The 57671-nt window shown below is 38.6% G+C and carries 50 protein-coding genes and 3 tRNA genes (2 of these 53 cut by a window edge); 26 read left to right on the forward strand and 27 right to left on the reverse strand.

The features are described from left to right. A protein-coding gene (locus IQ31_RS16325) for a LysR family transcriptional regulator (RefSeq protein WP_232475603.1) crosses the window boundary here: on the forward strand, window positions 1-880 show its 3' portion. It extends 32 nt beyond the left edge of the window; only the last 880 of its 912 coding nucleotides appear in the window; its start codon lies off the left edge, out of view; its stop codon occupies window positions 878-880. Between the two features lie 83 nt (window positions 881-963). On the opposite strand, the gene IQ31_RS16330 is transcribed toward IQ31_RS16325, so the two are convergent. Beyond that, entirely contained in the window at window positions 964-3480 is a 2517-nt protein-coding gene (locus IQ31_RS16330) for a TonB-dependent receptor (protein ID WP_088162777.1), read from the reverse strand. Between the two features lie 223 nt (window positions 3481-3703). On the opposite strand from IQ31_RS16330, the gene IQ31_RS16335 reads away from it, so the two are divergent. Then, entirely contained in the window at window positions 3704-4840 is a 1137-nt protein-coding gene (locus tag IQ31_RS16335) for a serine hydrolase domain-containing protein (RefSeq protein ID WP_088162778.1), read from the forward strand. Between the two features lie 153 nt (window positions 4841-4993). Here the strand turns inward: IQ31_RS16335 and IQ31_RS16340 are convergent, their stop codons facing one another. Together IQ31_RS16340 and IQ31_RS16345 are read right to left on the reverse strand one after the other, a co-directional pair. Then, window positions 4994-5518 carry a glutathione peroxidase gene (locus IQ31_RS16340; RefSeq protein ID WP_088162779.1) on the reverse strand — a complete coding sequence of 175 codons (525 nt, stop codon included), beginning with the start codon at window positions 5516-5518 and terminating at the stop codon, window positions 4994-4996. Between the two features lie 11 nt (window positions 5519-5529). After that, the gene (locus tag IQ31_RS16345) at window positions 5530-6396 is read right to left on the reverse strand and encodes an N-acetylglucosamine kinase (RefSeq protein WP_088162780.1); all 867 of its coding nucleotides are present in this window, start codon (window positions 6394-6396) and stop codon (window positions 5530-5532) included. 336 nt (window positions 6397-6732) lie between these two features. On the opposite strand from IQ31_RS16345, the gene IQ31_RS16350 reads away from it, so the two are divergent. Then, window positions 6733-8478 carry a M61 family metallopeptidase gene (locus IQ31_RS16350; protein ID WP_145328706.1) on the forward strand — a complete coding sequence of 582 codons (1746 nt, stop codon included), beginning with the start codon at window positions 6733-6735 and terminating at the stop codon, window positions 8476-8478. Between the two features lie 54 nt (window positions 8479-8532). Here the strand turns inward: IQ31_RS16350 and IQ31_RS16355 are convergent, their stop codons facing one another. Then, window positions 8533-9033: a hypothetical protein gene (locus IQ31_RS16355; RefSeq protein WP_088163737.1), complete on the reverse strand. Its 501-nt coding sequence runs from the start codon at window positions 9031-9033 to the stop codon at window positions 8533-8535. A gap of 262 nt (window positions 9034-9295) precedes the next feature. Between IQ31_RS16355 and IQ31_RS16360 the strand changes: the two genes are divergently transcribed. Together IQ31_RS16360 and IQ31_RS16365 are read left to right on the forward strand one after the other, a co-directional pair. After that, window positions 9296-11062, forward strand: a complete 1767-nt coding sequence (locus IQ31_RS16360) for an AMP-dependent synthetase/ligase (RefSeq protein WP_145328708.1) — start codon at window positions 9296-9298, stop codon at window positions 11060-11062. Window positions 11063-11097: 35 nt separating this feature from the next. Further along, window positions 11098-12099: a YihY/virulence factor BrkB family protein gene (locus IQ31_RS16365; protein ID WP_145328711.1), complete on the forward strand. Its 1002-nt coding sequence runs from the start codon at window positions 11098-11100 to the stop codon at window positions 12097-12099. A gap of 5 nt (window positions 12100-12104) precedes the next feature. Here IQ31_RS16365 and IQ31_RS16370 read toward each other — a convergent pair whose 3' ends face one another. Further along, entirely contained in the window at window positions 12105-12791 is a 687-nt protein-coding gene (locus IQ31_RS16370; protein ID WP_145328712.1) for a hypothetical protein, read from the reverse strand. A gap of 64 nt (window positions 12792-12855) precedes the next feature. Next, window positions 12856-13467, reverse strand: a complete 612-nt coding sequence (locus IQ31_RS16375; protein WP_145328714.1) for a WbqC family protein — start codon at window positions 13465-13467, stop codon at window positions 12856-12858. 87 nt (window positions 13468-13554) lie between these two features. On the opposite strand from IQ31_RS16375, the gene IQ31_RS16380 reads away from it, so the two are divergent. The 7 genes from IQ31_RS16380 to rplI all read left to right on the forward strand — a co-directional run bounded on the left by IQ31_RS16380 (window position 13555) and on the right by rplI (window position 19747). Next, entirely contained in the window at window positions 13555-14421 is an 867-nt protein-coding gene (locus IQ31_RS16380) for a lysophospholipid acyltransferase family protein (protein WP_088162786.1), read from the forward strand. Then, a complete protein-coding gene (locus IQ31_RS16385) occupies window positions 14418-15449 on the forward strand; it encodes a glycosyltransferase family 2 protein (RefSeq protein WP_145328716.1) in 1032 nt (343 codons plus the stop codon). The genes IQ31_RS16380 and IQ31_RS16385 overlap by 4 nt, the downstream gene beginning before the upstream one ends. A 119-nt stretch (window positions 15450-15568) precedes the next feature. After that, window positions 15569-17593 carry an NAD-dependent DNA ligase LigA gene (ligA, locus tag IQ31_RS16390; RefSeq protein WP_088162787.1) on the forward strand — a complete coding sequence of 675 codons (2025 nt, stop codon included), beginning with the start codon at window positions 15569-15571 and terminating at the stop codon, window positions 17591-17593. 37 nt (window positions 17594-17630) lie between these two features. Continuing rightward, window positions 17631-18509 carry a 4-hydroxy-tetrahydrodipicolinate synthase gene (dapA, locus tag IQ31_RS16395; protein WP_088162788.1) on the forward strand — a complete coding sequence of 293 codons (879 nt, stop codon included), beginning with the start codon at window positions 17631-17633 and terminating at the stop codon, window positions 18507-18509. 147 nt (window positions 18510-18656) lie between these two features. Then, window positions 18657-19025, forward strand: a complete 369-nt coding sequence (gene rpsF, locus IQ31_RS16400; RefSeq protein WP_046671750.1) for a 30S ribosomal protein S6 — start codon at window positions 18657-18659, stop codon at window positions 19023-19025. Continuing rightward, window positions 19025-19288: a 30S ribosomal protein S18 gene (gene rpsR / locus IQ31_RS16405; RefSeq protein WP_028071347.1), complete on the forward strand. Its 264-nt coding sequence runs from the start codon at window positions 19025-19027 to the stop codon at window positions 19286-19288. The genes rpsF and rpsR overlap by 1 nt, the downstream gene beginning before the upstream one ends. A 15-nt stretch (window positions 19289-19303) precedes the next feature. Continuing rightward, window positions 19304-19747, forward strand: coding sequence for a 50S ribosomal protein L9 (gene rplI, locus IQ31_RS16410; RefSeq protein ID WP_046671751.1), 444 nt, complete (start codon window positions 19304-19306; stop codon window positions 19745-19747). A 577-nt stretch (window positions 19748-20324) separates the two neighbouring features. On the opposite strand, the gene trxA is transcribed toward rplI, so the two are convergent. Beyond that, window positions 20325-20645, reverse strand: a complete 321-nt coding sequence (trxA, locus tag IQ31_RS16415) for a thioredoxin (protein WP_046671752.1) — start codon at window positions 20643-20645, stop codon at window positions 20325-20327. 124 nt (window positions 20646-20769) lie between these two features. Beyond that, window positions 20770-25188 carry a DNA polymerase III subunit alpha gene (dnaE, locus tag IQ31_RS16420; RefSeq protein ID WP_088162789.1) on the reverse strand — a complete coding sequence of 1473 codons (4419 nt, stop codon included), beginning with the start codon at window positions 25186-25188 and terminating at the stop codon, window positions 20770-20772. Window positions 25189-25837: 649 nt separating this feature from the next. Here dnaE and IQ31_RS16425 point away from each other — a divergent pair. Further along, entirely contained in the window at window positions 25838-26620 is a 783-nt protein-coding gene (locus tag IQ31_RS16425) for a Cof-type HAD-IIB family hydrolase (protein ID WP_088162791.1), read from the forward strand. Here IQ31_RS16425 and IQ31_RS16430 read toward each other — a convergent pair. Continuing rightward, window positions 26617-27216, reverse strand: a complete 600-nt coding sequence (locus IQ31_RS16430; RefSeq protein ID WP_115046816.1) for a hypothetical protein — start codon at window positions 27214-27216, stop codon at window positions 26617-26619. The two genes, IQ31_RS16425 and IQ31_RS16430, sit on opposite strands and share 4 nt — an antisense overlap. Window positions 27217-27261: 45 nt before the next feature. Between IQ31_RS16430 and IQ31_RS16435 the strand changes: the two genes are divergently transcribed. Continuing rightward, window positions 27262-28164, forward strand: coding sequence for a pirin family protein (locus IQ31_RS16435; RefSeq protein ID WP_088162793.1), 903 nt, complete (start codon window positions 27262-27264; stop codon window positions 28162-28164). 139 nt (window positions 28165-28303) lie between these two features. Here the strand turns inward: IQ31_RS16435 and IQ31_RS16440 are convergent, their stop codons facing one another. Continuing rightward, window positions 28304-28903 carry a DUF502 domain-containing protein gene (locus IQ31_RS16440; RefSeq protein ID WP_088162794.1) on the reverse strand — a complete coding sequence of 200 codons (600 nt, stop codon included), beginning with the start codon at window positions 28901-28903 and terminating at the stop codon, window positions 28304-28306. A gap of 44 nt (window positions 28904-28947) precedes the next feature. Further along, window positions 28948-31389: a bifunctional UDP-N-acetylmuramoyl-tripeptide:D-alanyl-D-alanine ligase/alanine racemase gene (locus tag IQ31_RS16445; RefSeq protein ID WP_145328718.1), complete on the reverse strand. Its 2442-nt coding sequence runs from the start codon at window positions 31387-31389 to the stop codon at window positions 28948-28950. A gap of 77 nt (window positions 31390-31466) precedes the next feature. Between IQ31_RS16445 and IQ31_RS16450 the strand changes: the two genes are divergently transcribed. The 3 genes from IQ31_RS16450 to IQ31_RS16460 all read left to right on the forward strand — a co-directional run bounded on the left by IQ31_RS16450 (window position 31467) and on the right by IQ31_RS16460 (window position 32230). Further along, window positions 31467-31955 carry a regulatory protein RecX gene (locus tag IQ31_RS16450; protein ID WP_088162796.1) on the forward strand — a complete coding sequence of 163 codons (489 nt, stop codon included), beginning with the start codon at window positions 31467-31469 and terminating at the stop codon, window positions 31953-31955. 112 nt (window positions 31956-32067) lie between these two features. Further along, a tRNA-Gly gene (locus IQ31_RS16455) sits at window positions 32068-32140 on the forward strand. 5 nt (window positions 32141-32145) lie between these two features. Further along, a tRNA-Leu gene (locus IQ31_RS16460) sits at window positions 32146-32230 on the forward strand. A 138-nt stretch (window positions 32231-32368) separates the two neighbouring features. Here IQ31_RS16460 and chrA read toward each other — a convergent pair. The 3 genes from chrA to IQ31_RS16475 all read right to left on the reverse strand — a co-directional run bounded on the left by chrA (window position 32369) and on the right by IQ31_RS16475 (window position 36706). Continuing rightward, the gene (gene chrA / locus IQ31_RS16465; RefSeq protein ID WP_115049411.1) at window positions 32369-33697 is read right to left on the reverse strand and encodes a chromate efflux transporter; all 1329 of its coding nucleotides are present in this window, start codon (window positions 33695-33697) and stop codon (window positions 32369-32371) included. A gap of 203 nt (window positions 33698-33900) precedes the next feature. Further along, on the reverse strand, window positions 33901-34422 hold the full coding sequence (locus IQ31_RS16470; protein ID WP_075994015.1) for an OmpA family protein: 522 nt from the start codon (window positions 34420-34422) through the stop codon (window positions 33901-33903). A 97-nt stretch (window positions 34423-34519) separates the two neighbouring features. Beyond that, a complete protein-coding gene (locus IQ31_RS16475; protein ID WP_088162797.1) occupies window positions 34520-36706 on the reverse strand; it encodes a glucoamylase family protein in 2187 nt (728 codons plus the stop codon). Between the two features lie 160 nt (window positions 36707-36866). Here IQ31_RS16475 and IQ31_RS16480 point away from each other — a divergent pair, with 160 nt between their 5' ends. After that, a complete protein-coding gene (locus IQ31_RS16480) occupies window positions 36867-37820 on the forward strand; it encodes an acetyl-CoA carboxylase carboxyltransferase subunit alpha (RefSeq protein ID WP_046671762.1) in 954 nt (317 codons plus the stop codon). 266 nt (window positions 37821-38086) lie between these two features. Next, window positions 38087-38159 (forward strand) — tRNA-Lys (locus IQ31_RS16485). A gap of 417 nt (window positions 38160-38576) precedes the next feature. Here IQ31_RS16485 and IQ31_RS16490 read toward each other — a convergent pair. Beyond that, window positions 38577-40475, reverse strand: coding sequence for an alpha-L-fucosidase (locus IQ31_RS16490; RefSeq protein WP_088162798.1), 1899 nt, complete (start codon window positions 40473-40475; stop codon window positions 38577-38579). A 381-nt stretch (window positions 40476-40856) separates the two neighbouring features. Between IQ31_RS16490 and IQ31_RS16495 the strand changes: the two genes are divergently transcribed. From IQ31_RS16495 to IQ31_RS16510, 4 genes are all read left to right on the forward strand, one after another. Continuing rightward, entirely contained in the window at window positions 40857-41309 is a 453-nt protein-coding gene (locus IQ31_RS16495; protein ID WP_115046812.1) for an SRPBCC domain-containing protein, read from the forward strand. Between the two features lie 108 nt (window positions 41310-41417). Next, window positions 41418-41846 (forward strand): DUF1801 domain-containing protein, encoded by a 429-nt coding sequence (locus IQ31_RS16500; RefSeq protein WP_088162799.1) that lies wholly within the window; start codon window positions 41418-41420, stop codon window positions 41844-41846. An 8-nt stretch (window positions 41847-41854) separates the two neighbouring features. After that, on the forward strand, window positions 41855-42784 hold the full coding sequence (locus IQ31_RS27675) for a DUF1801 domain-containing protein (protein ID WP_145328720.1): 930 nt from the start codon (window positions 41855-41857) through the stop codon (window positions 42782-42784). A 23-nt stretch (window positions 42785-42807) separates the two neighbouring features. Continuing rightward, window positions 42808-43632 (forward strand): VOC family protein, encoded by an 825-nt coding sequence (locus IQ31_RS16510; RefSeq protein WP_115046808.1) that lies wholly within the window; start codon window positions 42808-42810, stop codon window positions 43630-43632. A 75-nt stretch (window positions 43633-43707) separates the two neighbouring features. On the opposite strand, the gene IQ31_RS16515 is transcribed toward IQ31_RS16510, so the two are convergent. Beyond that, window positions 43708-44127 (reverse strand): SufE family protein, encoded by a 420-nt coding sequence (locus IQ31_RS16515; RefSeq protein ID WP_075994020.1) that lies wholly within the window; start codon window positions 44125-44127, stop codon window positions 43708-43710. Window positions 44128-44139: 12 nt separating this feature from the next. After that, window positions 44140-45363 (reverse strand): cysteine desulfurase, encoded by a 1224-nt coding sequence (locus IQ31_RS16520; protein WP_115046806.1) that lies wholly within the window; start codon window positions 45361-45363, stop codon window positions 44140-44142. A gap of 190 nt (window positions 45364-45553) precedes the next feature. Between IQ31_RS16520 and IQ31_RS16525 the strand changes: the two genes are divergently transcribed. Continuing rightward, window positions 45554-46546 carry an acyl-ACP desaturase gene (locus IQ31_RS16525; protein WP_075994021.1) on the forward strand — a complete coding sequence of 331 codons (993 nt, stop codon included), beginning with the start codon at window positions 45554-45556 and terminating at the stop codon, window positions 46544-46546. Between the two features lie 78 nt (window positions 46547-46624). Here the strand turns inward: IQ31_RS16525 and IQ31_RS16530 are convergent, their stop codons facing one another. From IQ31_RS16530 to IQ31_RS16565, 8 genes are all read right to left on the reverse strand, one after another. After that, window positions 46625-48154, reverse strand: a complete 1530-nt coding sequence (locus IQ31_RS16530) for a peptide MFS transporter (RefSeq protein WP_145328722.1) — start codon at window positions 48152-48154, stop codon at window positions 46625-46627. Window positions 48155-48208: 54 nt separating this feature from the next. After that, window positions 48209-49981, reverse strand: a complete 1773-nt coding sequence (locus IQ31_RS16535; RefSeq protein WP_088162803.1) for a peptide MFS transporter — start codon at window positions 49979-49981, stop codon at window positions 48209-48211. A 137-nt stretch (window positions 49982-50118) separates the two neighbouring features. Continuing rightward, entirely contained in the window at window positions 50119-50448 is a 330-nt protein-coding gene (locus IQ31_RS16540) for a helix-turn-helix domain-containing protein (RefSeq protein ID WP_046671770.1), read from the reverse strand. 66 nt (window positions 50449-50514) lie between these two features. Further along, on the reverse strand, window positions 50515-51885 hold the full coding sequence (locus IQ31_RS16545; RefSeq protein WP_088162804.1) for a Mur ligase domain-containing protein: 1371 nt from the start codon (window positions 51883-51885) through the stop codon (window positions 50515-50517). A gap of 7 nt (window positions 51886-51892) precedes the next feature. Beyond that, complete coding sequence (gene prmA, locus IQ31_RS16550; protein ID WP_088162805.1) at window positions 51893-52732, reverse strand: 50S ribosomal protein L11 methyltransferase; 840 nt, start codon at window positions 52730-52732, stop codon at window positions 51893-51895. 9 nt (window positions 52733-52741) lie between these two features. Then, window positions 52742-53509 carry a triose-phosphate isomerase gene (gene tpiA, locus IQ31_RS16555; RefSeq protein ID WP_088162806.1) on the reverse strand — a complete coding sequence of 256 codons (768 nt, stop codon included), beginning with the start codon at window positions 53507-53509 and terminating at the stop codon, window positions 52742-52744. 11 nt (window positions 53510-53520) lie between these two features. After that, a complete protein-coding gene (locus IQ31_RS16560; RefSeq protein WP_145328724.1) occupies window positions 53521-54687 on the reverse strand; it encodes a putative sugar nucleotidyl transferase in 1167 nt (388 codons plus the stop codon). Between the two features lie 78 nt (window positions 54688-54765). Next, window positions 54766-55014: a type B 50S ribosomal protein L31 gene (locus IQ31_RS16565; RefSeq protein WP_046671774.1), complete on the reverse strand. Its 249-nt coding sequence runs from the start codon at window positions 55012-55014 to the stop codon at window positions 54766-54768. Window positions 55015-55240: 226 nt separating this feature from the next. On the opposite strand from IQ31_RS16565, the gene IQ31_RS16570 reads away from it, so the two are divergent. Beyond that, window positions 55241-55579 carry a DUF2853 family protein gene (locus tag IQ31_RS16570; RefSeq protein ID WP_088162808.1) on the forward strand — a complete coding sequence of 113 codons (339 nt, stop codon included), beginning with the start codon at window positions 55241-55243 and terminating at the stop codon, window positions 55577-55579. 23 nt (window positions 55580-55602) lie between these two features. Here IQ31_RS16570 and IQ31_RS16575 read toward each other — a convergent pair whose 3' ends face one another. Together IQ31_RS16575 and IQ31_RS16580 are read right to left on the reverse strand one after the other, a co-directional pair. Beyond that, window positions 55603-56247, reverse strand: coding sequence for a carbohydrate-binding family 9-like protein (locus IQ31_RS16575; protein ID WP_145328726.1), 645 nt, complete (start codon window positions 56245-56247; stop codon window positions 55603-55605). Window positions 56248-56327: 80 nt separating this feature from the next. Continuing rightward, the gene (locus IQ31_RS16580) at window positions 56328-57434 is read right to left on the reverse strand and encodes a phosphotransferase enzyme family protein (RefSeq protein ID WP_088162810.1); all 1107 of its coding nucleotides are present in this window, start codon (window positions 57432-57434) and stop codon (window positions 56328-56330) included. A gap of 230 nt (window positions 57435-57664) precedes the next feature. Here IQ31_RS16580 and IQ31_RS16585 point away from each other — a divergent pair, with 230 nt between their 5' ends. After that, window positions 57665-57671: the 5' end (the start) of a Gfo/Idh/MocA family protein gene (locus tag IQ31_RS16585; RefSeq protein WP_075994028.1), read on the forward strand. 1340 nt of this gene lie beyond the right edge of the window; 7 of the gene's 1347 nt are visible here — the first part of the coding sequence; it begins with the start codon at window positions 57665-57667; the stop codon falls past the right edge of the window.

Consider the following 57671-nt stretch of genomic DNA (forward strand, 5'->3'; position numbering starts at 1 on the left):
GGAAATCCGACATCTCATTTATTTCAAAACAGTAGCCGAAGAGCTTCATTTTGGCCGAGCAGCAGAACGCTTATTTATGTCCCAGCCCCCATTAAGCCGGCAGATTAAAGATCTAGAAGACGAATTAGGTGTTATTCTTTTCTTCCGAACCAACAAACGCGTCGAGCTAACGGAAGCAGGTAAATACTTTTTGGAGGAGGTTGTGGAGATCCTACAAAATATCGAACACAGCAAAACGATCACCAAACAGATCCACAACAATATCTCAGGAGAATTCAAACTGGGCTATATTAGTTCGACACCTAAGAAAATGCTTGCTACGGTATTAAAGCAAATTCAATTGAAATTTCCATACTTAAGAGTTAGTCTTTTCGAAACATCGACGCAGAAACAAAAATTAGCACTCGAAAACGGAAAATTGGATCTGGGTATTATGCGTGCTCCAATTTATTCAAGTGAATTGCTTACCACTCCCCTTTTCGAAGACCCTATGGTTATTGTAGGTCATTCACAGGTGAAATTTAATGCGATCAACTTTTTTAATGAAAGTTTCATTTCTTTCAATCAGAAATACGCATCGGAATATCACCGACTTGTTATTAATACCTGTAACCGCATGGGATTCGAACCCAAAATTGTACATCAGAGCAATTCGATGTCTTCCATCCTTGAGTTGGTGTCACAAGGCTTGGGCATGGCAGTCGTCCCTGCGTCCACTATCAAACAATACCCGCATTTAAACCTAAAAATCATGAAGCTTGAGGATATGGATAGCAAAACAGAAGTGATCCTGGTCTCTAATATAAAAAGTAAAAACAGTGCATTAGGCGAATTTATAGCCTGTATCCAGAAAGAGTATCTTGATTTTAATGCGTCCTAAAGTGGCATCGATTGAAATTCCAGTATAAAAAAACGGAGTCAGCATGTTGCTGACTCCGTTTTTTTATGGGTTGAAGAGCGATATTACCTCTTCTCAAATTTATACGCTAAAGTTGCCATAAAACTACGCGGTGGAATCGGATTCACACTATAGTTTTCATGGATATAATAGTTAAACGCGTTGGTGATATTGGATAATTTACCCAAAATACTCCAGTTTTTATAAGCATAACCAGCGGAGAAATCTATGGTTGTAAATGGACTAACGGAGATCAGACGATTAAGACCATCGCGTACGTTGATCTTTGTATTATTCCAACCTGCATTACGTCTACCTGTATAAAATGCGGAAAAACCTAACTTCAGCCCCTTAACAGCCCCGTTTTGAATGGTATAAAACACGGTTCCATTAGCCGTATGTGCTGTAGTTCCTACCAAACGTACATTTTCTTCGTTTCCAGAGATTTCAGTCACTTTCTCCTTACCATCAACGATGGTTGTATAACTTGAAATTGGATTGGTTTCGGTATAACGCATATAATTATAGGAATAACCGGCGATAACATTCAATCCTGGAAGTAAAGTTCCGGTAACATCAACTTCCAATCCGCTTGAAGCCGTCTTTCCAGAAAATTCTTTCATATTTGCATCGCTATTGCTTGTTCCACCCGGGAGTACCAATAATTGTTGGGCAAAGCGATTGTTATTAATTCTATACCAGGCAACATTTGCGGATAACCTACCATTGAAAAAGTCATTTTTCACACCTGCTTCGTACTGATCGATGATGGAGGGAGCCAAGGGTTGATAATTTACATCGTATCCCGAATTCGATGTAAAGTTATTTGCATAAGTAACATAGACACTTGATGAGCGGATCGGCTGATAGATCAATCCAAATTTAGGTGACCATGCTTTGTCCACTTTTGCGCCGATCGGATTTTTCTGACCATCTAGATTAATAATCTCTTCCGATTGATTCGTCGCATAAGTATACTTTTCCGAATTCGGTGTACGCTGATACGTATAGCGAATCCCAGCCAATACTTTAAATTGTTCAGTAACTTCTATTAAGTCCTGAAAAAAAGCACCATAACGGAAGATATCCGTTGTTGTTTTGGTCAATAAATCCGCTTGTGGCATATCTGTTCGAAGTCCATTTCCCGAAACCAAATGCTGCGCAGTTTGTGAGGGATTAAAGACATAAATAGAATCGTATACACCGCCCACATTTTTAGATGCATCAATTTTATAGGCATACGCATTTGAATGCGATTGATCGGCATCTGCTCCCACCAGGATCTTATGCTTGATGGATCCTGTTTTTACAGTTCCCGTTAGATTCAATTGCTGGTTGGCCGTAAACTCATTTGATTTGGATCGGGTTAAACTCCGCGGAGCAATTCCATTTTTATTCGCTTGAATCCGATCTGATCCATAATAATCACGATCGTACGTTTGGTAACTTGCTATTGCGTTTAAATTCCATGAATCATTAAACTTATGGTTCAAATTGATCTGGCCGTTTGAGGTATTTGTTCTGTTGAAAGCAAAAGGCACATTCATAAAAGTGTTTCTGCCAACTTCATTGTTCAACTTTCCATCCACGGTCCCCATTCCAAAGTCTGGAGTAAAATCACTTTTTAAGTAATCGAATGTAAAGTTGAGATCAGTTTTATCAGATATTTTATATAAAACAGAAGGATTTACATAAGTACGTTTTGATGTGACTTGATCCCTAAAGCTACCCGCTTTTTCATAAGTTCCGATAACGCGGAATGCAACCTTATTGGAAATTGGACCATACACATCCACTGTTGGTTTATAGAAGTCATAACTTCCTACGCGCATTGAAGCCTCGCCTCCATAATAAAATTTAGGCTTTTTCGTAACCAGATTTACAACGGCCCCACCAGATACACCGCCATATAACAAAGCAGAACTTCCTTTTAAAATCTCTACAGATTCCAAGGTGCTCGCCTCAATCGAACCTCCATTGTTGGTTCGCGCACCATTTTTAAATATATTATTCCCGCCTAAGCTATAGCCCCTTGCGTAAAAATTTTCGTTGACCCCACCGCGATTCGCTCCCATAGCGACACCGTTTGCATTTTTTAGCGCATCACTCAGGCGATTAACCTGTTGATCTGCAATAACCTGTTCGTTTATAATTTGTACACTCTGCGGCAAATCCCGATCAATAATACCTGCTTTACCGACATTAACTGTTTTACTGTTATGCGAGTTGTAGCCCACCACTTCCACTTGTTCCAATTGAGATTCAGAAATATTCAAAGAAACATTAATGGCTGTCGCCTTTCCATTTTTAACCTCGATGGTACGCTCCTCAGCTCCATTTCCGATACTTTTAATCCGAATAGTATAGGTTCCATCTGGAAGATTAGAAAAATGGAAGCTTCCATCACCGGAAGTCGAAGTAGACCTACCTAAAGAAACTATGGTTACTGTTGCCGATTCAATTGGTGCACCATCTTTGGTTTTAACACGGCCATGTATCCCCTTACTTTGCGCCGATGCATCCAAATGAATTGCTCCTACCAATCCCAGACTTAAAACAAGTCCCAGAAAAGTTCTTTTCATGTTAATAAATTGTGAGTTCGTAAAAATTATTTGTCGGCGCAAACATACGATATTATTTTATTGTTTAGAATAGTTTTAAATAAAAATAGCTTATTATAATAGATGAATGATTCAACTTCGTAGCATCTATTATATGTTGCAAGGATTCACTGTAACTATTTCTATTAATCGTAAGGATTTCCTTACATTTATGCCATAACTAACATCCTAACTAATCAATTCAATGAGAACGCATAAGCTCCTACTCTCCGCTTTTATTTTTTTATTCTTTCCCACATTTTTGTTGGGTCAGCAAACACAGGTTGATCATGATCTCACAGCAATTATGCGTCGGTATAATGCTGTCGGGCTCAGTGTGGTCGTCGTCAAAAACAATAAAATTGAGTATCACAAAAATTATGGTTACAAAAACTTGGAAACCAAAACGGCTCTCGGAGAGAATGACCTCTTTAGAATTGCTTCTATTTCAAAGTCATTCACTGCAACATCATTAATGCAATTAATAGCAGATGGCCGATGCAAGTTAGACGACGACTTCGGAGATCTGATCGGTTTTCCAATCAGAAACCCCAATTATCCAGGAAAAAAAATAACACTCCGGATGATCCTTTCGCATACGTCCAGCGTCAATGATAAAAACGGTTACTTCAACCTAGATGTCATCAATCCATCCAAAAACCCAAACTGGAAAGATTCATACAATCTTTATGAACCCGGCACACAATACCAATATTGTAATCTCAACTTTAATATGGCCGGTGCCGTTCTCGAGAAACTGACCAATACACGTGTCGACAGCTACATTGTTAACCATATCCTCAAACCGCTCAACTTATATGGTGGTTACTGTATAGACTCCTTGGATCAGAAAAGATTGGTTTCGTTATACGCCTTTGATGAAAAGGGAAATCCCCATGAAGAGCCCAGTGCCTATAATCCACGTCGGGAAGAACTCAATCAATACATCCTGGGCTATAGCACTCCTGTGCTTTCTCCGACAGGTGGAATGAAAATATCTGCCTTAGATTTAGCCAGATACATGATGATGCACATGAACTACGGCCATAGTCAGGGAAAAAACATCATCAGTAAAAAATATGCGAAGATTATGCAGACGGCTGTAAATAAAGAATCAGGCTATGGATTAGCGATTATGAACAATGCAAAAATTGTCCCCGGTGTTAACCTGACAGGACATACCGGTTCGGCATATGGGCTTTATAGTGCGCTGTTTTTCAATCCAAAGAAAAAATATGGGTTTATTGTGATAACCAATGGCTGCAATATTCCCGATAGCGATGACTTCAACCCTTTGCTTAAAGATTGTATAGGAGCCTTGTACGATGCATATATCAAATAGGTAACAGCTTACATCAAGTAAACAAAAGCCAACCCATAAACTATAACCTTGTCGCTAAGCTTTATGGGAAAACCAGAGGCCCTCGGATCGACTGGACAATAAACAAAATAAAAAAGCTGCAGATTTTGCAGCTTTTTTATTTTGTTATTTTTACTATTTCTTGTTTTCTACCCAGTTTACAATAGCCGGATCCAGCGGATTGGTCGCTGAACGGAAACGATGTACAAGTTTACCGTTCTCATCAATCAAAAACTTTTCAAAGTTCCATTTGATTTCACCTTTAAAATCGGGGTTCTCCTGAGCGGTCAAATACTTAAACAAGGGTGATATTTGATCTCCTTTTACATCGATCTTTTCGGCCATTAGAAAATCAACACCATAATTTTGTTCACAAAACTCTTGAATCTGCGCATTTGAACCCGGTTCCTGTTGTCCAAAATTATTTGCCGGAAAGCCAATAATGATGAGCTTATCGCCAAAGGTTTTGTGCAATTCCTCCAGATCTTTGTACTGTTTTGTGAAACCGCATTTTGAGGCAGTATTCACGATCAATATTTTCTTTCCCTTGAAATCGGACATTTTCACTTCTTGCCCATCAAGTGTCGTAAACTTAAAATCATAAAAATTGGGATTGCCAAATAACATTGACATATACACCATAATAGTTGCAATAATCATATCTAATTATTTTAAAGACTTAACAATGAATTACTCTCTCTTTCCAGTACCGCATCAAAAAGCTCGTTGATAGGAGATTTTAAAATAGTACCTACCTTTATCTGATGTGTTTCACAGACTTCCCGTAAAATTAAATCAAAACTATAAGCAATAGAACCTACAAAGTGACATGCATATTTATTATAGTCCGGATAGGTCAAAATCGAAGCTTGAACAAATTCTTCGAATCCACTCTTTACCAGATCAATAATAAAGGGATGGGTAATATTATCGGACATGAACGGCGCAAACGATGCTAAGAAAGCATTGGGACGTTCTTTTTGATAAACATTTTTGATGACGATCTCTTTATTTATTCTGTATTTGTTCGCAAATTTTTCATTCAGATCTTTCGGCATACGGCCATATAGAAAAAGTCTAACAAGATTTTTCCCGAAATATGCCCCTGACCCCTCATCACCTAATACATAGCCATTTCCATTATGCGATGGCATCAGCTCCTCTCCGTCAAAAAAACTCAAATCAGACCCTGTCCCTAATGTCGCTACATAACCTTTTTTATTACCACAGGTCGCTAAGGCACTACCAAAAAGATCATTCTCAACAGAAATGTAAGCATTTTCGAATAAGGGTGTCAATGCATTTGAAACCATTTCCCGACGATCAGGCGTAATGCATCCTGCACCAAAAAAATACAACTCAGTAACTTCATCGGCGTAGGGAATAATTTCGGGTATCTCCTTAATAACACGTGTGATTTCCTTTTCATTCACAAAAAAAGGATTGAGTCCATTTGTACTGAATGAGATAGGCGCACTATCTGGCAATTCCAACTTCCAATCCGACTTTGAAGAGCCGCTATCAACAACTAAGATCATACAAATTCTTGATTATTTTCCCCCTATAAACTACTGTATCAAACTTAGCAAAAATTCTGATAAAAAACAGATTTTTTGCTTCATCTCCCCAGCCCAATAAAAACGGGTATTTCATCCAAAGCAGCTATTATGCCTATCGATTTACACCTCATTTCTTAAATAAATTTATGTATATTGGAGGGTACTATTAGCTGCTTCCCGTCATTGTTCTTTTTCTACTGAAGGAACAATGATGGGGCACGCTGATTCATAATTGTAGAACCAACAATCTATTTTTTTGTTTGGTTAAGCGTACGATACTTTTAATTTTGTAAGCTCATACTAAAATCATCTTTCATGGACAGTGACCATTTCAGTATACCCGAAATACATTTTGAGGTATCATTTTCAGAAGCACAAGCTCATTATATCGAAGTAAAAATGAGCATCGCAAAGCTCAACCAGCCTTATGTCGATCTAAAAATGCCGGTCTGGTCTCCTGGATCTTATTTAATTCGTGAATATGCTAAAAACGTTGAACGATTCCGATCATTTGACAAAGCAGGAAATACAATTTCCTACCAGAAAGTTTCAAAGAACACCTGGCGAATACCCACAGAATCTTTGGATCAGATCGAAGTAATCTACGCCATATACGGTTTTGAAGTTTCTGTGCGTACCAACTTTTTCGATAGTGACCATGCTTTTATTGTACCTACGGCAACTTTCTTTCATATCGATGGCCGTATAAACAATCCTTCGACAATCAGCATAGCACTAAAAGATTCTTGGGCAAGTATATCAACTGGACTCGAACAAATTGGAGAATGCAAGTTTTATGCGCCAAATTTTGACGTATTATACGATACGCCCATCGAAGCTGGTAATCAGGATGTCTGGAAATTCCAGGCTGCCGGTGTCGAACATGAATGCGCCATGGTCGGAGGTGGCAGCTATAATAAAGAACGCCTGACGAAAGATATCACACGTATCGTCGAAGAAGAAACCCGCATCTGGGGTTCGAACCCCAATGAGCGATATGTCATTATTACCCACAACTACCAATCTGGAGGTGGAGGTCTAGAACATCTCAATTCAACAGTATTGGGAGCCTCGAGAAATGCCTATCTAAATGAGACCAGCTACAAAAACTATTTGAGTCTCGTTGCACATGAGTATTTTCACCTATGGAATGTGAAACGCTTACGTCCAAAAGCATTAGGACCGTTTAATTACGATGCCGAAAACTATACCACAGGCCTCTGGATCATGGAAGGATTCACTTCGTACTATGATAATTTAATTATTAAACGCTGTGGATTCTATGATGAAAAAGAGTATCTCGCTTTGCTAGCTAACGATTTCAACATTGTATTAAACCGTCCAGGGCATACGATACAGTCTGCAGCAGCCTCAAGTTTCGATACCTGGATTAAATATTATCGGCCTGATGAAAATTCGATGAATTCAGGAATTTCCTATTACAACAAAGGTGCAATGCTGACAGCATTGTTGGATATTAAAATTATTGCCGCTACAGAAGGTAGGCTAAAATTGGATGATGTTATCCGCGAGGCTTATGAGGAGTTCTACCTAAAACTTGATCGTGGATTTGAAGAAAACGAATTGAGAAGCCTTGCTGAACGTATCGCAGGCACTTCGCTGGATGATATTTTCAATGCTGCTCATCAGGACGGAGAACTGGAATACAACGATTATTTTAATCTCGTTGGATATGAAATTGTTGATACCAATGTTAATAACAACACGTTGACACTAGGCATTACAACCAATAAAGTGGATGGGCTAATTTCGGTAGCGACAGTGGAAAAAGATTCTGGTGCATATGATGCCGGATTAAGTGTAAAAGACGAACTGATTGCAATTAATAGTAACAGGCTCGATGTTAAGGACAAGGAAATTGATTTCATTGTTCAACATGCCAAAGAGGGGGAGATATTAAACTTCCTGGTGGCACGAGATGGTTTAGTGCGGGAAATCCCTGTTCAAATCAAAAAGAGCAATAAAAAGATATACGAAATCCGTCCGCTCAAAGAACAAACCTTTCTACAGGAATTGCTAGGTAAAATCTGGATGGCTTAACACGGAAGTATTATCATTAAAAAAAGAATAGCGGGAAATCCCGCTATTCTTTTTTTAAAATTTATATCTTACCGAAAAACCGATCGGATCAAATAATTTGATACTGGATTCGTTTAGAAAATCGAAATAAGGTTTTACATCCAATGAGATTTGAAACGGTGCCTGCGGAATATTATATTCAATACCTACGATACCGTCAATACTCAGATTAAGCTGTGAATCAAATGAATGACGCTGACCCTCGATAATTTTGTCTTTCTCCTTATAAGAACCGATACTACCACCAAAACCATAATACCAATTAAACCCAGCAGTCAATGGTTTATAGATTTCATATAAGCCCACAACGCGGAAACGGCGAAAATCAGAATTGCTCTGAATACTCATAATTCCTTCCAATGCATGGTCCGAGTTAAGCGTGTGACGATATGTAATTCCCTGAGCAGACCCGAAACGTCCACCAATAGCACCCCTATTGTCCAACTGAGCCATAGCTCTATTGGATAATGCTCCAAACATCAGCATTCCACCGACAGCCAAAAATATTTTTTTCATAAAAATCGTACGCTTTTTTTGCTTTACATTTTTCCAAACATAGATAAATTGCTTTTTATATGCAATATAATTGCAGTGCACATAAAAAACTATTTACCAGAACTTCCCCTACGAAGGACCTTTTCGATAGGGTAAATATCCATTACAGCTATAACGAAACAATGTTTAATTTGTTATGACAATAATCCCAAATTATCCAACTTTATTTCTGTATATTTAGGTCAATACAGCATGTAGTAGTAACCAAATAAACTCAAGTGATATGGGCAGAATTTTTGACTTTATAACCTTATATAAAGAAAAATACGCAAAGGACATCATGGTGGCAGGGCGAGATGGAAATGGCCAGTGGAAGACATATTCTACCAAAGAATACACCGACGCAATTGACACCTTAAGCAGGGCGTTACTGCAATTAGGCCTCAAAAAAGGTGATCGGGTAGGAATCATGTCCGGCAACAGACCCGAGTGGAATTTAGTTGATTTTGCCTGCAATCAAATCGGTCTTGCAACTGTTCCCCTCTATCCCACTTTATCCGCACAGGATCTTTCGTTTATTGTAAATGACTCGGATGTCAACGTACTATTTGTCAGCAACAGAGAATTGACGGACCGTATTGAACAAGCCATCAAGGAACACGGTATAAACCCACAACTGTATACATTTGATGCCATTGAAAATTATACGCAGCTAAAAACATTCATCGAAACAGCAAAAGATGACACAACCGACCTGGCTCCACTTCGAGAGGCTGTTACAGAAGAAGATCTATTAACACTGATCTACACTTCAGGTACAACAGGGCGCCCTAAAGGCGTATACCTGTCTCACAAAAACGTATACAGCAACGTCTTGGCATGCAATCATCTCATCCGATCGGATTTCAAAACGGCACTTAGCTTTCTTCCGCTATGCCATATTTTTGAACGCATGGTGGTATATATGTACTATTCGAAAGGAATCCAGATCTATTTTTCAGAGACCTTAGACAATGTTGTTGCCGATATCAACGATGTCAAACCGGATGTATTCACCACCGTACCCCGTGTCCTGGAGAAAGTATACGATAAGATTATTGAAAAAGGGAAAGCCTTAACTGGATTAAAAAAGAAAATTTTCTTCTGGGCTGTTGATCTTGGCTTGAAATTTCAAGAACCAGCGCATAATGGACCACTTTACAATCTAAAACTTGCGATCGCTAGAAAACTGATATTTTCGAAATGGCAAGAAGCTCTTGGCGGAAATATTAAGATCATTGTATCCGGTGGTGCAGCTCTTCAAGAGCGTTTAGCGCGTGTATTCTGGGCCGCTGGACTTAAAGTACTTGAGGGATACGGCCTGACTGAAACATCTCCGGTTATTGCTGTAAACTCCTACTTACCCAATGGGTTGAAATTTGGGACTGTAGGCAAACCCCTGAAAAACTTAGAAGTTAAAATTGCTTCAGACGGTGAGATTCTTGTCAAGGGCCCTAGTATCACGACAGGCTATTATAAAAATGAAGAAGCCACAAAAGAAGCTTTTGACGATAATGGTTTTTTCAAGACGGGCGATATTGGAGAAATTACATCCGATGGTTTCCTAAAAATAACCGATCGAAAAAAGGAAATGTTTAAGACTGCAGGTGGTAAATATATCGCGCCCCAATCCATTGAAAACAAACTCATGGAGTCTACATTAATCGGACAGGTCATGGTTTTTGGAGAAAATAGAAAATTTCCCGGCGCCTTGATTGTTCCTGCATTTGATGTGCTGTCCAAATGGGCAAACCAAAAAGGTATTACCGGCGGTTCAAACGAAGAAATCATCAAAAATCCGGAAGTAATCCAAAAATATCAAGAAGAAATTAACCGATTATCCACTAACTTTGGACATTGGGAAATTGTCAAGAAATTTATTCTTCTTCCAAAGGAATGGACAATCAACGACGGTCAATTGACGCCAAAATTGAGTCTAAAACGAAAAATTATTTTAAAAGAGAACGAAGGAGCAATCGACAAATTGTATCAGGAACAAAACCAAGAGTAACAATTTGCACGATTATTGGAGCTGATCATCTTATTATGAAGCACGTTACACTACGAGATTTATTTACACTCGCCTACTGGAAAAACATTTGGCATGTCTTAATTGATGCCTTTAATGGATTCAATGATGACAAATGTATGAAGAAGAGTGCTTCATTGGCTTATTATACCGTCTTCTCCATCGGCCCACTTCTTATGATTGTTATCTGGTGTATTGGATTTTTCTATGGAGAACATCTTCAAAGTGGATCTTCAGCGCAAGATCAGGTGCTGGAGGAGGTCATGGTTCTTTTTGGTCAGGATGTGACCACACAGATCCAGTCCTATCTTCAGAAGATAACTTTCGAGAATAAATCTAATATGGGGATCACAATAGGTATCGTTACATTGATTCTATCCTCCACAACCTTATTCGTTGATATACAGGACTCAATAAACAATATCTGGAAAGTAAAACCGAAACCAAAAAAGGGATGGCTAAAATTAATCATCAACAGGCTGATTTCTTTTTCCATCGTGATTGCCCTTGGTTTTTTGCTAATTGCCTCACTCATGATCAACGGAGTTATTGTTGCCGTGACCAATTTAGTCATGACTTATTTTCCTTTTATTCCGATTGCACTCATTTCATGGGTGAATACGGGCATCACATTTTCGGTCATTGTCATTTTATTTGGCTTTATCTTTTCCTTCCTTCCGGATGCTAAAGTAAAATTCAGGGACATGCTTGGCGGAGCTATCTTTACAGGCTTACTCTTTATGTTAGGCAGGTACGGCATTTCAATCTATCTGAATCTTTCCTCCACAGCCAGCTTTTACGGAGCTGCGGGATCAATAATTGTTATGTTATTATGGATCTACTATTCGGCTGCAATATTGTATTTTGGCGCAGAATTCACCAAATTTTATGCGATCAAATTTGGTGCAGGCATTATTCCGTCCACATTTGCAGTAGCGGTTGAACAAACGGAAAAAGTTAAAAAAACAGGCAGCGACGCCGAAGCACATGTTGGAGACACCATTCAGGTCTTAAAATAAGCCGTCTATTTTTTCTCTTTTTTACCGCTAATGGAACCATCGATGCCAATGACATTGATGACTTTATCCCCAATTTGCGTAATATCGGATTTTAATCCCACCATAACGGTAAAAATATTCACGGGAGTATCCTGTATCTTCCTAAAATTATGGAGATAACCAAGCTCAAGACCTAAAAAGAAACCGTTAAATTTATAATCTGCCCCTGCACCTATTTTGCTGGAGAAATTCAGGTGATTTTTATTTTCCATCTTAATAAGCTTTTGGTCTGCGAGTACATTTGCCCTTGGCTCACTCGTCAATCCTACACCGGGACCTACAAAACCATAGATATTCAATAATCGCATCTGCTTCCTAATGCCCCCCGAAAATGAAAGGGTATAGAAATTGGTATTCGCATCTTCGATACGATACTCAAAATTCGGATCGACCAATCGCTGCTTATACTTGAATGAAAGTGTATAAAGTGTGGGGGATACAAAAAACATTGGATTTTTCAGGGAGATATCCAAACCAATACTACCAGAAAACTTTGGCGAAAGTATATCTTTGGTTTTTCCGATCGGAAAGCCCATTCCCGTTGTACCCCAATAGTAAACTTTTCGATAATGTATCGTATCAACACCGCCCTGAGCCCGCGCGAAAGTCCAACACAAAGAAAAAAGAAGAAAAGTAAAAAAGAATTGTTTCATTTAAATGCGTTCAATATTGAATAACAACAATATTAAACGCATTTTGTTCAAAAAAACCGTCAGGCTACAGGTAACTTTTTGATTGTGGTCCTTGATTGAATAGCAAATCGATAATGCTTAAATCGGGATAAAATCCATTTTTATCAGAAAAAACCTGATAATATTCTTTTGGCTCACGCAATACACTTTCTTTTTTAGGATGGATCAGGTTACGGAAATCGATCATTTCCGAAGGCGCAGCAACATACTCTTCTGTAAATCCTATTGCTCGTTTAAGTTTGATCGATTTTAGAATGAGTTCTAATTGAGCAACATTAAAGTCTACCAAATACGCAAACTTTTCCTCATAGAATCGTATAAAATCATCTTCATAATATTCAAAATATGCAGAGCTACGGTAAGCTGTCTGAATACTTAGCCAATGTAAACGCTGCCAGTCAAACTCATAACTTATCCGAATATCTTTCATAGGAACACGTTCCTTATTGCCATGTTGAATGGGTACGATCAAATCCTGCACCCCATTTGCAGAAGCAATGCGTGCGCGCGTACGATAACTCTGCTTTTGAAAATGCTCATATTTCTCGATGACCAAAGGAAGATTATGCTCTTGTATCGTATGAAAATAGGATATTGGTGGAAGATAACATGCCGGAAGTAATAACTGCGATTCCATAAAAACTGATGATTTTTGTTATAAGTGACGCAAAAATAACTTAAATTAAGGATATTTGTAAAGAACACTGGGAATTTTAGCTATAGCATGAAACAAAAAGCGTTAAACGCATTAATCTATATCATCTCTCTTCTCCCCTATTGGTTTCTATATTTGATCTCCGATGGGCTTTATTACATACTCTACTATATTATTGGATATAGGAAGAATATTGTATTTCAGAACTTAAAAAATGCTTTTCCAGAAAAAACGGATAAAGAACGTCTGGTAATTGCCAAAAAGTTTTATCGTTTTTTCCCGGATCTCCTTGTCGAATCGATCAAATTGAAAACGATTACAGCTGAGGAAGTCAAGAAAAAGATGACTTTGGAAAATGTAGAAGAATTGACTAAACACCTCGAAGCGGGCAAAAACGTAATCGGGGTGACCTCACATTATGCCAATTGGGAGCTGGGTATTCACCGTTTGAGCTTAATTACAAACTTTCCTACGCTGATTGTATACAAACCACTCAATAACAAAGATATTGACACAGTGTACAATGATATGCGAGGAAGGTTTGGCGCCGAAATGGTACCAATGAAACAAATACTCCGTCATATCGTAAAGTTGAAAGGCCAACCCAATATCAGTATACTCGTTGCCGATCAAACACCGCTGTATTCGGATTCCGATTATTTTATTAATTGGCTAAATCAGGAAACATTGGTCTATACAGGAGCTGAAAGACTGTCTAGAATAAGTAAAGCACCTGTGGTCTATTGCTATATCGGAAGAAAGCCCAAAAGAGGGCAATATTTCTGTAAATTCGTTACTTTAATCGAAGATCCAAGTGGCTTTGGAGAGCATGAAATTACCGATATACACAATCAATTTGCGGAACAGCTTATTCGTGAAAACCCAGAATATTGGCTATGGTCACATAATCGTTGGAAAAGAAAACGTAGAAAATGAGTAAATTACCAAAAGTAGCTGTCGTTATCCTCAATTGGAATGGCCGATTTTTCCTGGAAAAATTTTTACCATCCGTATATAACAGTTCTTATCCGAATGTCGAATTTGTCATTGGAGACAATGCCTCCGATGATGATTCAATTTCATTTGTGAAACAGTACTATCCTACGATTACTATCCTTGAAAATGACAAAAACTATGGCTTCGCAGGAGGTTATAACAAAATACTGCAGCGTGTAGATGCTGATTACTATGTACTCCTCAATTCGGATGTTGAAGTGAGCCAAAACTGGATTGAACCAGTGATTGAATACTTGGAAAGAAACCCTTCCCTGGCAGCAGCACAGCCCAAAATACGCTCATTTCATGACAAGCAGAAGTTCGAACATGCCGGAGCGGCCGGTGGCTATCTGGATTACTTTGGCTTTCCTTTCTGTAAAGGTAGAATCCTACATGAAGTAGAAGACGATGCGGGACAGTACGATAATGAATCCGAGATTTTCTGGGCATCTGGAGCTGCACTTTTTATTCGCTCTGACGCCTGGAAGGAGGCAGATGGCCTTGACGAAGATTTCTTTGCTCATATGGAGGAAATCGATCTATGCTGGCGATTAAAGAAAATGGGCTATGGCATAGGCTATTGTCCGAAATCTATTGTTTATCATGTTGGTGGGGGCACCCTCAATGCAAGTAATCCCAAAAAGACTTACCTCAATTTTAGGAATAACATGGTCATGCTGCAAAAAAACCTGCCGCTAGGCAAAGCAATATGGATTATTTTCATCAGGCTTTGGTTTGACTTTGCAGCCCTTGTTAAGTTTCTGATCGACAGGAAACCCAAGGATGCCTGGGCGATCAGTCGCGCACATCAGTATTTCTTCTTGAATATTTTCAAAAATGCTAAAAAACGAAAAAAATACAAGGCGAAAGAAAATACCAAAGGGCAGTACACAAAATCGATTATCATTGATTTTTACACAAATAACAAACATAAATTTTCTCAGCTAAATCCGGAGGATTTCAAATAGCGTATTATTTCCCTGTAACATAAAATGCAGAAAAACGCATTTTCAAAATAAAGCAGTCATTACGACAAGATTCTTTATTTATTTTATTTAAACGTACTTTTTATTTGTAATTTTGCAAAATGTTGGTGATGGATATTGAAAAAAAGATAAAAGACTTAACGGCAGAGCTCAACCATTATAACTATCAATACTATGTATTGGCGAACAGTGTTATTTCGGACTACGACTTCGACCTTAAATTAAAGGAACTCGAAGCGCTGGAAGCTCAATATCCCAACTTTGCCGACCCCAACTCCCCTACACAGCGTGTTGGTGGAGACATTACCTCCCGATTTCAAACGGAAAAGCACCGCTGGCCAATGCTTTCATTGGGCAACACATACAATCAGGAGGAATTACTTGACTTCGACCAGCGAATCCGCAAAATCATCGGCGATCAGTTTGAGTATGTTTGTGAATTAAAATTTGACGGTTTATCCATCAGCTTGACTTATGAAAATGGCCTACTAAGTAAAGCCGTTACGCGCGGTGATGGTACACAAGGCGATGTTGTCACAAACAATGTTAAAACCATTCGTTCTATCCCGATCAAACTTAAAGAAGGAGATTATCCAGATCAATTCGAAATACGAGGTGAAATATTTATGCACAAATCAGCTTTTCTCCGCCTGAATAAGGAACGAGCTGATAACGAGGAGCAAACCTATGCCAACCCAAGAAATTTCGCTTCTGGAACCATCAAACTCCAAGATTCTGCTGAAGTTGCAAAACGCCCATTGGACTGTTTCCTTTACTTTTTGTACTGCGACAACAGAACAAATCTATTTCACGACCATTGGAATAGCTTAAACCATGTCAAAGACTGGGGATTTCACGTCAGCGAGCATAGCAGAAAATGCAGCACATTAACCGATGTTTTTGCATTTATTGACTACTGGGATGTCGAACGTCATAACCTAGGTTATGAAATTGATGGAATTGTTATTAAAGTAAATGATTACGCACAACAGGAGGAACTTGGCTTTACTGCCAAAAATCCACGTTGGGCAATATCCTATAAATTCAAAGCAGAGCGTGTAGAAACCACATTGAACTCGATTAGTTATCAAGTTGGACGTACCGGCGCTGTTACACCTGTTGCCAATCTTCAACCTGTACAACTGGCAGGCACAACGGTAAAACGCGCTTCTTTACACAATGCAAATGAAATCGCACGTCTCGACCTACACGAAGATGACACTGTCTTTGTAGAAAAAGGGGGCGAAATTATACCTAAAATAATTGGGGTAAACCTCGAGAAAAGATTAGCAGGATCGACAAGTTTTGTCTACCCCACATCTTGTCCAGAATGCGACACAGCACTTATACGACAAGAAGGGGAAGCCGTACACTATTGCCCTAATGAAACTGGATGCCCGCCACAAATTGTTGGCAAAATGCAGCATTTTATCGGACGAAAAATGATGGACATCGAGGGAATGGGGGACGAGACCGTGGATACTTTCTTCAAGAAAGGTTTGTTACGCAATATCGTTGACATCTATGGCCTAAAAGACCATCAAGATGACCTGCAACAACTGGAACGTTTCGGTCAAAAATCAATCGATAACATGCTCAACGGCATCGAAAAATCCAAAGAAAAACCTTTTGAAAAAGTCTTATTTTCGCTTGGAATACGTCATGTCGGCGAGACGATTGCAAAAAAATTAGCCCAGCATTTCAAAAATATTGATGCACTCGCACAAGCCTCGACAGAGGAAATCGAAGGAGTACAAGACATTGGACGCCGTATTGCGGAGAGTGTCAAAGAATACTTAGACAATCCAATTCATCAACAACAGATTGTTGCACTGAGAAATTATGGCTTAAATTTCGAAATTGAGGAAAAGGAGATCATCCTTGCGAGCAATTCACTTGAAGGGAAAACCTTCCTGATTTCTGGTGTATTTGCAGACCATTCACGTGAAGAGCTAGCAGCAGTAATTGAAAGCAATGGCGGAAAGATGTTATCTTCCATTTCTGCCAAATTAAGCTACCTCGTAGCGGGAGATAAAATGGGACCGTCCAAACTAGCGAAGGCAGAAAAATTGGGTATCCCGATGATTAATGATAAAGAACTATTTGAACTCATTAATCCCAAGTAAGTTTTTTTAATTAAATTTATATAAATACAAAAACAAGATGAACGAGCTTCACGGCGCAGGAGTAGCATTGGTCACTCCTTTTAACTCAGATGAATCTGTTGATTTCGAAGCATTAGGTCAGCTAATTGACTTGCAAATCAACGAAGGTATGGATTATTTGGTTTCTTTAGGTACAACTGGAGAAGTTGCCACTTTAACCAATGATGAACGAAAGCGTATCTGGGATTTTACTGTCAAGCGCGTGAACGGTAGACTTCCTTTGGTTGCTGGAATTGGCGGTAATAATACAGCCGAAATTGTGGAACAAATTAAAAACTTTAATCCAACAGGCTTCTGTGCAATTCTATCTGTATCTCCTTATTATAACAAACCAACACAAGAAGGCATTTACCAGCATTACAAGGCTGTTTCAAACGCCTCTCCACTTCCGGTTATTTTATACAATGTGCCTGGGCGTACGGGCAGCAATATAACAGCACAGACAACATTACGACTAGCCAATGATTTTTCCAATATCGTAGCCATCAAAGAAGCTTCTGGAAATTTTGCGCAATTCAGCGAAATTCTACGGGATAAACCTACGGGATTTCTATTGATCTCCGGAGATGATCCGGTTACCTTGCCGATGATGTCTCTTGGAGCTGCTGGTATCATTTCAGTGATCGGAAACGCATTACCGAAAAAGGTTGCCACATTAGCTAAGTTATGCGCTGAAGGCAATTATGCGGAAGCTAGATCGATCCATAATGAACTCCTTGACATTACAGATCTGTGTTTTATTGAAGGAAACCCTGCTGGTGTAAAATATATTTTACAGGAATTGGGGATCGGAAAAGATCAATTACGACTTCCTTTAGTCCCTGTTAGCGAGAAAATACAGGCAGCTATCAAAGAAGAATTAAAGAAATTGAACTAAAATATAGCCTAGTTCGGTTGAGAAAAGTTTAGATCCCTCCAAAGGATCTAAACTTTTTTATTTCAAAGCTTTGCAACATAACAATATAATAACTACCTTTGCACTTCCACAAAAGTGGAATTTTAAATAACAAAATTAATTAACACAATGCAACAGTACGAATCTGTAATCGTTCTTACCCCGTTGCTTTCTGATGATGCTGCGAAAGAAGTAATCGCAAAATTCAAAAACATCTTAACAGAAGGCGGAGCCGAGATTGTCGCTGAAGACAATTGGGGTTTGAAAAAATTAGCGTATCCAATCCAGAAAAAAACTACTGGATTTTATCACTTAACTGAATTCAAGGCTCCAGGTGAATTAATCAATAAATTAGAGGTTGAATACAAACGTGATGAGCGCATTATGCGTTTCTTGACTGTAAGCTTAGACAAACATGCTAAAGCATACAACGAGAAAAAACGTAGCGGTGCATTCAACAAAAAAGCTGAAACTAAAACTGAGGAGGGCGCAAACTAATGGCTAACGAAAATATCCAATACGTAACTGCTCCTAAAGTAGAGGACAACCGTAAAAAATACTGTCGTTTCAAAAAGAATGGTATCAAATATATCGATTATAAAGATGCTAACTTCTTGATGAAATTTGTAAATGATCAAGGTAAAATCTTACCTCGTCGTTTAACTGGTACATCTTTGAAATTTCAACGTAAAGTAGCTCAAGCTGTTAAACGTGCTCGTCACATCGGCTTATTACCTTACTTAGCTGATGCAATTAAATAAGGAGGACGATAGAAAATGGAAGTAATTTTAAAACAAGATATCAAAGGCTTAGGTGAGCAAAACGATATCGTTAATGTAAAGCCAGGTTTCGGTCGTAACTACTTAATCCCGCAAGGATTTGCTATCCAAGCGACTGAATCTGCAAAGAAAGTTTTAGCTGAGAACATCAAACAAGCTCAGTTCAAACAAGAAAAAATCAAAAAAGACGCTACTGAATTAGCTGGTAAATTGGAAGCTATTAAACTTTCAATCGGTGCTAAAGCAGGTGAATCTGGTAAAATCTTTGGTAAAGTAAACAGCATTCAAATTGCTGATGCGTTGAAAGCAAAAGGTTTTGATGTAGATCGTCGTCGTATCACTTTCGAAGTAGAACCTAAAGAATTAGGTGAATACATCGCAAACTTAAACTTACACAAAGAAGTGAAAGTTCAAGTTCCTTTCGAAGTAATTGCTGAATAATTCAGTTTATTTAGTCAATAATAAAAAGCGGCTATCCTTTCGGATAGCTGCTTTTGTTTTTACCCATACTTTAGCCAAAAAAAAACTCGCGTTACGGAGAGCAACGCGAGGCATAATCTAGGGTATTTGAAAGGGAAAATCTTTGTCAATTTCTATTTTTTTTCAAAAAAATAACTCCTAAATCATCGAGTCAAAAAAAACAATATCAAAATCAAAAAAATCGAAACAAATTCTTTTCGAAAACCAATTTCAATACTCAAAAGAAGCAAAAAATATTGGTTTTTGCAAATAAAATTGATTTTTTATAAAAAATTAAACACAAATACATAAAAACTAACAATAAAACCATATTAAAACACAAAAACACAAAAAAATACAACACATTAAACTACTAAAAAACAAAACAAAAGCATAAAATACACCAAAATAAATAAAATACAGAAACAAAACACATCAAAACAAATAAAATATATACACAAAACAACTAAAAGTCGAAATAAAATCAAAAAAATTGGATTTTAAAAACAAAAAAAGCCTGAAATAGAATATTCCAGGCTTTTTTTGTCATTTAACTAAGTTATGCTAATTGTTTTTCTAATTTCTCGTTCAATACTGATTTTGGAACAGCTCCAATTTGTTTATCAACAATTTCTCCATTTTTAAAGAACAATAAAGCTGGAATATTACGAATGCCATAACGAACAGAAATCTCTGGATTTTCATCCACATTTACTTTTCCTACAACAGCTTTACCTTCATAATCCTTAGCCAGTTCTTCAACCACAGGACCTACCATACGGCAAGGACCACACCATTCTGCCCAAAAATCAATTAATACTGGTTTGTCTGCTTTTAAGACAACTTCTTCAAAGTTGCTATCTGTAATTTCTAATGCCATAATCTTTTAATTTTATAAACCGAAGTTATATCTTTAATACTATTTAATTGCTAAAATCAATAAACAAAGATAGTAACAACTACCAATGTATTTGTAATCTTAATTACACAAATTCCAATCCAAACTAATTCAATCGGTAATTTATCCCTTCAAACTTATCTATACAGTCCAAAAATTCATTTGTTAGGTTTATTTTCAGACTTTTAGCTGGCATTTCGACAGATATTTCATCTTGGGGATCCCAAATTTTAAACTTTAATTGACAATTTGGCACAACCCCCTCAATCTCATTTTGCGCCAGTATATCTTTGATTCCGTCAAGAAATGCTTCATTCAACTTAGGTAAAGGAATATTGATCGTAAAACTCTTCGCCATCTTCTCACGAAGATCCGAAAGTAACTGTACACTGCGCAGCTCAAAGCCCCAATTTCCAACCTGCCTGAAACGCTCCTGTACCAAACCCCGCAATTGTACAAAATAGCCTTCTTGCAAATAGCCCTTTAACTTGACGTACTCTTCGCCAAAAACTGCCATATCATAAGAATCACTATAATCTTCTATGATAAACGACGCAAAAGGTTTACCAGTCTTCGTTAATCGATGGTTTGCCGATGCGATAATACCACCGATCACCAATTCTTTATTCTTGATTCGATTAAACTCAAGCAAAGTCTCTTCATCGACCTCTGCCGCCTTAACTTTGTTGATCAATGCCAAATCCGAAACCGAATTCTGACAAAAATGTTCTATCTCAAAGCGGTATGTATCTAAGGGGTGACTGGTCAAATAAATACCGATAACATCTTTTTCATATTTAAGCTTTTCAATCAATCCCCATTGCGGACAGGGTGCCAAAACAGGTTCCGGCAATTCTGCAGCACCACCTACACCAAACAAGCTCGCCTGGGCCGAACTTTCATTTTCTTTAAAACGCTGGCCGAATCGTATCGCCTTTTCCATTCCTGTAGAACTTTCATCCGAATGAAAATACTGTGCACGATGCGTATTATCGAAACTATCAAAACCACCAGCATAAGCCAGACTCTCGAAAGCTTTCTTGTTGACCGCACGAAGATCAATCCGTTTGGCCATATCGAAAACAGATTTATACAATCCTGATTGTCGAGTTTGCACGATAGCATCTACTGCTCCTGCCCCGACACCTTTAACTGCACCTATCCCAAAACGAATAGCTCCAGACTCATTTACCGTAAACTTATAATAGGATTCATTCACATCAGGACCAAGCACCTCTAGTCCCATACGCTTACATTCCTCCATAAAGAACGTCACCTGCTTGATGTCATTCATATTGTTAGAAAGTACCGCAGCCATATATTCCGCTGGAAAATGCGCTTTCAAATAGGCTGTTTGATAAGCAACCCAAGCATAACAGGTAGAATGGGATTTATTAAATGCATAACTTGCAAAAGCTTCCCAGTCGGTCCAGATCTTCTCCAAAACTTTTGCATTATGTCCTTTCTCCTCTGCCTGTGAAACAAACTTAGGCTTCATCTTATCCAGTACCGCCTTTTGCTTCTTACCCATAGCCTTACGCAAAACGTCGGCATCACCTTTCGAAAATCCAGCTAACTTTTGAGACAAAAGCATTACCTGCTCCTGGTATACCGTAATTCCATACGTTTCTTTCAAATATTCCTCACAGGCATCCAAATCGTAAACAATAGGATCTATACCATGCTTACGCTTAATAAAACTTGGAATATACTCTATTGGACCCGGGCGATAAAGTGCATTCATCGCAATCAAATCGGCAAATACCGTCGGCTTAAGGTCCCGCATGTATTTCTGCATTCCAGGAGATTCATACTGAAACACCCCGATGGTCTCTCCACGTTGAAAGAGCTCATAAGTAAGCTCATCGTCGATCGGAAATTGATCCGGATCCAGCACGATACCATGGCTTAATTTGACATTTTCGACTGTATCTTTAATCAGTGTAAGTGTCTTTAAACCCAAAAAGTCCATTTTCAGCAAACCGGCACTTTCAACAACGTGGTTATCGAACTGCGTCACATAAAGATCCGAGTCTTTTGCCAAAGAAACAGGAACGAAATTAGTAATATCGTCTGGCGTAATAATAACACCACAGGCATGGATACCTGTATTTCGGACAGAACCCTCCAAAACCCGGGCCTGTCTGATCGTTTCAGCCTCCAATCCAGCACCATCAGCAATAGATTTCAACCGATTAACAGCTTCAATTTCCTCAGTTCTCAGCTTTTCCTTTAAGCCGGCATCATCTAAAGTAAAAATCTTGGATAATTTAAGATTCGGAATCAGCTTGGCAATCTCATTGGCATCACCCAAAGGTAAGTCCAATACACGCGCTGTATCTTTGATGGATGACTTCGCTGCCATTGTACCATAGGTAATAATCTGGGCAACCTGACTAGCGCCATATTTATTGATTACATATTGCATGACACGACCACGCCCCTCGTCATCAAAATCGATATCGATATCCGGCATTGACACACGGTCGGGATTCAAGAAACGCTCAAAAAGCAAGTCATATTTAATCGGATCGATATTGGTAATTCCCAAACAATAGGCTACCGCCGAACCAGCAGCAGATCCCCGTCCTGGCCCCACGGAAACTCCCATATCTCGGGCTGCCGCAATAAAATCTTGAACAATCAAAAAGTAACCCGGATACCCCGTTTTCTCGATGGTAGCCAACTCAAAGTCTAGGCGCTCCCGAATATCAGTCGTAATTTCTTCATAGCGTTTCTCCGCCCCCACATAACAAAGATGGGCCAGGTATTTATTTTCACCACGTTTTCCACCATCTTCAAGATCGGCTTCCACCTGAAATTCTTCGGGTATATCAAATTTAGGCAAAAGGACATCGCGGTTTAACTTAAATATCTCTACCTTATCGACAATCTCCTGAATATTTAGAATCGCTTCAGGCAGATCATTAAACAAAGTCTTCATTTCGTCTGAAGACTTGAAATAATACTCCTGATTCGGTAAACCAAAACGAAACCCTCGTCCCCTACCTTTAGGCGTTGAGAGCTTCTCACCATCTTTCACACACAGCAAAATATCATGTGCATGCGCATCGCCTTTCTTCTCATAATATGTATTATTGGTCGCAACAACTTTAACCTCATATTTACGGGAAAACTTCAGCAACGTTTGGTTCACACGATCCTCATCTTCCTGACCATGACGCATCAATTCCAGGTAAAAATCATCCCCAAATTGTTCTTTCCACCACAGCAAAGCTTCTTCGGCCTGGCTCTCACCAATATTCAGTATTTTATTCGGCACCTCCCCCTGTAAGTTACCTGACAGCGCAATAACATCTTCCTTGTATTGAAGAATAAGATCTTTATCAATCCGCGGAACATAATAGAACCCAGACGTATAAGCAAAAGAAGCCAGTTTAGCCAGATTATGGTACCCGCGTTTATTTTTCGCCAATAACACAATCTGATAACCATTATCCTTCCTGGACTTATCTTTGTGGTTTTCACAAACAAAAAACTCACAACCAACAATTGGCTTTAAAAGCTGACCAGTAGGCTCCTCTCCATTCTCAACTGCCTCCGCATTTTGTGCTTCAACTTCTTTATTATGGCCTATAACACGAGAAACAAACTCAAAAGCCCCCATCATATTTCCGTGATCCGTTAACGCAACAGCAGGCATATTATCCTTGACCGCTGCCGAAACTAACTTATCGTACGACATCGTCGACTGCAGGATCGAAAACTGAGAGTGGTTATGTAAATGGGCAAATTTGGCATCCTTTAAAGCTGCTAACGCGTCCGCATCAACGACAACCTTGACTTCATCTGGCTGAGACCGTTTTCTAATTTCATCAGAAGCTGCTTTTAGGTTGATATGTTTCAGTCCAACAGTGGGTATAGGCCCCGGGTTGTTGGTTTTAAAATCGACAAAGTAGCCCGTATCGACCTGAAGTTCTTCGGCAGTGAATACCTCTCTTCTGACAAGCTCCAGAAAACAACGTGTTGTCGCCTCAACGTCGGCTGTTGCATTATGTGCCTCAGCAAACGGCACCCCGAATAAATAAGAATGCAGCTCGGTCAAATTGGGTAATTTAAAACGCCCACCGCGACCGCCTGGAATTTTCAGCAGTTCAGCTGTTACTTCCGTACAGGTATCCAATACAGGCATATTAGCCATATTGGACGCAACACCATAACGGTAAAATTCACAGCCCATGATATTCAAATCAAAACCAATATTTTGTCCAACAACAAACTTGGCTTTATTCAATGCCACATTAAATTTCTCTAGGACCTCCTGAAGCGGCAATCCCTGTTCTTCGGCCAATGCAGTCGATATGCCGTGTATTTTTTCAGAGTCATAGGGTATATCAAATCCATCTGGCTTAATCAAGAAATCGTGATGTTCGACCAAATTTCCCATCTCATCATGGATCTGCCAAGCCAATTGAATACAGCGAGGCCAATTGTCCGTATCGGTAATTGGTGCGTCCCAACGCTTAGGCAAACCCGTCGTTTCCGTATCGAAAATAATATACATAAAATTCTAACCCTCTTTAATACAATACATTAAATGCAAGACAATTTACATTTTTTTGAACTTGAAATTTACGAAATTATTAGAGAAGATTGTGTCAGATTTTTGCGAAAATCCACTAAAGAAAATCTGGCGTTACACGATATCTTGCAGTTGTTTCGCTTTAACAAGAAACAGTATCATAAACTCCTTTATCTTTCTCTTTTTATTTGCATCGAAAAAGTCAATATCAGGCCAAATCATCAAGCCCTCGAGCTCTTTTTTATCATGTATATCAAAAGATCTAACAGTATACCAACTTCAAATTACCAGTTTTTTTAACACGTACTTCATAGGGACTTTATAGGGACCTCATTCGGACCTCATTCGGATGAACCCCTATAATCTCCCTATTAATCCCCTTGTATCTCCGATTTTATTTCCTTCTAATTATGCGGTTGATATTTATTGCTCTCTCCCCAGTGTGGTAAAAATTCTCATCTAAAACCGCAACTTAGCATCTACAGACCGACTGTTTTCCATTTGGGCATACTTATCCTCAATACAATTAAAAACGAGATAAGCCTATGGGCGATAAAACACCTCAAATTTAATATTGTAATAGTTACACTATCCCAAGTATTTAGTATATTTGATTTTGACCCAAAAATCCATGATTAAAGCTATCTTTTTTGACATCGATGGAACTTTGCTAAGTTTCAAAACACATCAAGTTCCCGAATCTACTCAACAAGCATTTCAATTATTAAAAGAAAAAAACATCAAGGTATTTGTTTCAACAGGAAGATCCTACAATCAGCTGGGGCATATTCGTTACCTCGATTTTGATGGATATATCACCTTCAATGGCGGGTATTGCGTCACGAAGGAACAGGACGTAATTTATAAAAATAACATTCCTCAAAAAGACATTCGCTCCTTATTGGATTATGCTAAAAAGCGTGAAGACCTGACTTTTTCATTCATGTCTGAAAAAGAAATTTCCTTGAACCAGGTTACACCGGAGGTATTCCAAATGTACCAGCAGGTCAATGTCCCCACCCCACCAGTTCGGGATTACGAAAAGGATTTTGATCTTGACTCAGTTATGCAGGTCAATGTTTTCATCAATCCTGAAGAAGAAGCTGAATTTATGGAAAATGTGATGCCAAATTCAGTTGCGTCGAGATGGACGCCCGTTTTTGCTGATGTCAATCCGATGGGGCAAAGCAAAAAAATTGGAATAGATGTTTTTTTAGATCATTTCAACTTCAGCTTGGAAGAAACCATGTCATTTGGCGACGGCGGAAATGATATTACAATGCTAGCGCACACCCATATTGGAATTGCTATGGGTAATGCAAATCCCGAGGTAAAAGAAATTGCAGATTATATAACAGACAGCGTTGATGAAAATGGTATCTGGAATGCATTAAAACACTTCAATATCATCTAAAGTTGGATAGTTAAAGTTATTCGAGAAGTATTGCTGTTGCTATTCATCAGCAAATTATGTTTTTCCGGAAAAAGATAGTCCAATCGGTATCGAAAATCACGTATCAATGTGCTACTAAACTGACTTTCCAGGTAATGGTTCACGCGATAGCTAACTTCCAGCATAATCAGTTTGGATGAGCCCGATAACCGGATCCGAACTGGATGAGAAGACATCGTATTATAACCATTTTCAACAGCATGCTGTACCACAGGAAAAAGAATAAGCGACGGCAACATAATTTCATCCTGAAACTGTAGCTTATTTTCCCATTTGACTGAAAAACCTGCTGGAAGAAAACGCTCAGCCAACTGCAAATATTGGTTCAACAAGTTAAGCTCCACCTGCATAGCCTCAAATCGGTCAACATGAAGCTTAAGCAACTGCTCTTGAAAAGCAAAATAGTCCGCTGAATCTATTTTGTCACGTTGTATAAAATGCCCTATCAAAAAACTGTCCAGCTGACTGTTCCTAAAAGACAACCTATCCGCCAGTGCTAAAAGCTCTTCATTTCTTACACTCTTTTTACCCAAAAAACGATTGATTATACTCGACATTTCTTAAATTGCTGTAGATTAGAAACACAAAAATAAGGAAACATTATGTCAAATATTGCAATAGTTATTGAAGAAAGAGCCGCTGACATAGGCAATTTCTTAGTTGGGCGACTTCTTCCTTTCAGGCAGAAACGTATGGTCGGCCCTTTTATTTTTATCGACCACATGGGACCTGATAACATTGCCGAACCGCACTTTATGGATATTGCTCCACATCCGCATATCGGGTTATCCACATTGACTTATCTATTCGAAGGTAGCATTATGCACCGTGACAGCTTAGGAAATGCCGTGGAGATCAAACCTGGAGCAGTCAATTGGATGACGGCAGGTAAGGGTGTCACACATTCCGAAAGAACTCCCGAACAGCTGAGATCTACCCCGCACGACCTACATGGGCTGCAGATTTGGGTGGCCCTACCAAAAGAACTCGAAAAAATGGAACCTAATTTTGTTCACATAGAAGAACCACAGCTTCCACATTGGACCGAAGAGGGTGTATCTTATCGTTTAATTGCAGGTGAAATTAAAAACCATCGTTCCGAGGTTCCGGTATATAGTCCATTATATCTTATTGAAATCAAAGCAGAACAAGATGCGACCATCAAACTGGGCGATTACCTATATGGCGAAAGTGGATTATATATCCTTCATGGAACTGTTCATGCGGAAGGCCAGGAATTCGGTCCAAAACAGATTTTAGTTGCCAAGGATGCAAAACTATGTGAATTCGAAATGAAGGCGGGTACTTCAGTTTACATTTTTGGTGGTGAACCTTTTCCTGAACAACGATATATCGACTGGAACTTCGTCGCTTCAGACATTGAAACTTTAAAAATAGCGCGCGAAAAATGGGAAAATCACGAATTTCCAAAAGTACCTGGCGATGACGGCTATATTCCAATCCCACCAGTAAATCCGACTTTAGGACAGAAAAAAAATCAATAACAATATCCTGAACCGATAACAACGTGGACGTATAAATTGAAAAAGTCGCACACGTTGAAAGACACAATAGGCAAAAATAAAAATGCTGGAAATCATACAACGACTTCCAGCATTTTTACTTAAGCGATATGAAAGCCGACTAATGGGCTATCCCGCTCACACCACCGGAAACAACGAGTTTCATGGCATCTGTTGGAGACATATCTAATTTTTTCACCTTATCTGCACTGATAATGACAACCTGCCCTGCAAAAGAGTAGGAATATGGAAAATACACCATAACTTCTTCTTCAAGCCCAATGCTTTTTAAATCATGCTGCGTTAAGAAACCTATCTTTTTCAGACCAAACTCATTCACCGTCACCAGGACAGGTTCATTAAATTTCTTTGCATCACCAACAAAGGCCTCCGTAAAATCTTTAATCGAAGAATATAATGTATTTAAAAGTGGAATCCGCTGGATCTGATGATTAATCCACACTTTAATGGGGTCTGTCACAAAATTTGTAAAAATAAGCCCCGCCAGAACCAATACCAAAATAACGGTCAGAATACCTATTCCTGGAATATACAAGGGGTGCCCCCTATCATCCTCCAAAAAATGTTCAGTTAGATTCAATGCCGAATCAACTGATGCAACAATCCAAACTATTAAAAAAATTGCACCAGCTAGAGGAACCACTACCAGGACACCTCGTATCAAATAATTAATAAATCCTCTGATTAATTTGCTAAACATGAATTGAAAATCAAATATTATTCAAAAATGCAGAATATCCTTTATTATTCATAAAAATATACTCTTTTTACGCGTTGGGAAATACTCGTCAGCAGTTCATAGGGAATCGTCCCTATAGTCTTCGCCGCTGACTTTATATCAGGGTAAACGATAACTTCATCTTCCTCTCCAACTTCCACATCCGTTACGTCCAACATACACATATCCATACATATATCACCTATAGTAGGGACTAAAAAACCGTTTATCAACATTTTACCGACACCGTTACCAAAACGCCTATCGTAACCGTCTGCATAACCAATTTTAATTGTCGCAATCTTACTGTCTCTATACAGGACGCCGTGCCTATTATAACCTACGGTTTCACCTGCTGGGAGGTATTTAATTTGTGTCACATTCGTTTTCAAGGTACTCGCCTCCCTAATGGGTAAATCATGGCGCTCAATATCGATACCATAGAGACCTATCCCCAACCTCACCATATCAAAATACGCATTCGGCCACAATTCAATACCCGATGTTGCTGCAATATGACGTAGAAAAGAATATCCTATACCACTTTCGAGACGCTTTGTAAACTCATCCAGCAGATCAATTTGTCGCTGTGTAAATTCCCGATCCTTTTCATTACCTGCAGACGCTAAGTGGGAAAATGCAGATTTAACCTCTAAAACCGCTTCCGCACCTAACACAGCTATTAAACGATCGACCTCGTCAGGCATAAAACCCAACCGATGCATACCTGTATCTATCTTAATATGAATCGGAAAAGAAGCTATTTGTTTCGTTTTCAGAAAATTCAAAAAGGAGAACAATATTCTAAAGCTATAAATTTCCGGTTCAAGGTTATACTGAACAATGGACTCAAAAGAACTTTCATCAGGACTCATCACTACAATAGGTAATTTTATGCCTGCACCACGCAAATCAACTCCCTCATCCGCAAAAGCAACCGTCAGATAATCCACCCGATTGAATTGCAAAAGATTTGCGATCTCGAAGCTTCCACTACCATAAGAAAAAGCTTTGACCATGGTCATCAGTTTCACTTGTTTCGGCAGGAGCTGTCGATATACGTTCAAATTATTCTCGAGTGCATTCAAATTGATTTCAAGCACGGTATCATGCGATTTTGCAACTAAAAGCTGACTGATACGTTCAAAATGAAACTCACGTCCTCCTTTCAATAATACCGTGGCATTTTCAAAAGAAAGCGACCTAATATCGGCCAAGAAAGCAGTTGTATCGCTATATGAAATAGAAGGCACTTCAAATTGTGCTGCCACTTTAGGCAACACTTCACCTATCAATATCAATTTATCCAAACGATACTCACGAAGCAAACGTTTCAGCTTGGACAAACTTTTTTCATCTTCGATATGGACACCAGGGATATCCGACAATATCAACATCTTGAACGGATGCTGTCCTTGCTGATTTAAAAACTCCAGGGCTATCTGCAGCGCATCTAGATCATTACTATACGAGTCATCGATAATTGAGCTATTCTTTTTTCCTTTTTTTAACTCAAGACGCATCGCCACTGGCTGCAACTCTTTAATCCTCGATGCGATCACTTCATTTTCATAACCAAAACGTAGCATCACCGCTACACAATTTATCGCGTTCTCAACATTTCCTTTATCCACAAACGGCACTTCAACAGCAAAGGTGCGACCGGTATAATAGAACGTGACCATAGTAAATCGGTCGTTAACCTGTTTGATGGAATACACTTCCAAAGAAAGGCTCTCATCAAGCCCCCAAGAAAATTTTCGTGGCCTATAAGGCAATTGAATATTTTCGAGGTAACTGTTTGGAAAAATCATGGTTTCAACATTTTTAAAAAGCTCGAGCTTTTCATAAATCTTTTCCTCCTTAGATTTAAAACCAGCTTTATGGGCAACACCGATGTTGGTCAATAGTCCTATAGTTGGTTTTATCATCTGCTCAAGGCGCAGCATTTCCCCCTTTTCTGAAATCCCCGCTTCGATTAGCGCAAGATTATACTGATCGGATAACCCCCACAAGGACAACGCCACACCAAGTTGAGAATTATAGCTCTTAGGACTTCGGTAAATCTTATATTCAGGAGACATAAGCTGGAAAAGCCACTCTTTTACAATCGTTTTGCCATTGCTCCCAGTAATTCCAATGACAGGAGAATCAAATTTCTGACGATGAAAAGTTGCCAGCTCCTGCATAGCAACTAAACTATCCGCTACCCAAAGAATATTAGCTTCCAAAAGCTCCATTTCCTGTCCCTCATCGGCCTGAAGCACAAAATTACGAACTCCTTTTTCGTAGGCTTCCCGGATATACCGATGACCATCTCTGTTCTTCTGAAGTGCAAAAAAAATCCCGTTGTCCGCCTGAGCAATTTTACGGCTGTCATAAAATAAATGCTGGACAAAAGAATTGGGATCCGTGATAAATGTGCGATTGGGATGTAAAATCTGGGCGATTTCCGATATTTTGTACATTCTCCTGATATATTTTGATTGTGTCAAAACTGAACATTTTTTTAGTTATTTCATATTATTTTTGAAATTTTGACAATATGTTTGACGAAGAAAAAAGAAACAAGAAGATATTAACGCAGCATCAGGCGCAGTTGAAAGCGGAAAGCTATTGCGTCTATCAAGAACGCGCACAGCAAGAAGTACGCGATAAGCTCTACAGCTGGGGACTGAATGAAGTAGAAGTCGAAAATGTATTGGCCAATTTGATCAGCGATAATTTTTTAAATGAAGAACGCTTTGCTATTGCCTACTGTAACGGAAAACTCCGCATGAAAGGCTGGGGTAAAGTAAAAATCAAGCAGGCACTCAAAGCAAAAAGGGTATCCGAACAATTGATAAAAATTGCATTTAAGCAAATCGATCCAGATGAATATGAACAAATCTTAAATCATATCATTGACAAAAAACTCCGTGAAATTAGTGGTAAGAACCACTATGCAGTTAAAAACAAAGTTTATCAGTTTGCACTATCCCGCGGATTTGAAAGTGATTTAATTTTTTCTACACTGAATTCAAAGGAGTTATAAAAAACACAGAAAGAAAGTAAATAAATATTTTGCAATATTGAATTTTCGCTCTATATTTGCATCACCAAAAAGGAACGCAAGGTTCTTTTAAAAATTGAAATAAAATTCCAATGCGAAAATAGCTCAGCTGGTAGAGCACAACCTTGCCAAGGTTGGGGTCGCGAGTTCGAATCTCGTTTTTCGCTCACCTGCCTAGGTGGTGGAACTGGTAGACACGCAGGACTTAAAATCCTGTTCCCGTTAAGGGAGTGCGGGTTCGATTCCCGCCCTAGGTACAAGAAAGCTCATCTAACGATGGGCTTTTCTTGTTTATGCGCGTATATTACCTCGAATGGCCCTATCAAATTCACAAAACGCCCTTCAATCTTTAATAAACTTGCTTGCGAAGCTCATCAGCCAATGGACATTTTATTTTATCGCCATAAAAATAAGAGAAAGCCGTAGGCCAAACTCAACAATATAAGTTTCAACATGCCTATTTTATACTTGAATAAAAGAAAAAGTGAAAATAGCACCCAAACCAGAGCCATCGGCTCAATGGCATACCAAGAACTGACACCACTTGGAAATAGAATCCCTATACCTAAATAACAGGCTAAATTAACGATTACACCAACTACGGATGCAGTCACTAAAGATAGGATAAATTGTATACATGTATTTTTTTGGGTCCGTTCAATCAGTGGTGCCCCAACAAAAATCAAGGCAAAGTTTGGCAAAAAGGTAAAATATGCTGTAGTGATCAAACCTATTGCGGCCATGGAATAGGACTGATGAAAATGATTGAAGCCAGCCATAAAACCAACATAGGCCAAAACAACCACTAAAGGCCCCGGGGTCGTCTCTGCAAGAGCAAATCCATCTATCATCTGGCTCTTCGAAAGCCAAAACAATTTCTCTGTCACAAGAGCTGCAACATAGGGAATGACTGTATAAGAACCTCCAATCGTCAAATACGCAGACTTTGTAAATAAAAAAGAAAGTGTCTTCCAAAATTCCGTGTCGATGGTAAAAAACAGCAAAATGCTCAACGGAATCAACCATAGTAAGAAAAACAGCAACACCTGAAGAGAAATACGACGGTAGGATACCGAAGGAAGTGTTTCGAGCGTATTGACATAATAAGTAGATTCGAACTGCTTGTCTTCATTTTCACGATTAGCATCAATTTTGGAAGTTTTTGACAAGATTGCATATAGTAATAGACCAACAGCGATCACACCCATAATAATCCAGGGCATTGGAACCCCAGCAAAATACGATAGAAGAAAAGCGGCCAATGCTACCAAATAATGCCATGTACTGACAAGAGATTTCTGCCCCACCCGAAAGGTTGCAAATATAATGATCGCAAGAACTGCAGGTTTTAAACCCGAAAATAAAGCAATAAACAATGCGGTGTTGCCATAGTGCGCATATAGTGTACTGAGTCCGCATATAATAAGAAGTGAGGGAACAATAAAAAATACCCCGGCCAACACAGCACCTTTTATGCCGTGCAACTTCCATCCTAAATAAATCGTCAATTGATGCGCTTCCGGTCCCGGCAACAACATACATGCATTAAGTGCCTGAAAAAACTTCCTGTTACTTACCCATCTTTTCTTTTCGACCAAAAAATCGTGCATAATGGTCACATGGCCGGTTGTTCCACCAAAACTTATCCAACCTAACTCAAACCAAAACCACATGGCTTCCCGAAAAATTGGCTTCTGTCTATTATTTTCTTCCTCTAAATTCATCTTTTTCAACGCTATTTGTCTTAGGCCCGGATTTTATCGAAAACAATTTCTGCAGAACAGGCCCCATTCCGATGTCTCCTGTTTTAAAACACCTTGTTTCGGGAGACCATATACAGCGGTGTAAAACCGCCATATAACTGCATAAAAAAAGCGAGATATCTTAAATATCTCGCTTTTTTTATATTAAGAATTGGTCTGATAAACTATTTTTTATCTAAAATAGTAACTTCCACTCTTCTATTTTTTTGACGTCCTTCCGGACTTTTATTATCTCCAACTGGATTTGACTGACCGAAACCTTTTGCCGTAATGCGTGATTCAGCAACCCCTGAATCTACCAAGAACTTCTTAACAGACGCCGCTCTTTTATCGGAAAGCCACTGATTATACTCAACAGTACCCGTAGCATCAGTATACCCATCAACTTTGATCTTATTATTACTTTCCTTCAAGATCAACGCCAATTTACTAACTTCAGTTTTTGCCTTCTCAGATAGGTAAGAAGAGTTTGTTGGAAACAATAAATCAGACGATATACTAAACTTAATCCCTTCATCAGTTCTTTTCGCGTCATTAAAATCCTTCTTCACATTTTTCAAACCATCATCAGTTCCATCTTTTGTTACAACTGCACCTGGATTGACTACAATAGCTTGTTGTTTACAGGAAAATAACGATAAACTTGCACATAAGGTTAAAATTCCCAAATTAATTTTTCTAAGCATGTCGTTTCTAACGTATTTAATATCGATTTAAGCAAGTAAATATAGCGAAAAAAGTCCAATATGACATCCCTTCTACGTCATATCTAACGTAACAAATCTATTTCTTGGTATATACTTTTTCTAAAGTCTTTTTTACCTCAGGAATATTTTCATACAATTTCCAAATCATGCCTGAATTTGCATTCTCGATCATCACAGCAATCGTTGCCTGATTCCTCGCACGATAACTTTCAGAAACATCGTTGTTTTTAATATCAATCCAGCTTCTGAAACCATATTGTGTAAATAACACATCAGCGTATTCTTCGTAAAATTTACGTAATGCTTTTAGACCAATCTCCTTTTCAAATGGGTAAGCTGCAATAGCTATTGCAGGATTCACCAAATACCCCTGATAGGTATCTTCCACATTTTCCACTCCCCAAATATCGGTAAATCGTGTCCCTATACTCATTTCATTATCTCTCCGTTTATAGGCAAGAATATAATTCGATAAATATTTTTTGTAATCTACAAAGTCATCTACTTTCCCTTTAGGATCCATAATCAAAAAGGGACGATAGACAGACATCAATGATTCATTTAAACTGCCGCCTGCAATACTCTTGGCAAAAATAACTTTGTCGTCGGAGTAGATCGAAATTCCGGCATTTCCCCTATCGCCAATTAAAGGGTTTGCACTTATTGAAAGCGCCAAAGAATCATTTAATTTCATTTTGAGTTCAGGAGCCAAATCACTGGAGTCATCCCCAAAATACAATTCGTTGCCTTGATGTTTGGTTGCAAATCCATTGATATAAGCTGAAATAGCTAAAGGGTGGGTAGGTGAAGACATCGCTAGTAAATAGGTACCCAAACTCTCGTTAAATCCCCCCAAAGGCCTCGATCTAGCTGTACTGTCTACAGGCGACCACTTATTCCAGAGTACATCAGGATTCTGTGCGTCGGTAAAATAGTTCCAATTTATGCGTTCCCAGAGCTTCGTAATATTATTTCTCAACGTCTGTTCCTCGGGATCTTCTTTAGAAAAATATTGCCGGGCGATTAAAAGCGATTCCATGATATGGGAGGTTCCGCGCAAATCGTACGTTGGAATTGAATCGCGATAATAAGGCACCCCCGACCGGCCATCGTAAAGCGCTGTAAAGACCCCTTGATGTTGTTGTGCACTGCTCAAAAATTTTACAATCCGTGTTAACCTGACTAAAAGAGCTTGTCGCGAGATCAAGTTATTCTCTCCTGCCACAAGTAGGCCCAAAATCGCATAGCCAGTTTCATTTGTAGATACAATAGCCTGCCTATTGCCTCGATCAGGCAGAAACATACCACTATTCACATCATAGTTGTCTATAAAATAATTCACATGAGCATTCCGGATAAAATTCAACATCTCCGTATCCGTACCTTTTTTTGTCTGTACCTCCCTAACCTCAGAAAAAGGAGATTCAACATAATTATAGTCTACCCAAGCGATCTTATAATAATAAGATTTGTTATATTCATTTACCCTATCTAGCGACTTCTGTACATAGATGGGTAAAATTGCTATCGGCTGAAAATTGAGTTTATCTTCCGAACGATAGATTTTCACGTAGCGAATACTTGGTGTTAGCGGCAATTGCCAGACCAACTCGACTTGTTTATCCACGGAACTGATCTTAGATAAGATAGCTGCTGATGACAGTCTTACCTTTGGATAGTTTTTGGGCAAAAACTCTATTTGATCGATAAATAATTGATTTGTCTGCAGTGCAGTTCCATTCTGTTCAAGAATTAAAGCCGAAACAGGCTTCCCTAATGAAATTCCTACACATTTGGCGACTGGAATGGAAACATTAAGCCAGGTATCATAAGCAAAATCATCGATATAATTTGCGATATCCACAGCATTTGTCCTTGTATCATTTTGCTGTAAGGTGACTTTTGGCAATTGTCCCTTTTCAGTATTGCTTTGAATAAAAAGCTTAAAAGTTAGCTGATCATCCTTAGCAATTAAATAGGGAAATTTCTGTTTATCGTTTAAAATACTTGCCTCCCATTTACCATTAGGAGAAGAAACGTACCGCAAAGAAAGCGAATTGCCTGGCGTAAAAAACAAACTATCGGAAACCGGTAGGCTATAGCTCACATTTTGGATCCATGATTCACCAGTATAATGAGCGATACTCTTAGCATAACTCCCGTTGATAACACTATTGTCAAATAAAACCTCAGGATAACTTTCTGATCGAACAAGTGTAGGTAAGATCAGTAACAAAAGAAAGTAAAAATATTTTTTCAGCATAAGTCAACATTTTTCACAGGCCTACAATCAAAAACTAAGCCACCAGTACGATTATAACGCAAATGTAACAAAGGAATTCCAATGATATTATCCTCCCTAATTTTAATTTCAGAAAAAATGCGCTAAATTAGCCCTCTGAATATTTTCATAAAATAGATATATGAAAACCACGTTTGATTTTGAAAAGCCAATTGCAGACTTGCAATTGCAAATTGAAAAGGTAACTCAAGTTGCCGAAAAAACTCAAGTTGACATGAGCGCAACCGTTCGTGAGCTTGAAGAAAAGCTTGCTTCTACTGAAAAAGAAATATACGGCAATTTAACAGGCTGGCAGAACGTTCAAATGTCACGCCATCCGGATCGCCCTCAGACTTATGATTATATAGAAGCTATCTGCGACGAATTTATCGAGTTGCATGGTGACAGAACCGTTAAGGATGATAAAGCGATTGTCGGTGGTATGGCTTCTATTGATGGTAATGCCGTTATGATCATCGGTCATCAAAAAGGTAAAAACACCAAAGAGCGTCAATACCACAACTTTGGAATGGCCAATCCTGAAGGCTACCGAAAGGCCCTACGTTTAATGAAAATGGCTGAAAAGTTCAATAAACCTGTGATCACTTTAATTGATACGATGGGTGCTTATCCAGGACTTGAAGCTGAAGAACGCGGACAGGGTGAAGCGATTGCACGCAACCTCATGGAGATGGCTGTATTGAAAGTTCCAATCATTTGCGTTGTTATTGGTGAAGGAGCTTCAGGTGGAGCTTTGGGTATTGGCGTTGGAAACAGAGTCTACATGATGGAACATACCTGGTATTCGGTCATATCGCCTGAATCTTGTTCTTCTATCCTATGGAGAAGCTGGGATCATAAAGAAAAAGCCGCTGAGGCATTAAAATTGACTTCAGAAGACATGTTGGGCAACGGCTTGATTGATGGTATTATCCCTGAACCGCTAGGTGGTGCTCACCAAGATCCCGCGGCAGCAGCGGCTAATCTAAAAAGCCAGCTGTTGAAAGATCTTGCTGAATTGACGGCTAAAGATAGCGATACATTAGTTACTGAAAGAATTGATAAGTTTAGCAAAATGGGTGTGGTAACTGAATAATGTTAGCAATACAACCCTAAAAAATAAAAAAGTCAGCAGTTAGCTGACTTTTTTTATGGTTATCCTGCATTAAAAATACACCTCCTCGTTCCAAAAAACAGCCTCCATACAAATCAATCCTATCCACAAGCTTCTAAAAGACTTTTTTAATAAAAAATAATTCGGTAATTTTTAAATAGTTACAACTTTAATCAATAAAAAAGACAAAAACATTTTGCGCAAATAACTTATTTTTCTACCTTTGCATCACTTTCAAAAACAGAAAGGATTCCGTAGCTCAGCTGGTAGAGCAATACACTTTTAATGTATGGGTCCTGGGTTCGAATCCCAGCGGGATCACAAAAAAAAAGCTAATCTTACGATTAGCTTTTTTTGCTTTATCGGTATTTGAACCCGAAAGAAGTGTAGACAGGGTTTGATCGGAACATGTTAATCTACATCCCAAAATGTTCTATTACCCCACAATAACGATCGTTTTGTTATCTAAGCGTAGTCCTTTTCTTTTTTAATTTTTAGCTGCACAAATTAGGATCAAGTAGGGACGAAATTCGCTTTTATTACAGTGCTTGTTCAGTGCTCGTTCAGTGATTGCTCAGTGATAGTTCAGTATAGACTGAATAATCACTGAGCAATCACTGTCTAAAAATTGATTGAAAATTGTTATTAGGTATAAGTTGGTATGCGAGACTTAGAGGAAATTAAACCGAGATAGATTTAAACAAAGGAACGACAGATGCTCACCGATCTCAATACAAATTATTCGGGCAGTAATATGACTTCCAAAAACTTCACCATTTCGCCCCCCGCTATAGTATGGGCACGTAATTCAATCACTTGCTTGCCCTTTGGTAATAGCACCGTACCCAATTCAAGTTGATTGTCATGCAAACTGACAGCAGACGACGGATCTATTGTAAAATCCGTATTCTTCCCCCCTAAATTTAAGCCGAGCTTCCCTCCCGTACCTGCAACATCTTTCACATACCGGATAGCCACCTTGAAGCGTCCGCCATTTAACACATTCGTTTCCCATCTCAAACCCTGATTTAAACTAGTCCACCCCGTCACATAGTAGCGATTCCTTTTACCATCTCCAAACTTCATCGGACTACCTATCTGTTTTGCATAAAAGGTCAGTAGCCGGTTTTTATTGATATTATGATCCACATACATTAAATCAGGATTTATTGGATTCGTTATCGTATCCTTCAATTGCACCACCACAACCAGGTCATCCTCCTGAGACGTAATTTGATCTATAGGAATATGCAGTCCATCTTTTTCGGATCTGTATTTTCTGATCGTTTCTCCCGACAGTAACGAAACAGAATTAACCTTAGCAATCAGTCCGCCGACAATAAGATCATTCCGTAGAGGACGTTCGAAAACGTGTAAATACAGGGTATTTTTACGCTGTGTAATGACTCCCCAGGGCTGACGAGGTAAACGAGATGGTCCAACAGCAATGACACTTTCACTACTCCCCCGCATCCAGTGACCTAACCTCTTTAAAATTGCGACGTCAGCACTGTCGATGCTTCCGTCACCTTTTGGGCCAATATTCATTAGAATATTCCCACCCATGGCCCTAGCCTTCGCTAAGAGTTTGATAAAATGAGCGGTCGGTTTATGGCTCTTATCGGTCGACGAATAGCCATAAGATTCATTTGTAGTTGGTATGGCCTCCCAATAAGCGCCAGAAGCAACTGGATAATACTCCTCAGGTCGATCTGCCGTATTCAGATAATCGCCATAATTCTTTTCCTCTGTACGGGCCAATCGACCATTGACTATGATATTCGGATCTGCTGTTCGAATAGCTTTTAAAATTCTCAGGTTTTCAGATAGCGGCAACTTATGAGGTGTATCAAACCACAACAAATCCGGATGATAGCGCTGAATAAGCTCCTCAATCTGTGGAATCGCCTTTTGATCCACATAATGCCTGGCCTTTGTCAACCATTCGGGATGTTTGTCAAACCAATTTGTACCACCCAACAATTTATCCCCACCTGGATTACTGTAATCCCAGTCATTGCCCGGAGCATCCGGATGCTCCCAATCAAAAGCATGCGAGTAATAGAATCCAAACAAAAGCCCATGTTTATGGCAGGCTACTGCTAATTCCGCCAATGGGTCCCTTTTAAATGCGGTGCTTGACAATGAATAATCACTTGAAAATGCGGAAGGGTACATCGCAAAGCCATCATGATGCTTAGCCGTGATGATAAAATATCTCATCCCTGCATTTTTTGCCAACAATACCCATTCCTCTGCATCAAACTTTAAAGGATTAAATCTACGTGCAGAATCAAGGTATTCAGTACGTGGGATTTTCATCACACGCATCAGATGCTCCGCATAGCCCCCTCCCGGCCTCCCCTTCCAAATATTTCCATATTGAGAATAAACACCCCAATGAACAAACATCCCAAATGAGGCTACCTTCCATTTTTCTAGGCGTTGTTCACGAGTTAATGCAGCTTGTTTCCACCAACCAGTTTCTGCTTCAACAATCGCATTTTTATCACGTGCTGTCGCATCATTAAACATATTTGAAGCCTCATTGCCCTCATTTACATTTTTAATCTGTGCGCTCGAAAACAATATTCCCGAAGAAAGTATAAAAAGAAAAAAACACTTGATTTTAAACATAACTTTGGTTTTATGAAGATGGCAAATCCAACCTGAAAGATTTCAGACAGACACCCTTTCTAAATTTATTGAATTATCGTTCCTGGCGACCTAATGGAAGGAATATAGGATCGATTTTAACTATAATCAAAAATAATCTAAAACTACATTTTATAAGTGTACAATTCGTTCGTTTTAGGGGAAATATTGATCCGAGTCCCAAAAAAGAAAACCTATTCTTTAATAGGATGTTTATATCGTATATACATCTTAAAATAAATAAACAGTGATCTAAGCAATAGATTGCTCCATGGTCACCAAAAGATCTTTTAAATATTTTTAACATAATCAGATACAAGCTATCTGTATTTATTGAATATTTGTCTAAAACTTTAAATTAATATGGAAAAACTAACCGCCAAAGCCAGCATCCAAATTCAGAGACCAATCAACGAAGTTTTTGAGGCTATTGTAGATCCTAATAGAATGAATCACTATTTTATAAAATCTTCAACTGGACGTCTAGAGACAGATAAAACGGTAGAATGGACATTTCCAGAATTTCCCGACAGTTTTCCCGTGACAGGAAAAACCATCAGCCCCAATTCTTATATCTCTTTTGACTGGAGCGGGGGACTTCCCAATCAACTGGTAGAAATCACACTATCCACATTCGGAGAAAGCGCGACGGTCATAAAGATTACAGAACACGAAATGAACAACGATGCAGATGGAATTCTGATTATGATGCGACAAACAGAAGGTTGGGCCAACTTTTTAGCGTGTATGAAAGCCTATCTAGAATACGATATCAATCTGAGAACTGGAGCTTTCGATTTTATGTTCCAAAAATAGTGCTATCTAAAAATAGCTGCTCATCGAATTACTTCAAACACAATATATTCAATTAAAGATATTCAATTAAAGTTATCCGAATATCCGGCAAAAGACTTCAACTAATACATGGCAAAAAATAAAACGGCATATACCGAAGCATCTGTCCAAGACTTTATAAAAACAGTTGACGACCCACAAAAACAAATCGATAGTGCAACACTGATACAACTTATGGAAACCACAACGGGTGAGCCGGCTAAAATGTACGGACCAACTATCATCGGATTTGGAAACTATCATTATACCTATGCAAGTGGGCATGAAGGCTATGCTCCTTTGATCGGATTTAGTCCCCGAAAATCAGCAATCTCCCTTTATGTATTTACCGGTGCCGATGAGCACCGACATTTGGTCGATCAGCTAGGGAAATTCAAAATAGGCAAAGCTTGCATATACATCAAGAAATTAAGCGACATCAATATAGAGATACTCCATCAGCTTATGTCCGAAACGATACAGTTTATTGAGAATAAGTATACGAGAATCAAAGAATAGCACAAATTATGGCAACGAGCATCGCAACAATAGACGAATATATCAATCAATTTGAAGAGGAAAAAAAAGAATATCTGATCAAGGTGAGACAGCTTATTGCTGGCCTAGTCCCTCCTTCTGCAGATGAAACGATCTCCTATCAAATGCCGACCTTCAGATACAAGGGTAATATCATCCATTTTGCGATGAACAAAAACCATTTGGGCCTCTATCCAGGACCAGCTGCTATTGCGCACTTCGCTACAGAACTCAAAAATTTTAAAACCACAAAAGGTGCGATACAAATCCCTTTAGATCAACCGATTCCAATACCAATAATTACCGATATTGTCAATTTTAATATTGATAAGCTTAAAGACAAACAAGGCCCTAATTGGTACCAAAGCCGAGGGAACTGGCAGGAGGCCGAAGAACTCATGCAGCAAATCATCCTGCGAACTTCCTTAAAAAAGGAATTCAAATGGGGGAGTTACATCTATACTCATAAAGGAAAAAATGTCATCGGTTGGGGCGGCTTTAAAAATTTCTTTTCCCTTTGGTTTTATAATGGTGTATTCTTAGCCGATCCGGATAAACATCTCATCAGTGCCTCCGAAGGAAAAACGAAAGCATTACGACAATGGCGCTTTGAAAACGTTATGGATATGGATGTCGAAAAAATAGCCGCCTATATCCAAGAATCCATCCAAACCATTGACGAGGGAAAAGAGCTCAAACCAACGAAATCTCCAACGAAGCCCCCCACTGGTCTATTATTAGAAGCGCTACAGGCAGATCCGACCTTCGAGGAAAGTTTCCGGGCTTTAACACCAGGAAAACAGAAAGAATACATCGAGTACATCGATGAGGCCAAGCAAGAAAAAACGAAACAATCCCGTCTTGAAAAAATTAAGCCGTTGGTCCTCGCTAAAAAGGGCTTAAACGACAAATACAAATAGGTGAATGCTAAAACAAAAAGAAAATGATGAATAATTCAATTATCCCATCCATTTGGTTCGATCAAAACGCGCAGGAAGCTTTTGATCTTTACTGTCGCATCTTCCCCGAAAGCCATATTAGTAATAGCTCTCCCATCGTTATTGAAGCTGTCCTAAACGGTGTAAAATTTATTGGAATAAATGGAGGTCCCATATTCAAACCCAACCCCTCCATATCATTTATGGCCATTTGCGAAAGCAAAGAGGAAATTGATCGTATCTGGAATTCACTTTCTGTGGGCGGCAATACCTTAATGCCACTAAACTCCTACCCTTGGAGCCCTTACTACGGCTGGCTGGCCGACAAGTTTGGTGTCAATTGGCAATTATACCTCGGTAAACTAAGCGACACCAACCAACAGGCAATTGTACCAACCTTAATGTATTGCGGAGAGCAACAGGGAAATTGTGAACAGGCTTTAGCATTTTATGCAGAATTATTTCATGATTTTCGAAGCAATGGGATCATGAAATACACAGCAGGTGAATATATCGGATCAATCCAACATACCCAATTTTTAGTCCGGGATTTTACGCTCATGGCAATGGATAGCGGAGTTCCTCAAACTTTCACGTTTAACGAAGGTATTTCACTCACCATCCTCTGTAAAGATCAGCAGGAAATTGATTATTTCTGGAATAATATCACGAAAAAAGGTAAAGAGAGCATGTGTGGCTGGTGTAAAGACGAATTCGGCGTAAGCTGGCAGATCGTACCCGAACAAATTGCAACATTACTACAGCGACCGGAGGCGAATGAAGCGCTCATGAAAATGAAAAAAATCATTATCGAGGAGCTCATAGGATAATTTCAAGAGGAACCTCAAGCTGAGGATAAGAGCTATGTAAAATAGTATTAAGAAAAGGGGATAAATAATCCCCTTTTAAGCTTTCACTTGCAAGGCCAATGCGTACAATTTCATCTGTTTAATCATGGATAGCAAGCCATTTGCCCTTGTCGGTGACAAATGTTCTTTTAACCCTATTTTATCTACAAAATATAAATCGGCATCAACGATCTCCTTGGCGCTATGTCCAGATAGCACTTTGACCATTAAGCTCACCAAGCCTTTTGTGATAATCGCATCGCTATCTGCCGTAAAATACACTTTTCCATCTTTTATTTCCGGGAAAAGCCATACTTTGGACTGACATCCTTTGATGATATATTCATCTGTTTTGTATTGTTCATCAATTAGAGGCACTTCTTTTCCCAGCTGGATGATGTACTCATATTTTTCCATCCAATCCGTAAAGAAAGCAAAATCCTCAATTAATTCATCCTGTATTTCATTAATGGTCATACCTATTTTTTATTAAACCAACATATTGACCGCGCGTTGGATACCAGCGACCAAAATATCTATTTCCTCTTTTGTATTATATACGGCTAAAGAAGCACGAATAGTTCCCGGGATGCCAAACCTATCCATGACAGGTTGGGCACAATGGTGGCCTGTACGCACAGCGATTCCTAATTTATCCAAGATCACACCAACGTCATAAGGATGCGTGCCGTCGATTACAAATGAAATAACGGAACATTTCTTCTCGGCCGTTCCAAAAAACCGCATACCTGGAATTTCAGCCAACTTCTCCGTAGCGTACTGCAACAAATCGTGCTCGTAGGCCTCGATATTTTCCAGACCTATTGAATTGATATAATCGATAGCCTCGTTCAGACAGATACCGGCCTCAATATTGGGCGTACCCGCCTCAAATTTAAAGGGCAGTTCGTTATAGGTCGTTTTTTCAAAAGTAACCTCTTTAATCATATCTCCACCACCTTGATAAGGCGGCATCGCGTTCAATAAGTCCTCTTTACCGTATAACACCCCAACTCCAGTAGGGCCGTACATTTTATGCCCGGAGAATACCAGAAAATCTACATCAAGCTTTTGAACATCAATCTGTATATGTTGAACCGCTTGTGCAGCATCAACTAATACAACTGCACCATGTCGGTGAGCAATTGAAATCATCTCGCTCACAGGATTGATTGTCCCGAGGGAGTTTGAAACATAGGTTACAGCAACTAATTTGGTTTTCTCATTAAACAAATTGCTATAGGCATCCATATCGAGCTCACCTTTATCATTCATCGGAATAACCCGAATTTTACAGCCCTTTTCATCACAAAGCATCTGCCAAGGCACAATATTAGAATGGTGTTCCATCGCTGAGATAATAATCTCATCACCTTCGTGGATAAAAGCTCTGCCATAACAAGTTGCAATCAGATTTATTCCATCTGTTGTTCCTTTGGTGATAATGATTTCCTTATCTTCAGCAGCATTGATGAAAGCCTGAACTTTTTTCCGAGTCACCTCAAAAGCGTCCGTCGATATCTGACTAAGATAATGTACGCCCCGATGCACATTACTATTCATATCTGTATAATAATGTACAATCGAATTGATAACAGAACTCGGCTTCTGTGTTGTCGCGCCGTTATCCAAATAAACCAATGGTTTACCATTGACCTCTCTCTTCAGAATCGGAAAATCGGCACGTATTTTATCTATATTAAATTTTTCCAACGTCGTCTAAATAATTTATACAAAGTTAATAGTATTTTATCGAATACAGGCTGACCAATCTGTTTTTTATGTCATTATCAATGTCGGTTTTCCAAGGTATCCTCAGCCAAAAAAGTAATTTTTGGCATTTTAAACAATTATAGTTCGCTTTTATAATTTATTGATGCTATTTAGTTACCTTTGTAATGATATGCAAGAATTACCTCTAAATTTACCAGAAGGCTCACGTAAAGAAGTGATGGCCTATTTGGAACCGTTCATGCTCAATGAGATGAGCGAATACCTGAAGCCTGTTGAAGACATGTGGCAACCTGCCGATTTTCTTCCAGATTCTTCCAGGGACACTTTTTTTGAGGAAGTAAAAGAGTTGCAGGAAAGTGCAAAAGAACTCTCTTATGATTTAGTCGCAGTATTAGTTGGTGACACCATCACCGAAGAGGCCCTTCCAACGTACGAATCATGGTTGACCATGGTAGAAGATGTTGACAAAAACGAACAGGGTGGATGGATGAAATGGGTACGCGCTTGGACAGCTGAAGAAAACCGCCACGGTGACCTGTTGAACAAATACCTTTATTTGTCAGGCAGAATAGACATGCGCCAATTTGAAATGTCTACACAATATCTTATTCAAGACGGTTTTGATATCGGTACTGGTGCAGACCCTTACCGGAATTTTATTTATACTTCATTTCAGGAATTGGCAACCAACGTTTCCCACCGTCGTGTATCTGGGCTTTCTAAAAAAAGCGGAGATAAACTTTTGGCAAAAATGTGTGGTGTCATCGCATCTGATGAAGCACGCCATGCCAAAGCCTATATGTCTTTTATTTCAAAAGCAATCACAGTAGACCCGAGTGAAGTCATGATTGCATTTGAGGATATGATGCGTAAAAAAATCGTTATGCCAGCCCAGTTCTTAAGAGAAGCAGGCGAGCCCCAAGGAGAAGCATTTGCACATTTCTCGGACGCGGCCCAACGATTGGGAGTATATACTGCTTTGGACTACGTGGATATCTTGAAAGAGCTGAATAGTGAGTGGAAAATAGATCAAGTTACTGGCCTGAATGATAAAGGTGAGAAAGCGAGAGATTATCTACTAAAACTACCCGATCGTTTGGCTAGACTGGCTGATCGGATGAAGGTTCCAGAAAAAGATTATAAATTCAAATGGATTTATTGATATAAAAAAAGCTTGATTATTAAATCAAGCTTTTTTTATATTGAAAGAATAACTTTACTGTGTCAAAATTATTACCGCTTATTTCACGTTACCCATCAATTTACGCACAACAGGCGACAAGGCTATAAGCACCACACCAGCAATCAAAGAATATAAGCCTAATTGTTTATAACTCTCTGTATAAGTCACCAGTTTATCCGCCAATGAACTTTCTTCCTTAGCTTCGGCCATACTAGCACCGATCAAACCTGCTACATACTGACCGTAAGCACTCGCCAAGAACCACATTCCCATCATGATACCTTGCAATCTCGCCGGAGACAATTTCGTCATAATGGAAAGACCAATTGGTGATAGACAAAGCTCCCCAACGGTAATAACAAGCAGCGCAAGGGTAAAGACATCCAATGAGGTCATACCATCGTGAGCGAATAAACGCGTAGCAAATAGAACATAATAACCTAATCCCAAGAAAACAAAACCAAGACCAAACTTAATAATGGTATTTGGCTCAAGTTTACGCTTGCCCAGCCAAATCCAAAAAAGGCCAAAAAGAGGTGCTAATGCAATAATAAATAACGCTCCACCTGAATTGTTAACACCATTTGGATCGAGCGTCATAACGCCCAATAAAGAATCATTCAAATGCTTAGCAGCAAAGATGCTTAAGGAACCGCCACTTTGCTCATATATTCCCCAAAAGATAATCGAGAAAAGAATAAACACCAGGGCAGCAATTAATTTCTTCCGCTCTTCAGCAGTCACTTTAGACATTTCATAGAAAAGATACAACAGCGTCAATGGGCCAATTGTGTACATAAAATAGTCTGTATACTGCGTTTTTGACACCATGATCTGAATAATAGGGATAAAAATCAACGTGGCAATATATACAGCATATTCTACCCATTTTGGTAATGCCTTCGTCTTTACTATGGCCTCAGGATCCCCTGGTTGAAGTCCTATTGGTCCTAAATGCCTTTTGGTAAAGTGAAAATTCACTAAACTAACCAACATTCCTACCGCCGCCAAGCCAAAAGCAACATTCCAACGATGTCCCTCAGAAATAATTGACGTCAGCATATATCCTTTACCGATCGCAACACAGATATATCCGCCTAAGAATGCACCTAAATTTATTCCCGCATAAAACAACGAAAAACCACCATCACGACGAACATCACCTTTTTTATACAGCTCGCCTACCATCGTCGATATGTTGGGTTTAAAAAAACCGGTACCTATTATGATAAATGATAAACCAAAAAAGAAATACTTATGCGGATCTGCAGCAAGAAATAAGCTCCCTACGATCATCAATAAGCCACCCCAAAATAAAGATTTTCTAAAACCAAGAATTTTGTCTGCAAACAGCCCACCTATGAATGTAAACGCATAAACAAATGCCTGTGTCGCTCCATATTGTAAATTGGCATCCTTTTCAGCAAAGTTTAATTGTGTGATCATAAAGAACACCAACATACCGCGCATACCATAGAAACAGAATCTTTCCCACATCTCGGAAAAAAACAAACTCCAGATTTGCTTTGGGTACTTTCCGTCAAAATTTTGAATCTCTTCTAGCGATTCCCTTGTACTAACCTCCATACTAATTTATATTAATCAAAAAAGCTTCTTTCGTAAAAGAAGCTTATATATTTGTTATTTAATTCCGTGCATCAATCGTTTAATCAATGGATTAAACAGCATTACTAACAGGCCTGCTAAGGCAGGAATTGCTGTAAATAAGAAGAAGAAGTAACTCAAGGAGTGTTCCTCTTGAATGGTCTCCACTTGTCCCCCCAATACCGCTGCAACCTTCTGTGCAATAGCAATCGCCAAATACCAGATTCCAAACATAAATGCGAGCATGCGAGCCGGCACCAATTTCGATACATAAGAGAGGCCTACAGGTGAAATAAATAATTCACCCAATGTATGGAACAAATAGGTCAGCACCAAAAATACCATCGAGATTTTAGCACCCTGGCTTATTCCTATTGATCCTAATCCAATAATGAAAAATCCTATCGCAACCAAAATCAGACCAAAGCCATATTTAAAGGCTGCTGATGGATTATACTTCGACTCCCAAATTTTGGATACCGAAGAGGCAAGTGCAATAATAAAAAATGAGTTTAAGATAGAGAACCAAGAAACTTTGATTTCTGATGCTTCTTTATTGAACTCATTGTACAACATCCAGATTACTGCTCCCCAAATCAACCCAAAACAGATAAATAATACGATATTTGAAATGGCAATTTTGTTCCAGGTTACTTTTGCCAATTTAATCAGAACCCAAGAAATAATCGAAAGCGGTACAATCGTCAATAAACCATTTACCACATTAAAGGTTGTTAATGCAGCACCAGTAAGTGATCTGTCAATATTATCTCTAGCCACAAGAACTAATGAAGTTGCCCCCTGCTCAAAGCTCATAAAAAAGAAGACCAAGAAAAAAGCCAACAGCACAACTGCGAACATCCGATCCCTTACAACCTTATCATAACGCATAATCCGTGTAACAATAAGATATATGAAAAGAATCAACGCCACAATGACCATTATATACTGCCCTCTTAGAAATGGCGTATCCAAACGAGAAAATACATCAACAATACCATTCTTCGATAAAGGGTCATTAAAAGCGTATACAAAACCAATAATAGAAACTATCGCGATCAATACATAATCCCGTATGGTAAATGGATTCCTTGTATCCGTATCCTCAGCGATAACTTTATGCTCCCCAGAGGTGGACTTATTTAAAACACCAAGATTTCCCATGAGTGGTTTTGCAAAAACAAACTGCAGTGTTCCCAAAAGCATAAAGATACCAGCCAAACCGAATCCCCAATGCCAGCCATAAGTTTCGGCAATATATCCACATAGCATCATACCAAAGAAAGCGCCGGCATTGACCCCCATATAAAATATGGTATAAGCGCCGTCCTTTTTTTCTGGCAGATCTTTATACATCTCACCTAAGATAGATGGCATGTTAGGCTTGAAGAAACCCGTTCCGATAACTAGACACACTAAACCAAGGAAAAACATAATCGAAGTATCAAAGGCCATGGCAGCATGGCCAAGCGTCATAATCGCCGAACCGATGATCACAGCTTTACGTGATCCAATATATTTATCCGCTATAATCCCTCCTATAATAGGAGTTAAATAGAGCATCATGGCATAGGTACCATAAAGTGCTCCAGCTTGTTGTGCAGTCCAGGACCATCCCGAGAAAGGACTACCTTGAATAACTGCAGCAGTTAAAAACTGCATTAAGAGTACACGCATCCCGTAGAACGAAAAACGTTCCCACATTTCAGTAAAGAAAAGGACAAAGAGCCCTGAACGCTGTCCCAATACATTTGACTTAAAAAAATCAGTCGACGGGCTAGTCGTAATATCCCCGTTTAATCTCCCCATAAATAATCAACCTTTATTTTTTTGATAAAATACTTACAAAGAAACAAAAACAAAATCACTTTTGACCAAAATAAAGTTGCATAAACAAAAAAAGGCAACCCTTTGGATTGCCTTTTCGGTAACAATTTTAATATGCCTTATCTTTTGTGCAATTGCTCATAAAGATCAATAACCTTTTTCTGCAATTCAATTACTTCGCTATCGCGTTGTTGTAATTTTTGCGTCAAAGCATTCACCTCATTTACATACTCTTTGTCTTCTTCAGAATCAGAAGTAGATAAAAGTTGAACAACTGTCAAATTGAATAATTTTGAGATTTGATTCAGGCGAGACAAATTCACATCTGTAATCCCTGTTTCAATTTTAGAAAATGCTGGGATTGAGATATCCAATCGTTTTGCAACATCCTCTTGACTCCACCCCTTTTGGTGTCTAAGTAATCTGATTTTTTTTCCTAATGCATTCATCTGGTAGATATTTTAAACAAAAATAATAAATTACAATTTAATTTACATTAAATTATAATTTTTTCTCTAAAAATCTCTAAAAAACCGATCAGCCAGCACGGACAAATTAACCCCATTATAATTATTTAAACTCATAAGAAGTAAATTGTAGCCCTTTGATTTGACACCATCTAAAAATGAATAGAGTCCGTCTAAACTTACAACAACCTCTAAATCAGGATTATTAAAATTATCCTTAATATTATTTGGGACACTTTCGATATCTTTATTAAGTTCTTTACAAGAATTTATATTCACGTAGACCACAGATACATCCGACTCTTTCATCGAGTTTGCATATTGTAACAAAAAGGAAGAATCTAAACTATCATACGAGTTTAATTCGATAATTGTGACCAATTTCTGATTAGGAAATTGCTCTTTCACGGCGTGAATACTTGACTTCACTTTATCCGCATTACAAGCATAATCCTGATAAACTACCGATCCTTCCGAGCTTGCAACAAACTCCAAATAACGAATCGAAGTATTAAAACTTTTTATAGCCTCAAAGAACTCTTTCTTTTTGATCCCCAACCATTCGCAGATCGTATAGGCTCCAGCAATATTAGATAGGTTGTGCTTACCAAACACTTGCAAAGGAACATCTCCATCCGGTGTATTGATATAGGTTACCCCCTTATTAATTGTATAATCAGGAATCTTATAGCCATGTCTATTGATCTTACAATCTTTCGTATCTTGGAGAACCTTCTGTAACACAACATCTTCCTTATTATAAATTAAGGTACCTTTTGGCGGAATTGAGTCAATAAAATCTTCAAATTGTTTAATATATTCCTCTTGTGATATTTTCGAGTTAAACTCATTCCATACAATACCCGAAATTAAGGCTATATTCGGTTTATAATACAAAAACTTAGACTTCGGATCAATCTTGGATGAAACATATTCATCTCCTTCGATAATAATAATCTTATTATGCTTAGTAATATCGACCAACTTATCAAAGCCTCTTAATTGAGCCCCTACCAAATAGTCAAATTCTTTTCCTAGAAATCGCATAACATGCATCACCATGCTCGTTATGGTCGTCTTACCGTAACTTCCAGCAATAACCACCCGGATTTTATCCTGCGAAAGCTCTTGTATAAATTCTGGAAAAGAATAAATTTTAAGACCTAATTCCTGCGCCCGCCTTAATTCAGGATTATCTACCTGGGCATGAGCACCCAAGATCACAGCATCAATATCCTCCGTAACTTTTTCCTCAAACCAGCCCAATTGATTAGGAAGCAAGCCTGCTTCAATCAAATGAGAACGGGAAGGTTCTACGATCTGATCGTCAGAACCTGTCACTTGATGCCCTTGTTTTGCCAATGAAATAGCAAGGTTATGCATCACACTACCACCTATTGCTATAAAATGAATCCGCATAGCTAAATTATCGCTTCACAAACTTGGCTGCACACCAATTATTTAAAACTTTATTGGAGATAAACTCAAAACCTAATGACGTCGCCGCATCGCTTAAGATTGCTAAATCTTCCTGCTCATAGAAACCACTTAGGTACAGCTCACCCCCTGTACGAATGCTCGATGCATACTGAGGTAATTGTTCTAAAAGAATGTTACGATTAATATTTGCCAAAATCACATCAAAGCCCCGACCTGTTAACACTTCATAAGATCCACAGAGCGTCTCAATATGCTCAACATGATTGAGCACTCTATTTTCGATCACACTTTCGACACATATTTCATCATAATCCACAGCCAACACAGTATTCGCACGTTTTTTTGATGCCAAAATGGCTAGAATCCCTGTACCGCAGCCCATGTCTAAAACCTGCTTGCCATTAAAATCATTCTCCAAGATATACTGAAGCATCATCGAAGTTGTTTGATGATGGCCAGTGCCAAAAGACATCTTCGGATCTATAATGATTTCATAGGGAAACTCAGGTTTTGCCTCATGAAAAGTTGCACGCACATAGCATTGCCCCCCCACCTCAATTGGGTTGAAATTACTTTCCCACAATTTATTCCAATTCTGGTTTTCTATTTCCTGTATCTTATAATCGACCTCTAGGCCTTCATAAGGTTGAAGCATCAAAGTTTCTAATGCTTGCAAGTCAAGATTTGCAGCTGAAATATAAGCTGCAAATCCAGATTCGGTATCCTCAAAAGTATCAAAGCCAATATCAGCCAAATCAGATATCAACAAATCCTTCTGCCATTCTTCACCTGATCGCATTTGAAAGATAACCTCTACGTATTTCATTTCTAAAAATTAGCCGTTAAATACTTTAGCGATATCAATAAAATCTCTCGATTTTAAAGAAGCCCCTCCTATCAAACCACCATCAATGTCGGCTTGAGCAAACAAATCTTTTGCATTACCTGGATTACAAGACCCTCCATATAGAATACTTGTATTATCAGCAATCTCGTGACCATATTGATCAGCTAGCACCTCGCGGATAAATTTATGAACCTCCTGTGCTTGCTCTGGGCTAGCTGTCAAGCCAGTACCAATTGCCCAAACTGGTTCATATGCCAATACTACAGATGCAAAAGCTTCTTTAGACAAGTGGAACAATCCATCTGTCAATTGTGTTTTGATCACATCAAAGAAAGCCCCAGATTCGCGTTCTTCTCTTGTTTCTCCAATACAGAATATTGGTGTTAAATCATGTTTTAATGCAATATCCACTTTAGATGCCAACAATGCATCAGTCTCACCAAAATAAGCACGTCTTTCAGAGTGCCCCAAAATAACATGTGAAGCACCTACTGATTTCACTTGTGAAGCCGAAATCTCACCTGTATAGGCTCCGGACTCAGCTTGGTGAATATTCTGTGCACCGATATTTACATTTGCAACATTTTTCGACAATTGCCCAAGGCTTGACAAATGAATAAATGGGCTACAAACAACCAATTCTTGGTTTCCAATCACTTCATCTTTGGCCATATTGATAATTTCAGAAAACAAGCTCAATCCTGATTGATAGTCTAAATTCATTTTCCAATTACCAGCTACGATTTTTTTACGCATGATTTTACGATTTAATTATATTTTTTGTTAAGTTGATTCAATTTATCTTTAATCTGCTCCGTGAGCTCTTCCCCTTTTGACGCATACAGCGTCTCCAAATATGCCATAAACTTATCAAATTCATAAGTTTGCACACCTCCGTCGAACACCCAAGCAAATGACGGTACAAATTTAGCATAAAAACTTGTATCTGCTAGCATGCTTGCAATTCCAATTACCGTCCCTGTATTTAAAGCCGAATTGATACCAAGGCGTGTATAGTCTCCAATAAAGGCCCCGCATTTTAACAGACCTGTATCCCGAACACCATCCAATGCATAATCGTAAATTGAAACGGTCTTTAAGTTATTCTTCAAATTGGAGTTAGAGGTACCAGCCCCTAAGTTACACCAATCCCCTATCACTGAACACCCTAGATAACCATGATGCCCCTTGGCCGAAAAATCACCAATGACCGAATTTCCGATCTCTCCCCCAATGACACTCTGCTTGCCTATCGAAACATTGCCATAAATCGTGGCGCCCATTTTCACAACGGCACCCTTACCAAGGTATAATGGACCACGCAAATGCGCTCCCTCCATAATTGTAACATCTTCATCGATATATATGGGGCCTTGTAGAGTATTGATCGTAGCACATTCCACGCTAACACGAGCGCCTACATAAAGGTCATTTCCTAACAATTGATTCGTCACAGCTATACTGGACGACTGAACATCTTGTACCAGAAGATTGAAATCACGTGTTATTTCAGCTCCTGTAAGCAAAAACAGATCTTCTACCCCCTTTAGTAGATCCACTGACGTATCAATCTCTTGTACACGATAAGAGCCCATACGCGCATAACAACAAGCGATAACGTATCCGCGCTGTACAAGAACCTCTCCTACACCCAAGCGCTGTATAGCCTGCAATAATACTACTGACGGGATAACGTTCTCAGACAACCAAATAATCCCCTCCTCGTTCGAATGAGCGGCAATATAGTGTACATCAAATGCTAAAGCTAATTTTAGCCATTTCTCCCGTAAAGTCAGTATACCAACCCGAAGGTCCAAGCAAGATTTCACGAAAGTAAATGGATAAAGACTCTTTCTATCAAAAGTAGTTAATGGGGAGCTAAGCTTATCCAACAATTGGATCGAATCAAAGCAATCTGTAAAGAAGATTTTCACAAATTAAAAATAACAAAAAAAACTCGACAAATTATATTTATCGAGTTCTTAATATTGTAATATACAGATCTGCTACAATTATTTTTTGTTGTAACGGTTACGGAATTTGTCGATACGACCAGCAGTATCAACCAATTTCATTTTACCTGTATAGAAAGGGTGTGATGTATGAGAGATCTCTAGTTTTACAACTGGATACTCATTACCATCTTCCCATGTGATAGTTTCTTTAGTATCAACACAAGATTTTGTAATAAAAGCATAGTCATTTGACATATCTTTAAATACAACTAATCTGTAATTTGAAGGATGCAAATCTTTTTTCATTATTATTATGATTACGTATATTCAATTATTGAGGTGCAAAGATAACTTATAAAAATGTAACTTACAACAATTACGAAGAATAATTAGTTGAAATTTTCCACATTTTAGTTAACAGCACTTATCAAGGGTACAAATGTAACAATCTTTATCCTAACCCAAAGAATAATTTTGTTTATCGACTTTTTTACCTAACTTAACTAACTACAATTAAATCACTTACATAATTATGAGCAAATTAGATGAAAAAATTGCTGCATATGTTGCAGAATCAAAAAAGCTAGGCTTATCATTAGATGAAGCATTTATTGCAAAAGTAACAAAAGGAATAGGACCTTCCATTTACAATGCAGACTCCGAAACCGTCGCTGCATCAGATCCCGAAGAACTGAACCGTGTCAAACAAAATTTTTTGATCAAAAAATTAGGTCTAAAAGATGGGCCCGATTTAGACAAGGCACTAGAGGAAGTGATTACCGCTATTGGCAAATCCAATAAAAATAAATACCGTGTATTAGTATATGCTTTATTGGCAAAGAAATTCAAAAAAGAATCTGTTTACCAATAAGCATCAACTTTTTTACTCAACTCCTAACCAAAGACCATTTCTCCAAAAAACTCGGGGAGATGGAAGTTAGGAGTTGGGTTTTCTATTTTATTCCAAGATATAAAATGTGGTTGTTTGAGATGATCACCACATTTATAAAAATTCCCATGTATCAGTTTACCCTTCAGCTCTACAAGATCGTCAAACTGAAATACAGCAAATGGAATTACCTCAATCATACTCCATCTCTTATCTGAACCATTACGCTCAATTAAAGAGTAAGTACGCACCTGTTCTATCGTTGTACTATCCAACCGATTTCGACTCGCCTTTTCGGCAGGGCCATAACCGATCAAGCCCGTTCCAATTAGATTAAATTCAAGGTTATAATAATGTTTGCGTCCATCAAATGAAATAAAGAACTCCACACAACTATCTTCCCATACATTTTGATTTGTATCGGAATAATTACCCCGAAGTTGTTCTTCGACGACATCGTACTGCAACACTAGATACTCCCGGGTGTAGCCAATCTTAAATTGTACCTCAGGTTTATACGGGAAAGATTCGCTCCAATTATTAAACTCCAAAGAATGCGATTCAAGATTGCTCAAGAGCTTCGACAAAGTATGATAATCTAGTGTATTGGCCAGCTCCGCTGCGATAGGCAAAATGGTTAGTTTTTTCATTCGAATATTTTTTTATACAGAAAAAAGAAGCTTCATCTACGCGATGGAAGCTTCTCAATATGATTAAAGGTATAAAATTGTTAAATGCAATCAAAAACTACCTTCCGCATAAATGCTTCATTCTTTTCCATCTCTTCAACCAATTTCAGTTGCGTATTTGTACGCACCAGATTATGGTCCTCATATTTAGTCTTGTAGTAATGATCTCCTTCCAAATAGTCCGTTAAGAAACGTACTCCTTGCATATATGGCAATAAGAAGGCTCCATCTACTAATGTTTCTTTCTCCAAAGTTGTCAAGAAGTCATTAGCTTCCTCCAAATAACCTTCGGCATATGCCTTATATAAAGCAAGATTTAGCAGAATTTTCGAAACATCCTTCTCATCCTCGGCAACGGGGTTAATAATCGTCCGAATAGCATCCCCAAAGTCATATGCCACATAGCCCGGCATGACGGTATCTAAATCGATGACACATTGCATCTTATCGTGGCGATCTAAGAGCACATTATTAAACTTTGTATCATTATGTGTAATACGCAGCGGAAGCTCACCCTTACTACCAAGTTCAAGAATGGTTTTCATTCGATCTTCACGACTAAAGATAAAATCCAATTTGTCTTTCACCGACGCTACGCGTTGACAGACATCTTTAGCGATTGCTTTTCGAAGATTTTCGAGTCTAAACTCTATATTATGAAAGTTAGGAAGTACCTCAACGATCGATGAAGCATCTAAATCCGAGAGCTGCTTTTGAAACAAACCAAAAGCGCGACCACCCTCAGCTGCCTGTACCTCAGTCTCTACAATATCATAGCTTTTAGTATCCTCTATGAGGATAAACATGCGCCAATAATTATCCTGACTATCTTTTATATATAATTTCCCATCTTTTGTAGGAACAATTGTCAATACATGATCGCTGATTCTTTTTCCTTCAGCGACTTTAACTTTCTTACTAAGATGCTTGGTGACAATCTCAATATTATGCATTAATCCATCCACGTTCGGAAAAACATGGTGGTTAATACGTTGTAATAAATGCGATATACCGCTATCTACAGTAGTAACTACACGATAAGTATCATTGATATGACCAGAACCAAACGGTTGCACTGAAATGATATCTCCTTCTAATGTGAATTGTTTTGCTGCGCTCTCTACTACTAATTGGTTAAAATCAGACATTAAACTATGTTTTTTAAATCATCAATGTGCTTGCAATATCACAAATTGAATTAATAAATGATAATTTTTATTTCAATCAAACGTTTGCATGAAATTTAATAAAATTAAGCAAACGTTTGCACTTTCATTTATCCCAAATGAAATAATATATTTGTTAATAGTAGCCAGTCTTAAGGACTGTTTTCAAACAAGTAAATAACTAATATACAAACTCCTTATATCTCAAAACAATGGATA

Source organism: Sphingobacterium siyangense, from assembly GCF_007830445.1.
Classification (GTDB): Bacteria; Bacteroidota; Bacteroidia; order Sphingobacteriales; family Sphingobacteriaceae; genus Sphingobacterium; species Sphingobacterium siyangense.

Bases quoted from the DNA above. Each gene is read 5' to 3' on its own strand.
- IQ31_RS16330 (WP_088162777.1), bottom strand. From the start codon at position 3,480: ATGAAAAGAACTTTTCTGGGACTTGTTTTAAGTCTGGGATTGGTAGGA.
- IQ31_RS16335 (WP_088162778.1), top strand. From the start codon at position 3,704: ATGAGAACGCATAAGCTCCTACTCTCCGCTTTTATTTTTTTATTCTTT.
- IQ31_RS16340 (WP_088162779.1), bottom strand. From the start codon at position 5,518: ATGATTATTGCAACTATTATGGTGTATATGTCAATGTTATTTGGCAAT.
- IQ31_RS16345 (WP_088162780.1), bottom strand. From the start codon at position 6,396: ATGATCTTAGTTGTTGATAGCGGCTCTTCAAAGTCGGATTGGAAGTTG.
- IQ31_RS16350 (WP_145328706.1), top strand. From the start codon at position 6,733: ATGGACAGTGACCATTTCAGTATACCCGAAATACATTTTGAGGTATCA.
- IQ31_RS16355 (WP_088163737.1), bottom strand. From the start codon at position 9,033: ATGAAAAAAATATTTTTGGCTGTCGGTGGAATGCTGATGTTTGGAGCA.
- IQ31_RS16360 (WP_145328708.1), top strand. From the start codon at position 9,296: ATGGGCAGAATTTTTGACTTTATAACCTTATATAAAGAAAAATACGCA.
- IQ31_RS16365 (WP_145328711.1), top strand. From the start codon at position 11,098: ATGAAGCACGTTACACTACGAGATTTATTTACACTCGCCTACTGGAAA.
- IQ31_RS16370 (WP_145328712.1), bottom strand. From the start codon at position 12,791: ATGAAACAATTCTTTTTTACTTTTCTTCTTTTTTCTTTGTGTTGGACT.
- IQ31_RS16375 (WP_145328714.1), bottom strand. From the start codon at position 13,467: ATGGAATCGCAGTTATTACTTCCGGCATGTTATCTTCCACCAATATCC.
- IQ31_RS16380 (WP_088162786.1), top strand. From the start codon at position 13,555: ATGAAACAAAAAGCGTTAAACGCATTAATCTATATCATCTCTCTTCTC.
- IQ31_RS16385 (WP_145328716.1), top strand. From the start codon at position 14,418: ATGAGTAAATTACCAAAAGTAGCTGTCGTTATCCTCAATTGGAATGGC.
- ligA (WP_088162787.1), top strand. From the start codon at position 15,569: ATGTTGGTGATGGATATTGAAAAAAAGATAAAAGACTTAACGGCAGAG.
- dapA (WP_088162788.1), top strand. From the start codon at position 17,631: ATGAACGAGCTTCACGGCGCAGGAGTAGCATTGGTCACTCCTTTTAAC.
- rpsF (WP_046671750.1), top strand. From the start codon at position 18,657: ATGCAACAGTACGAATCTGTAATCGTTCTTACCCCGTTGCTTTCTGAT.
- rpsR (WP_028071347.1), top strand. From the start codon at position 19,025: ATGGCTAACGAAAATATCCAATACGTAACTGCTCCTAAAGTAGAGGAC.
- rplI (WP_046671751.1), top strand. From the start codon at position 19,304: ATGGAAGTAATTTTAAAACAAGATATCAAAGGCTTAGGTGAGCAAAAC.
- trxA (WP_046671752.1), bottom strand. From the start codon at position 20,645: ATGGCATTAGAAATTACAGATAGCAACTTTGAAGAAGTTGTCTTAAAA.
- dnaE (WP_088162789.1), bottom strand. From the start codon at position 25,188: ATGTATATTATTTTCGATACGGAAACGACGGGTTTGCCTAAGCGTTGG.
- IQ31_RS16425 (WP_088162791.1), top strand. From the start codon at position 25,838: ATGATTAAAGCTATCTTTTTTGACATCGATGGAACTTTGCTAAGTTTC.
- IQ31_RS16430 (WP_115046816.1), bottom strand. From the start codon at position 27,216: ATGTCGAGTATAATCAATCGTTTTTTGGGTAAAAAGAGTGTAAGAAAT.
- IQ31_RS16435 (WP_088162793.1), top strand. From the start codon at position 27,262: ATGTCAAATATTGCAATAGTTATTGAAGAAAGAGCCGCTGACATAGGC.
- IQ31_RS16440 (WP_088162794.1), bottom strand. From the start codon at position 28,903: ATGTTTAGCAAATTAATCAGAGGATTTATTAATTATTTGATACGAGGT.
- IQ31_RS16445 (WP_145328718.1), bottom strand. From the start codon at position 31,389: ATGTACAAAATATCGGAAATCGCCCAGATTTTACATCCCAATCGCACA.
- IQ31_RS16450 (WP_088162796.1), top strand. From the start codon at position 31,467: ATGTTTGACGAAGAAAAAAGAAACAAGAAGATATTAACGCAGCATCAG.
- chrA (WP_115049411.1), bottom strand. From the start codon at position 33,697: ATGAATTTAGAGGAAGAAAATAATAGACAGAAGCCAATTTTTCGGGAA.
- IQ31_RS16470 (WP_075994015.1), bottom strand. From the start codon at position 34,422: ATGCTTAGAAAAATTAATTTGGGAATTTTAACCTTATGTGCAAGTTTA.
- IQ31_RS16475 (WP_088162797.1), bottom strand. From the start codon at position 36,706: ATGCTGAAAAAATATTTTTACTTTCTTTTGTTACTGATCTTACCTACA.
- IQ31_RS16480 (WP_046671762.1), top strand. From the start codon at position 36,867: ATGAAAACCACGTTTGATTTTGAAAAGCCAATTGCAGACTTGCAATTG.
- IQ31_RS16490 (WP_088162798.1), bottom strand. From the start codon at position 40,475: ATGTTTAAAATCAAGTGTTTTTTTCTTTTTATACTTTCTTCGGGAATA.
- IQ31_RS16495 (WP_115046812.1), top strand. From the start codon at position 40,857: ATGGAAAAACTAACCGCCAAAGCCAGCATCCAAATTCAGAGACCAATC.
- IQ31_RS16500 (WP_088162799.1), top strand. From the start codon at position 41,418: ATGGCAAAAAATAAAACGGCATATACCGAAGCATCTGTCCAAGACTTT.
- IQ31_RS27675 (WP_145328720.1), top strand. From the start codon at position 41,855: ATGGCAACGAGCATCGCAACAATAGACGAATATATCAATCAATTTGAA.
- IQ31_RS16510 (WP_115046808.1), top strand. From the start codon at position 42,808: ATGATGAATAATTCAATTATCCCATCCATTTGGTTCGATCAAAACGCG.
- IQ31_RS16515 (WP_075994020.1), bottom strand. From the start codon at position 44,127: ATGACCATTAATGAAATACAGGATGAATTAATTGAGGATTTTGCTTTC.
- IQ31_RS16525 (WP_075994021.1), top strand. From the start codon at position 45,554: ATGCAAGAATTACCTCTAAATTTACCAGAAGGCTCACGTAAAGAAGTG.
- IQ31_RS16530 (WP_145328722.1), bottom strand. From the start codon at position 48,154: ATGGAGGTTAGTACAAGGGAATCGCTAGAAGAGATTCAAAATTTTGAC.
- IQ31_RS16535 (WP_088162803.1), bottom strand. From the start codon at position 49,981: ATGGGGAGATTAAACGGGGATATTACGACTAGCCCGTCGACTGATTTT.
- IQ31_RS16540 (WP_046671770.1), bottom strand. From the start codon at position 50,448: ATGAATGCATTAGGAAAAAAAATCAGATTACTTAGACACCAAAAGGGG.
- IQ31_RS16545 (WP_088162804.1), bottom strand. From the start codon at position 51,885: ATGCGGATTCATTTTATAGCAATAGGTGGTAGTGTGATGCATAACCTT.
- prmA (WP_088162805.1), bottom strand. From the start codon at position 52,732: ATGAAATACGTAGAGGTTATCTTTCAAATGCGATCAGGTGAAGAATGG.
- tpiA (WP_088162806.1), bottom strand. From the start codon at position 53,509: ATGCGTAAAAAAATCGTAGCTGGTAATTGGAAAATGAATTTAGACTAT.
- IQ31_RS16565 (WP_046671774.1), bottom strand. From the start codon at position 55,014: ATGAAAAAAGATTTGCATCCTTCAAATTACAGATTAGTTGTATTTAAA.
- IQ31_RS16570 (WP_088162808.1), top strand. From the start codon at position 55,241: ATGAGCAAATTAGATGAAAAAATTGCTGCATATGTTGCAGAATCAAAA.
- IQ31_RS16575 (WP_145328726.1), bottom strand. From the start codon at position 56,247: ATGAAAAAACTAACCATTTTGCCTATCGCAGCGGAGCTGGCCAATACA.
- IQ31_RS16580 (WP_088162810.1), bottom strand. From the start codon at position 57,434: ATGTCTGATTTTAACCAATTAGTAGTAGAGAGCGCAGCAAAACAATTC.